80 protein-coding genes and 2 pseudogenes (1 of these 82 running past the window's edge) are annotated in these 49,433 nt (G+C 59.6%); 57 read left to right on the forward strand and 25 right to left on the reverse strand.

The features are described 5' to 3' along the window. Both EGJ22_RS26265 and EGJ22_RS11050 read right to left on the reverse strand, forming a co-directional pair. Positions 1 to 214, reverse strand: a pseudogene (locus tag EGJ22_RS26265) (hypothetical protein); the annotation flags it as partial. A gap of 63 nt (positions 215 to 277) precedes the next feature. Next, positions 278 to 694 (reverse strand): hypothetical protein, encoded by a 417-nt coding sequence (locus EGJ22_RS11050; RefSeq protein WP_249121916.1) that lies wholly within the window; start codon positions 692 to 694, stop codon positions 278 to 280. 182 nt (positions 695 to 876) lie between these two features. On the opposite strand from EGJ22_RS11050, the gene EGJ22_RS26515 reads away from it, so the two are divergent. Continuing rightward, positions 877 to 1,179, forward strand: a complete 303-nt coding sequence (locus EGJ22_RS26515) for a hypothetical protein (RefSeq protein WP_054882178.1) — start codon at positions 877 to 879, stop codon at positions 1,177 to 1,179. A 47-nt stretch (positions 1,180 to 1,226) separates the two neighbouring features. Here EGJ22_RS26515 and EGJ22_RS11060 read toward each other — a convergent pair whose 3' ends face one another. The 4 genes from EGJ22_RS11060 to EGJ22_RS11075 form a co-directional block, all read right to left on the reverse strand. Then, positions 1,227 to 1,793, reverse strand: a complete 567-nt coding sequence (locus tag EGJ22_RS11060) for a hypothetical protein (RefSeq protein ID WP_125920228.1) — start codon at positions 1,791 to 1,793, stop codon at positions 1,227 to 1,229. A gap of 13 nt (positions 1,794 to 1,806) precedes the next feature. Next, positions 1,807 to 2,193: a hypothetical protein gene (locus tag EGJ22_RS11065; protein WP_044039723.1), complete on the reverse strand. Its 387-nt coding sequence runs from the start codon at positions 2,191 to 2,193 to the stop codon at positions 1,807 to 1,809. A gap of 3 nt (positions 2,194 to 2,196) precedes the next feature. Next, complete coding sequence (locus EGJ22_RS11070; protein ID WP_256671855.1) at positions 2,197 to 2,517, reverse strand: hypothetical protein; 321 nt, start codon at positions 2,515 to 2,517, stop codon at positions 2,197 to 2,199. Between the two features lie 72 nt (positions 2,518 to 2,589). After that, positions 2,590 to 3,180, reverse strand: coding sequence for a hypothetical protein (locus EGJ22_RS11075; protein ID WP_125920229.1), 591 nt, complete (start codon positions 3,178 to 3,180; stop codon positions 2,590 to 2,592). Positions 3,181 to 3,293: 113 nt separating this feature from the next. On the opposite strand from EGJ22_RS11075, the gene EGJ22_RS11080 reads away from it, so the two are divergent. Then, positions 3,294 to 3,515 (forward strand): hypothetical protein, encoded by a 222-nt coding sequence (locus EGJ22_RS11080; protein ID WP_125920230.1) that lies wholly within the window; start codon positions 3,294 to 3,296, stop codon positions 3,513 to 3,515. On the opposite strand, the gene EGJ22_RS11085 is transcribed toward EGJ22_RS11080, so the two are convergent. The 12 genes from EGJ22_RS11085 to EGJ22_RS11135 all read right to left on the reverse strand — a co-directional run bounded on the left by EGJ22_RS11085 (position 3,512) and on the right by EGJ22_RS11135 (position 8,262). Continuing rightward, positions 3,512 to 3,823 (reverse strand): hypothetical protein, encoded by a 312-nt coding sequence (locus EGJ22_RS11085; RefSeq protein ID WP_125920231.1) that lies wholly within the window; start codon positions 3,821 to 3,823, stop codon positions 3,512 to 3,514. The genes EGJ22_RS11080 and EGJ22_RS11085 overlap by 4 nt on opposite strands. A gap of 41 nt (positions 3,824 to 3,864) precedes the next feature. Continuing rightward, positions 3,865 to 4,059: a hypothetical protein gene (locus EGJ22_RS11090; protein WP_060507212.1), complete on the reverse strand. Its 195-nt coding sequence runs from the start codon at positions 4,057 to 4,059 to the stop codon at positions 3,865 to 3,867. A 3-nt stretch (positions 4,060 to 4,062) separates the two neighbouring features. Next, a complete protein-coding gene (locus EGJ22_RS11095; protein WP_125920232.1) occupies positions 4,063 to 4,728 on the reverse strand; it encodes a 3'-5' exonuclease in 666 nt (221 codons plus the stop codon). 59 nt (positions 4,729 to 4,787) lie between these two features. Continuing rightward, a complete protein-coding gene (locus tag EGJ22_RS11100; protein WP_125920233.1) occupies positions 4,788 to 5,444 on the reverse strand; it encodes a hypothetical protein in 657 nt (218 codons plus the stop codon). 11 nt (positions 5,445 to 5,455) lie between these two features. Continuing rightward, positions 5,456 to 6,088 (reverse strand): AAA family ATPase, encoded by a 633-nt coding sequence (locus EGJ22_RS11105; protein ID WP_125920234.1) that lies wholly within the window; start codon positions 6,086 to 6,088, stop codon positions 5,456 to 5,458. An 8-nt stretch (positions 6,089 to 6,096) separates the two neighbouring features. Then, a complete protein-coding gene (locus tag EGJ22_RS25960) occupies positions 6,097 to 6,243 on the reverse strand; it encodes a hypothetical protein (RefSeq protein ID WP_158619526.1) in 147 nt (48 codons plus the stop codon). A 120-nt stretch (positions 6,244 to 6,363) separates the two neighbouring features. Continuing rightward, the gene (locus EGJ22_RS11110) at positions 6,364 to 6,558 is read right to left on the reverse strand and encodes a hypothetical protein (protein WP_125920235.1); all 195 of its coding nucleotides are present in this window, start codon (positions 6,556 to 6,558) and stop codon (positions 6,364 to 6,366) included. Continuing rightward, a complete protein-coding gene (locus tag EGJ22_RS11115; RefSeq protein ID WP_125920236.1) occupies positions 6,555 to 6,800 on the reverse strand; it encodes a hypothetical protein in 246 nt (81 codons plus the stop codon). The genes EGJ22_RS11110 and EGJ22_RS11115 overlap by 4 nt, the downstream gene beginning before the upstream one ends. Beyond that, positions 6,797 to 7,051, reverse strand: coding sequence for a hypothetical protein (locus EGJ22_RS11120; RefSeq protein ID WP_125920237.1), 255 nt, complete (start codon positions 7,049 to 7,051; stop codon positions 6,797 to 6,799). The genes EGJ22_RS11115 and EGJ22_RS11120 overlap by 4 nt, the downstream gene beginning before the upstream one ends. Positions 7,052 to 7,071: 20 nt before the next feature. Then, positions 7,072 to 7,383: a hypothetical protein gene (locus EGJ22_RS11125; protein ID WP_125920238.1), complete on the reverse strand. Its 312-nt coding sequence runs from the start codon at positions 7,381 to 7,383 to the stop codon at positions 7,072 to 7,074. Positions 7,384 to 7,758: 375 nt separating this feature from the next. Continuing rightward, positions 7,759 to 7,977 (reverse strand): hypothetical protein, encoded by a 219-nt coding sequence (locus EGJ22_RS11130; RefSeq protein ID WP_125920239.1) that lies wholly within the window; start codon positions 7,975 to 7,977, stop codon positions 7,759 to 7,761. Positions 7,978 to 8,040: 63 nt separating this feature from the next. Further along, positions 8,041 to 8,262: a hypothetical protein gene (locus EGJ22_RS11135; protein WP_125920240.1), complete on the reverse strand. Its 222-nt coding sequence runs from the start codon at positions 8,260 to 8,262 to the stop codon at positions 8,041 to 8,043. Between the two features lie 525 nt (positions 8,263 to 8,787). Here EGJ22_RS11135 and EGJ22_RS11140 point away from each other — a divergent pair. Further along, positions 8,788 to 9,114: a DUF1654 domain-containing protein gene (locus EGJ22_RS11140; RefSeq protein WP_125920241.1), complete on the forward strand. Its 327-nt coding sequence runs from the start codon at positions 8,788 to 8,790 to the stop codon at positions 9,112 to 9,114. 57 nt (positions 9,115 to 9,171) lie between these two features. Here EGJ22_RS11140 and EGJ22_RS11145 read toward each other — a convergent pair whose 3' ends face one another. From EGJ22_RS11145 to EGJ22_RS11155, 3 genes are all read right to left on the reverse strand, one after another. Further along, positions 9,172 to 9,936 (reverse strand): hypothetical protein, encoded by a 765-nt coding sequence (locus EGJ22_RS11145; RefSeq protein WP_125920242.1) that lies wholly within the window; start codon positions 9,934 to 9,936, stop codon positions 9,172 to 9,174. A gap of 89 nt (positions 9,937 to 10,025) precedes the next feature. Then, entirely contained in the window at positions 10,026 to 10,757 is a 732-nt protein-coding gene (locus tag EGJ22_RS11150) for a hypothetical protein (protein ID WP_125920243.1), read from the reverse strand. A gap of 84 nt (positions 10,758 to 10,841) precedes the next feature. Next, a complete protein-coding gene (locus EGJ22_RS11155) occupies positions 10,842 to 11,648 on the reverse strand; it encodes an XRE family transcriptional regulator (RefSeq protein ID WP_125920244.1) in 807 nt (268 codons plus the stop codon). A 103-nt stretch (positions 11,649 to 11,751) separates the two neighbouring features. On the opposite strand from EGJ22_RS11155, the gene EGJ22_RS11160 reads away from it, so the two are divergent. The 50 genes from EGJ22_RS11160 to EGJ22_RS11390 all read left to right on the forward strand — a co-directional run bounded on the left by EGJ22_RS11160 (position 11,752) and on the right by EGJ22_RS11390 (position 43,471). Continuing rightward, positions 11,752 to 11,967: a helix-turn-helix transcriptional regulator gene (locus tag EGJ22_RS11160; RefSeq protein ID WP_125920245.1), complete on the forward strand. Its 216-nt coding sequence runs from the start codon at positions 11,752 to 11,754 to the stop codon at positions 11,965 to 11,967. Between the two features lie 30 nt (positions 11,968 to 11,997). After that, positions 11,998 to 12,186, forward strand: coding sequence for a hypothetical protein (locus EGJ22_RS11165; protein ID WP_027907665.1), 189 nt, complete (start codon positions 11,998 to 12,000; stop codon positions 12,184 to 12,186). An 18-nt stretch (positions 12,187 to 12,204) separates the two neighbouring features. Continuing rightward, positions 12,205 to 12,384 (forward strand): hypothetical protein, encoded by a 180-nt coding sequence (locus EGJ22_RS11170; protein WP_125920246.1) that lies wholly within the window; start codon positions 12,205 to 12,207, stop codon positions 12,382 to 12,384. Positions 12,385 to 12,470: 86 nt separating this feature from the next. Continuing rightward, entirely contained in the window at positions 12,471 to 13,247 is a 777-nt protein-coding gene (locus tag EGJ22_RS11175; protein WP_125920247.1) for a phage antirepressor KilAC domain-containing protein, read from the forward strand. After that, positions 13,247 to 14,086 carry a DnaT-like ssDNA-binding domain-containing protein gene (locus tag EGJ22_RS11180; RefSeq protein ID WP_125920248.1) on the forward strand — a complete coding sequence of 280 codons (840 nt, stop codon included), beginning with the start codon at positions 13,247 to 13,249 and terminating at the stop codon, positions 14,084 to 14,086. Before EGJ22_RS11175 ends, EGJ22_RS11180 begins: the two co-directional genes overlap by 1 nt. After that, complete coding sequence (locus tag EGJ22_RS11185) at positions 14,076 to 14,882, forward strand: ATP-binding protein (protein WP_125920249.1); 807 nt, start codon at positions 14,076 to 14,078, stop codon at positions 14,880 to 14,882. The genes EGJ22_RS11180 and EGJ22_RS11185 overlap by 11 nt, the downstream gene beginning before the upstream one ends. Beyond that, complete coding sequence (locus tag EGJ22_RS25965; protein ID WP_158619527.1) at positions 14,882 to 15,043, forward strand: hypothetical protein; 162 nt, start codon at positions 14,882 to 14,884, stop codon at positions 15,041 to 15,043. The genes EGJ22_RS11185 and EGJ22_RS25965 overlap by 1 nt, the downstream gene beginning before the upstream one ends. Then, complete coding sequence (locus tag EGJ22_RS11190; RefSeq protein ID WP_125920250.1) at positions 15,040 to 15,231, forward strand: hypothetical protein; 192 nt, start codon at positions 15,040 to 15,042, stop codon at positions 15,229 to 15,231. The genes EGJ22_RS25965 and EGJ22_RS11190 overlap by 4 nt, the downstream gene beginning before the upstream one ends. Positions 15,232 to 15,251: 20 nt before the next feature. Then, the gene (locus EGJ22_RS11195; protein WP_029886023.1) at positions 15,252 to 15,629 is read left to right on the forward strand and encodes a hypothetical protein; all 378 of its coding nucleotides are present in this window, start codon (positions 15,252 to 15,254) and stop codon (positions 15,627 to 15,629) included. Further along, the gene (locus EGJ22_RS11200; RefSeq protein WP_029886022.1) at positions 15,629 to 15,937 is read left to right on the forward strand and encodes a hypothetical protein; all 309 of its coding nucleotides are present in this window, start codon (positions 15,629 to 15,631) and stop codon (positions 15,935 to 15,937) included. Before EGJ22_RS11195 ends, EGJ22_RS11200 begins: the two co-directional genes overlap by 1 nt. Further along, positions 15,930 to 16,094 carry a hypothetical protein gene (locus EGJ22_RS26130; RefSeq protein WP_177432062.1) on the forward strand — a complete coding sequence of 55 codons (165 nt, stop codon included), beginning with the start codon at positions 15,930 to 15,932 and terminating at the stop codon, positions 16,092 to 16,094. The genes EGJ22_RS11200 and EGJ22_RS26130 overlap by 8 nt, the downstream gene beginning before the upstream one ends. Beyond that, entirely contained in the window at positions 16,087 to 16,557 is a 471-nt protein-coding gene (locus EGJ22_RS11205; protein WP_029886021.1) for a hypothetical protein, read from the forward strand. Before EGJ22_RS26130 ends, EGJ22_RS11205 begins: the two co-directional genes overlap by 8 nt. Beyond that, the gene (locus EGJ22_RS25970) at positions 16,554 to 16,709 is read left to right on the forward strand and encodes a hypothetical protein (RefSeq protein WP_155273745.1); all 156 of its coding nucleotides are present in this window, start codon (positions 16,554 to 16,556) and stop codon (positions 16,707 to 16,709) included. The genes EGJ22_RS11205 and EGJ22_RS25970 overlap by 4 nt, the downstream gene beginning before the upstream one ends. After that, complete coding sequence (locus EGJ22_RS11210) at positions 16,709 to 17,311, forward strand: recombination protein NinG (RefSeq protein WP_177432063.1); 603 nt, start codon at positions 16,709 to 16,711, stop codon at positions 17,309 to 17,311. The genes EGJ22_RS25970 and EGJ22_RS11210 overlap by 1 nt, the downstream gene beginning before the upstream one ends. Further along, positions 17,308 to 17,439, forward strand: a complete 132-nt coding sequence (locus tag EGJ22_RS26520; protein WP_256671856.1) for a hypothetical protein — start codon at positions 17,308 to 17,310, stop codon at positions 17,437 to 17,439. The genes EGJ22_RS11210 and EGJ22_RS26520 overlap by 4 nt, the downstream gene beginning before the upstream one ends. Next, entirely contained in the window at positions 17,430 to 18,020 is a 591-nt protein-coding gene (locus EGJ22_RS11215; protein WP_125920252.1) for a hypothetical protein, read from the forward strand. Before EGJ22_RS26520 ends, EGJ22_RS11215 begins: the two co-directional genes overlap by 10 nt. Positions 18,021 to 18,508: 488 nt before the next feature. Beyond that, entirely contained in the window at positions 18,509 to 18,835 is a 327-nt protein-coding gene (locus EGJ22_RS11220) for an MFS transporter (protein ID WP_125920253.1), read from the forward strand. Further along, on the forward strand, positions 18,832 to 19,143 hold the full coding sequence (locus tag EGJ22_RS11225; RefSeq protein WP_125920254.1) for a hypothetical protein: 312 nt from the start codon (positions 18,832 to 18,834) through the stop codon (positions 19,141 to 19,143). The genes EGJ22_RS11220 and EGJ22_RS11225 overlap by 4 nt, the downstream gene beginning before the upstream one ends. A 50-nt stretch (positions 19,144 to 19,193) precedes the next feature. After that, on the forward strand, positions 19,194 to 20,534 hold the full coding sequence (locus tag EGJ22_RS11230; RefSeq protein ID WP_158619528.1) for a DUF1073 domain-containing protein: 1,341 nt from the start codon (positions 19,194 to 19,196) through the stop codon (positions 20,532 to 20,534). A 127-nt stretch (positions 20,535 to 20,661) separates the two neighbouring features. After that, entirely contained in the window at positions 20,662 to 21,453 is a 792-nt protein-coding gene (locus EGJ22_RS11235) for a phage head morphogenesis protein (protein ID WP_125920256.1), read from the forward strand. A 3-nt stretch (positions 21,454 to 21,456) separates the two neighbouring features. Next, positions 21,457 to 22,560 carry a DUF2213 domain-containing protein gene (locus tag EGJ22_RS11240; RefSeq protein WP_125920257.1) on the forward strand — a complete coding sequence of 368 codons (1,104 nt, stop codon included), beginning with the start codon at positions 21,457 to 21,459 and terminating at the stop codon, positions 22,558 to 22,560. Beyond that, a complete protein-coding gene (locus EGJ22_RS11245; RefSeq protein WP_064314384.1) occupies positions 22,560 to 23,072 on the forward strand; it encodes a hypothetical protein in 513 nt (170 codons plus the stop codon). Before EGJ22_RS11240 ends, EGJ22_RS11245 begins: the two co-directional genes overlap by 1 nt. Before the next feature lie 12 nt (positions 23,073 to 23,084). Next, positions 23,085 to 24,071 carry a major capsid family protein gene (locus EGJ22_RS11250; protein ID WP_125920258.1) on the forward strand — a complete coding sequence of 329 codons (987 nt, stop codon included), beginning with the start codon at positions 23,085 to 23,087 and terminating at the stop codon, positions 24,069 to 24,071. Positions 24,072 to 24,081: 10 nt separating this feature from the next. Beyond that, the gene (locus EGJ22_RS11255) at positions 24,082 to 24,474 is read left to right on the forward strand and encodes a hypothetical protein (protein WP_125920259.1); all 393 of its coding nucleotides are present in this window, start codon (positions 24,082 to 24,084) and stop codon (positions 24,472 to 24,474) included. Between the two features lie 46 nt (positions 24,475 to 24,520). After that, entirely contained in the window at positions 24,521 to 24,706 is a 186-nt protein-coding gene (locus tag EGJ22_RS11260; RefSeq protein ID WP_125920260.1) for a hypothetical protein, read from the forward strand. A gap of 6 nt (positions 24,707 to 24,712) precedes the next feature. Then, the gene (locus EGJ22_RS11265) at positions 24,713 to 25,150 is read left to right on the forward strand and encodes a DUF4054 domain-containing protein (RefSeq protein WP_125920261.1); all 438 of its coding nucleotides are present in this window, start codon (positions 24,713 to 24,715) and stop codon (positions 25,148 to 25,150) included. Beyond that, positions 25,147 to 25,644: a hypothetical protein gene (locus EGJ22_RS11270; protein WP_125920262.1), complete on the forward strand. Its 498-nt coding sequence runs from the start codon at positions 25,147 to 25,149 to the stop codon at positions 25,642 to 25,644. The genes EGJ22_RS11265 and EGJ22_RS11270 overlap by 4 nt, the downstream gene beginning before the upstream one ends. Beyond that, entirely contained in the window at positions 25,644 to 26,063 is a 420-nt protein-coding gene (locus EGJ22_RS11275) for a hypothetical protein (RefSeq protein WP_125920263.1), read from the forward strand. The genes EGJ22_RS11270 and EGJ22_RS11275 overlap by 1 nt, the downstream gene beginning before the upstream one ends. After that, a complete protein-coding gene (locus EGJ22_RS11280; protein WP_115293805.1) occupies positions 26,056 to 26,613 on the forward strand; it encodes a hypothetical protein in 558 nt (185 codons plus the stop codon). The genes EGJ22_RS11275 and EGJ22_RS11280 overlap by 8 nt, the downstream gene beginning before the upstream one ends. After that, positions 26,597 to 27,727, forward strand: coding sequence for a DUF3383 family protein (locus EGJ22_RS11285; RefSeq protein WP_064314377.1), 1,131 nt, complete (start codon positions 26,597 to 26,599; stop codon positions 27,725 to 27,727). The genes EGJ22_RS11280 and EGJ22_RS11285 overlap by 17 nt, the downstream gene beginning before the upstream one ends. 14 nt (positions 27,728 to 27,741) lie before the next feature. Beyond that, complete coding sequence (locus tag EGJ22_RS11290) at positions 27,742 to 28,146, forward strand: hypothetical protein (RefSeq protein ID WP_064314376.1); 405 nt, start codon at positions 27,742 to 27,744, stop codon at positions 28,144 to 28,146. Further along, on the forward strand, positions 28,143 to 28,622 hold the full coding sequence (locus tag EGJ22_RS11295) for a phage tail assembly chaperone (protein ID WP_064314375.1): 480 nt from the start codon (positions 28,143 to 28,145) through the stop codon (positions 28,620 to 28,622). Before EGJ22_RS11290 ends, EGJ22_RS11295 begins: the two co-directional genes overlap by 4 nt. A gap of 148 nt (positions 28,623 to 28,770) precedes the next feature. Continuing rightward, positions 28,771 to 30,573 carry a phage tail tip lysozyme gene (locus tag EGJ22_RS26135; RefSeq protein WP_064314374.1) on the forward strand — a complete coding sequence of 601 codons (1,803 nt, stop codon included), beginning with the start codon at positions 28,771 to 28,773 and terminating at the stop codon, positions 30,571 to 30,573. After that, positions 30,570 to 31,202, forward strand: a complete 633-nt coding sequence (locus EGJ22_RS11310; RefSeq protein ID WP_064314373.1) for a phage baseplate protein — start codon at positions 30,570 to 30,572, stop codon at positions 31,200 to 31,202. Before EGJ22_RS26135 ends, EGJ22_RS11310 begins: the two co-directional genes overlap by 4 nt. Beyond that, positions 31,199 to 31,501 carry a hypothetical protein gene (locus EGJ22_RS11315; RefSeq protein WP_064314372.1) on the forward strand — a complete coding sequence of 101 codons (303 nt, stop codon included), beginning with the start codon at positions 31,199 to 31,201 and terminating at the stop codon, positions 31,499 to 31,501. The genes EGJ22_RS11310 and EGJ22_RS11315 overlap by 4 nt, the downstream gene beginning before the upstream one ends. Beyond that, the gene (locus tag EGJ22_RS11320) at positions 31,494 to 32,429 is read left to right on the forward strand and encodes a hypothetical protein (RefSeq protein WP_064314371.1); all 936 of its coding nucleotides are present in this window, start codon (positions 31,494 to 31,496) and stop codon (positions 32,427 to 32,429) included. The genes EGJ22_RS11315 and EGJ22_RS11320 overlap by 8 nt, the downstream gene beginning before the upstream one ends. Further along, positions 32,426 to 33,112, forward strand: a complete 687-nt coding sequence (locus EGJ22_RS11325) for a Gp138 family membrane-puncturing spike protein (protein ID WP_081264814.1) — start codon at positions 32,426 to 32,428, stop codon at positions 33,110 to 33,112. Before EGJ22_RS11320 ends, EGJ22_RS11325 begins: the two co-directional genes overlap by 4 nt. Continuing rightward, positions 33,109 to 33,474, forward strand: coding sequence for a hypothetical protein (locus EGJ22_RS11330; RefSeq protein ID WP_064314370.1), 366 nt, complete (start codon positions 33,109 to 33,111; stop codon positions 33,472 to 33,474). The genes EGJ22_RS11325 and EGJ22_RS11330 overlap by 4 nt, the downstream gene beginning before the upstream one ends. After that, positions 33,475 to 34,734, forward strand: coding sequence for a baseplate J/gp47 family protein (locus EGJ22_RS11335; RefSeq protein ID WP_064314369.1), 1,260 nt, complete (start codon positions 33,475 to 33,477; stop codon positions 34,732 to 34,734). Further along, positions 34,731 to 35,390 (forward strand): DUF2612 domain-containing protein, encoded by a 660-nt coding sequence (locus EGJ22_RS11340; RefSeq protein WP_081264813.1) that lies wholly within the window; start codon positions 34,731 to 34,733, stop codon positions 35,388 to 35,390. The genes EGJ22_RS11335 and EGJ22_RS11340 overlap by 4 nt, the downstream gene beginning before the upstream one ends. Beyond that, positions 35,390 to 36,271 carry a phage tail protein gene (locus EGJ22_RS11345; RefSeq protein ID WP_064314367.1) on the forward strand — a complete coding sequence of 294 codons (882 nt, stop codon included), beginning with the start codon at positions 35,390 to 35,392 and terminating at the stop codon, positions 36,269 to 36,271. The genes EGJ22_RS11340 and EGJ22_RS11345 overlap by 1 nt, the downstream gene beginning before the upstream one ends. Then, positions 36,268 to 36,459 carry a hypothetical protein gene (locus tag EGJ22_RS11350; protein ID WP_033735373.1) on the forward strand — a complete coding sequence of 64 codons (192 nt, stop codon included), beginning with the start codon at positions 36,268 to 36,270 and terminating at the stop codon, positions 36,457 to 36,459. The genes EGJ22_RS11345 and EGJ22_RS11350 overlap by 4 nt, the downstream gene beginning before the upstream one ends. A 7-nt stretch (positions 36,460 to 36,466) precedes the next feature. Further along, positions 36,467 to 36,910, forward strand: coding sequence for a terminase small subunit (locus EGJ22_RS11355; protein WP_125920264.1), 444 nt, complete (start codon positions 36,467 to 36,469; stop codon positions 36,908 to 36,910). Further along, positions 36,907 to 38,520, forward strand: coding sequence for a phage terminase large subunit (gene terL, locus EGJ22_RS11360; protein ID WP_125920265.1), 1,614 nt, complete (start codon positions 36,907 to 36,909; stop codon positions 38,518 to 38,520). The genes EGJ22_RS11355 and terL overlap by 4 nt, the downstream gene beginning before the upstream one ends. Positions 38,521 to 38,579: 59 nt before the next feature. Beyond that, positions 38,580 to 40,988 carry a hypothetical protein gene (locus tag EGJ22_RS11365; protein WP_125920266.1) on the forward strand — a complete coding sequence of 803 codons (2,409 nt, stop codon included), beginning with the start codon at positions 38,580 to 38,582 and terminating at the stop codon, positions 40,986 to 40,988. Positions 40,989 to 41,256: 268 nt separating this feature from the next. After that, positions 41,257 to 41,730: a DUF3850 domain-containing protein gene (locus tag EGJ22_RS11370; RefSeq protein ID WP_158619529.1), complete on the forward strand. Its 474-nt coding sequence runs from the start codon at positions 41,257 to 41,259 to the stop codon at positions 41,728 to 41,730. 92 nt (positions 41,731 to 41,822) lie between these two features. Next, positions 41,823 to 42,254 (forward strand): lysozyme, encoded by a 432-nt coding sequence (locus EGJ22_RS11375; protein WP_125920268.1) that lies wholly within the window; start codon positions 41,823 to 41,825, stop codon positions 42,252 to 42,254. A gap of 11 nt (positions 42,255 to 42,265) precedes the next feature. Beyond that, positions 42,266 to 42,613, forward strand: a complete 348-nt coding sequence (locus EGJ22_RS11380) for a hypothetical protein (protein WP_371921043.1) — start codon at positions 42,266 to 42,268, stop codon at positions 42,611 to 42,613. A gap of 167 nt (positions 42,614 to 42,780) precedes the next feature. Then, positions 42,781 to 43,044, forward strand: coding sequence for a hypothetical protein (locus EGJ22_RS11385; protein WP_125920271.1), 264 nt, complete (start codon positions 42,781 to 42,783; stop codon positions 43,042 to 43,044). Between the two features lie 67 nt (positions 43,045 to 43,111). Next, positions 43,112 to 43,471 carry a LexA family transcriptional regulator gene (locus tag EGJ22_RS11390; protein WP_256671858.1) on the forward strand — a complete coding sequence of 120 codons (360 nt, stop codon included), beginning with the start codon at positions 43,112 to 43,114 and terminating at the stop codon, positions 43,469 to 43,471. A gap of 294 nt (positions 43,472 to 43,765) precedes the next feature. Here the strand turns inward: EGJ22_RS11390 and EGJ22_RS11395 are convergent. Beyond that, positions 43,766 to 44,014, reverse strand: a pseudogene (locus EGJ22_RS11395) (site-specific integrase); the annotation flags it as partial. A gap of 327 nt (positions 44,015 to 44,341) precedes the next feature. Here EGJ22_RS11395 and EGJ22_RS11400 point away from each other — a divergent pair. Together EGJ22_RS11400 and EGJ22_RS11410 are read left to right on the forward strand one after the other, a co-directional pair. After that, positions 44,342 to 44,830 carry a glycoside hydrolase family protein gene (locus EGJ22_RS11400; protein WP_029884928.1) on the forward strand — a complete coding sequence of 163 codons (489 nt, stop codon included), beginning with the start codon at positions 44,342 to 44,344 and terminating at the stop codon, positions 44,828 to 44,830. Beyond that, complete coding sequence (locus EGJ22_RS11410) at positions 44,827 to 45,543, forward strand: hypothetical protein (RefSeq protein ID WP_223809600.1); 717 nt, start codon at positions 44,827 to 44,829, stop codon at positions 45,541 to 45,543. Before EGJ22_RS11400 ends, EGJ22_RS11410 begins: the two co-directional genes overlap by 4 nt. Before the next feature lie 278 nt (positions 45,544 to 45,821). Here the strand turns inward: EGJ22_RS11410 and EGJ22_RS11415 are convergent, their stop codons facing one another. The 3 genes from EGJ22_RS11415 to EGJ22_RS11425 are packed head-to-tail and all read right to left on the reverse strand — an operon-like array spanning position 45,822 to position 47,963. Further along, positions 45,822 to 46,340, reverse strand: coding sequence for a carboxymuconolactone decarboxylase family protein (locus EGJ22_RS11415; protein ID WP_029884929.1), 519 nt, complete (start codon positions 46,338 to 46,340; stop codon positions 45,822 to 45,824). A 38-nt stretch (positions 46,341 to 46,378) separates the two neighbouring features. Next, positions 46,379 to 47,143 (reverse strand): SDR family oxidoreductase, encoded by a 765-nt coding sequence (locus EGJ22_RS11420; RefSeq protein ID WP_029884930.1) that lies wholly within the window; start codon positions 47,141 to 47,143, stop codon positions 46,379 to 46,381. Between the two features lie 25 nt (positions 47,144 to 47,168). After that, positions 47,169 to 47,963: an SDR family oxidoreductase gene (locus EGJ22_RS11425; protein ID WP_029884931.1), complete on the reverse strand. Its 795-nt coding sequence runs from the start codon at positions 47,961 to 47,963 to the stop codon at positions 47,169 to 47,171. 105 nt (positions 47,964 to 48,068) lie between these two features. Here EGJ22_RS11425 and EGJ22_RS11430 point away from each other — a divergent pair, with 105 nt between their 5' ends. Together EGJ22_RS11430 and EGJ22_RS11435 are read left to right on the forward strand one after the other, a co-directional pair. Next, positions 48,069 to 49,013, forward strand: coding sequence for a GlxA family transcriptional regulator (locus tag EGJ22_RS11430; RefSeq protein WP_029884932.1), 945 nt, complete (start codon positions 48,069 to 48,071; stop codon positions 49,011 to 49,013). Between the two features lie 245 nt (positions 49,014 to 49,258). Continuing rightward, positions 49,259 to 49,433 carry the beginning of a lipopolysaccharide kinase InaA family protein gene (locus tag EGJ22_RS11435; RefSeq protein ID WP_223809599.1) on the forward strand. The gene runs 518 nt beyond the window's last position, so 175 of the gene's 693 nt are visible here — the first part of the coding sequence; it begins with the start codon at positions 49,259 to 49,261; the stop codon falls past the right edge of the window.

A 49,433-nucleotide genomic window follows, 5' to 3' on the forward strand; every position in this document is an offset into this window, starting at 1 on the left:
GCTGATACCTCTCATCAATCCAGCGCCCAGGCGCCAGAGCGGGTGTAGGTTCGGGTTGGGTTTCGTGCGGGGAGAGCAGGCGCTGGTTGCCGGTCTGGTAGCAGGGCGCAGGATGCGGGGCTGGGCGGGTGTTGGTGCCCAATGAATGACCGAACCCCAGCCCGCCAACGAACGCACAAGCCATGGCAAAAATGGCACCTTTCTCAGTTATCACGGAATTCCTCCTTGCTGGCGCCGGTGGCCAGCAGCAGGAGGCAGAGGGCGAGGCGGGTCATAGTCAGCAGTCCCAGGTCAGTTCTTTGATGTAGTCGCCGCCCGAGCAAAGATGCTCGTCGTTGATAACGTCTACGCCCTTGAGATCTTCCAGAGCGGCTTTGGCGCGCTCGATCGCTAACTGGGCATGGCCCATCTGGCGGCGCTTGCGCACCTTGTAGCTGTGGAGCGCGTGAGATTTTTCAGGGTAAGCGAACCGGCGACCAGACACCTTCAGCACGCGCTTTGCATACTTAGGCATGGTTCCGCGCTTCAAGTGCTCTAGGGCCACATACTCATAGGACGGCGGTACGATCCAGTAACAGTGCTCGCTCTCCCGGATCACGACGAAGCGTTTGCAGACGATGGTCACCCCTTCGGGGCTTATCTCGTCGATGTACCGGAAGTGGTCCGGCCAAGCTGATTTGTTTTCTTCAGGCATGACTTCGTCCTTGGCCGCCATATCGCGGCAGTGAGTTGTACAAGTGGTTGGGTTCGGTACAAGAAAATCGGCCGGTGATCCGATTCAGTTCTCAAGCTGCGATACCGAGATTGCGTCTCGCCTCGCTTTGGCTATGGTGAGAGTTCACCCGTGGCATACAACTAAAATCGTAGGAGGCCAACATGAGGATTCGCGGTGAAGTTTTCTGGCAATGGGCTGATCCAACGCTTCACCACCGTGCTCACGACGAGACCCTCGGCGATGGAGCGCACATTGATGTTCAGGTGCGCCTGTCTCGAACGGGTAACACGCAGATGTTCCTCGGCGTTTATGCGGCGGGTGGAGCTCCCCTCCACGAAGAGGCGTTCGACTCTCGTCCAGGCGAGTCGATGACCAGGGCATTAGCGTGGGGCGTGGGGCGTGCTCGCCGAATCGCCACCGAGGGTCTGGCTGCAACGGACAAGCGCGCGGCCTGCTCGAAATAGAAAGGCGAGGGGTTACAGCTGGGCGGAGTACAAATGTGCTCTTGCGGTCATTCGCCTTGGTTGGCGAGTGCATTCAGGCGCTGGAAGGACGTGCCGGGCATTCCCTGGTACGGCTCATCTGACGCGCCCGCAGCTCCGTCGGGCGATAGGGCGGCACGCAGCTTCTTGATCAACCGCCACTCGGCATCGCTGCGGCCAACCCCGTCGTCAATGAATTCAAGTGCCTCGCGCAGCAGTGCAAGCCGATCGGCCAGCTGGGTGCGCTGATTCGAGATCCGCAGGCTTTGCCGCATGATCTGGTTATCCGAATGCTTGACGACATCGCGCAGCCGCTCAGCCTCATCGGCACCGGTCATCGGCCCCAGGCCAACAATCGGCAGCCCAGTCGCCTCCGCATCCCGCTCTGCCTCTTCTTTGGTCCACCAGAAGGCAGTACCAACCATCCAGGCTATTGGCTCGGGGTGGGGCTGCGGGCATGTGGCATTCATTGCCTCCTGTAGTCTTCGGGGAAGAGCTACATGACCGTGGTTGATCAGTGCCGCGTTGATCTCTTCGGCCAGATAACGAGTCACGCTGACCATCTCGGTGTTGCTGGATCGGTTTTCTGTGGGCATGGGTAGCTCCGGCTCAGGCGGCCTTGTGGCTCTCGGGTGTCCAGTCCGCCCAGCCGATAACGGGCATTCTGGTTTTGGGGCTGAGGATCTTCTTGCCCTTCTCATCGAGCAGGGCAGCTTTGCAGCGGATCTTCAGGTCGCGGCATGCGCCGGCCTTCTTGGCCAGTTCGATGAACTGCCTCGCGTGTTGCGGGGTGTCGAATAGATCACTGAGCCGCTTCACCTTCACGCCGGCCATGATGGCGTCGGCGTTCCGCTGAACGGCCTTGATCCACTCTTCGAGCGTGATCTCTACCGGTGGCACACCTGGCTTTCCGCTGGGCTTGGTGTTCTTGGTGGTTTTTCGGGCGTCGGCAAGCGCCTGCGCGGCGGTCATTCCAAAAACTGCGAAAGTGCTCATGGCTCACTCCAGGCAATCCAGGGCTTTCTGAAGCAGCTGCTCGAAAGAAAGCTCACGGTCATCAGGGTCAAGTACGCGCCGTATCCAGCGGCAGGCATCCTCGGCGTTGTCTCGAAGCTCGTCGGCATCGCGCAACTCGTCGTCGAGCTGGCTTTCCAGGCTGCGGATCTCCTCGCGCAGCTCTTCTGCAGCTGCGCTTGGGTCAAGTCCTTGCTCGGTGATGCGTCGCGCGAGTTCCGCTGCAGCGCCTGGGTCGAGCGCGGCGTAATGCAGAAGCTCATCTTCTTTCAGGGCATTCACAGGGATGCTCACGGCAATCTCCATTGCAGGCGCCGCCCTCGCCGGGGAGGCGTTATCGTTGAATAGGGGAAGGCGCTGGCGGGCAGCGCGGTAGGGTCAGGCGGCTGCGTCTTCAGCCGCAGGCTTTGGCTGGTAGACCAGCGTGCCATCGAGGATGGCGGCCTTGATCGCTTCGAACTCCCAGGCGTAGTACTGCGACTTGACGTAAACCCGTAGCTCGGGGTAGTCGTGCTGCTTGCGGCGAATGAAGGCCTCGGCCGCTTCCTTGGTGAAGTGGCTGTTAACGATTTCCCAGTGCTTGTTCCAGCCGGTGACGGTGTGGTCGTCGAGTTCGGCTAGGAACTCCCACTGGTCATCCGTATCCAGCTCAAGAAAATCGCATTCGTGGTCGACCTGGACCGCCTGGTTGATCTCCTGCTGCTCTTCCTCGTCGAGATCTGCCCAGTATTCTTCAGGGCTGAACCATCTGTTGTCTTCCAGGCAGACCACTAGGCCCTCGGCGTAGTCAGCCTCATAGCCGTAGTCGATTCGCTTCTGCTGGACGGTAAACAGTGCGCAGGCCGTGTGGTGCCACTTAACACCCTGGCCATTGCAGTGGTGGCGAAGGCGGGTAACGAAGTCCGCCCAGGTGTCGGCGTTCATCGGGTGGCCGCTTGCCAGACTCGGGCTGGCTTGGGTATCGCTCATGGCTTTCTCCATGCATGCGCCGCCCTCCGTGGCCGGATGCGGCATGGTGGCAATTTGGTTTGGGATGGGGTATTACGGGTGACCGGCATGGGGCCGGATTAAAGGAGATGCAGATGAGTCAGAACGACGGAGCAATCGAAATAACTCACAAGGGCGTACTCGTGCATGCTGCGCCGTATGCACCTCAGGGCGGCACCATCGAGCATTTCCACATTCTAAAACCTGGTTCGCTTGATGTGCTGCATACCGTCGAAGGCCCTTGGGAATCGCAAGCAGCCGCCAAGGAAGGTGTGATCGCAGCGGTTGAAAAGCTTATTGAAGATGGCAAGATTTAGTCTGCCAGCTCGATTCTCAGCGCCTCGCGCGCCCTAAAGTTCTCAAGCTTTCGCGCCACAACCGGCGACACCGTGATTTCGTGGCGCGGAGGTGTCAGCAGCGGCAGCGCGCCTCCCGGACCCAGCCCATGCAGGTGATGAATCATCAGTGTCATAGCCTCGCCCTGTTCCTCGATCCCGGCCCACTCCATCAGTTCCAGCAGGGCCTGTTTAGTCCCTGGTCGAACCTTCAAGCGCAGGTCTTCTTCCTGCAGGCGCTCGGCCTTGGCGCGGCGTTTCTGGTCTCGCTCTTGCTGAGACATCGCCATACGGCACCTCCTTCAATCCGCTGGGCGGTAGGTTGAACTGCTCACGCCGCCTTGTTCTTTGCAGCGCGCTTCGGATTTTTCTGCTCAATCTCAAGATCCATGTCGTTCCACCCGGCCAAGAACCAGGCGCCGTGGAAGGTGTGATAGGCGAATGGGTTGGCCATCTTGCCGCCACCGTTGCGGCGGCATTCCCGGCCAAGGTAGTAGACGCTGGGATGCTCGCCGCAATCGCTCATGGCTTACTTCTCCAGGGCTTTCCGCAGGTACGGGTCGATGTCGGCCTGGCCGAGCAGCCAGCGCTTGTAGTCGCTCGGGATGTCTTCGATCTTCGAGCCGGCATGCTTGCCGAAGCGGATGACCTTCGGGATGCGAGCGTCTTCGGAGATTTCCCAGAGTTCTTCCCAGCTGGCCACCGGTCGCCCCTGCTGCGCCTTCAGTGAGGTGAAGATTGCAGCCAGGAGGCGACGGCAGTTCCTCACGTCGTCCAGGGCAGCGTGAGCATTGCGCAGAAGTTCTGGGGCTTCCGAGCGGTAATGCAGGTAGATCATGGCCGATTGCGTGTGAGTGTCAGCGTCTGGCCACAACATCCGGCTCAGCGCTGCGGTGCAGATGCGCTTGATGTCCGGCTTGCCGATGACGCCCCAGTCGTAATCGACGTTATGGCCGATCAGGTAGGTAGCGTCTTCCGGCAGCTTGAAGGAATCATGCGGCGGGCAGTCGGCCAGCTCTTCGTCCAGGATGTGGCTGGTCGCCAGGGCGCCCAGTTCGATGGGCTTGGATGGCTTGTATCGCTGCAAGAACTCGCCGGTCACGGCCAGGCCGGCACCGAGCTGCAGCCAGGCGGCCTCAACTAACTCGGGGTTGTTCAGGCCGGTGGTTTCAGAGTCGAAAATGTAGGCGGTCATATGAGGTCCGTTTCGCAAGAAGAAGGGGTGTCAGCAGCGTGCTTGCTGCTGACCAGCGGTCAATCGAACGGGATATCGTCCGAGAAATCGGGCGGCGCTCCGTAGTCGTAGTTGTCTGGCTGGGCATATCCGCCGACTACCTGGGCGGACTTAGGTCGCCGGTCATGCACCGGCTTCTTCATGAGCTGCTGAACCATTTTTTCCAGCTTGGCTGGGCTGGTGCAGCGCGGGTCGAGGATCTCGGATGCTGTTTTCTCTGATTCAGCACTGAACGGCGCGTAGATGATCGGACGAGGCATGCCGGTCTGGCTGTTCTTCTCGATTTCCATCTGAATCAGCAGGCCGATGGGCTTCTTCAGGAGTTCAGGGAAGCCAGGTGCAGTTACCTGCTCGCGCTGCTTGGTGTCGTTGTTCCATTTCTCGAACTGGGTTGGCTGCGGGGCGCCGACGGTGCGAAGCTGCAGACAGGCCATGATGGCGTTCATCATCGCGTAGCCGCCCTCGTTGCGGGTGCCGTGCTGATAAGTCAGGTTGAGGTAGAAGGTCGCCTCGGCACCATCGCGGCTCTTGAAGGTGAAGCCGATACCGGTCGAACCGGTTTCCTGCTTCTCCATATACTCGGCGCGTAGGAACTCGCCAATGAACTTGCCCGCCTCGTCGATGAAGGCTGACTTGTTGTCCGCGGCGCGCGCGGCATTTGCGTCCAGGTTGAACATTCAAAAGGCTCCTATGCGGCCTGAGTTGTGTTGGTTAGGTCGTAGTACTCGCAGATGGCGGCATCGACCAAGGCGAGGTCGTTATCGATCATGGCTTCGTTGAACATGCCCATTGGGGCCTTGGTGGTGTCCGACCCGTTGTTCCGGGTGCTGAACAGGTGCTGGCCGTCGCTGACCACAGAGCGCAGGACAATGGTGACCATGCCCTCCAAGGTGATCTTCTCGTCCAGCATCTTGCCGATGGTCTTCATCTTGATCTGGCCGGAATCCGTCTCTTCGGTGTGGCTGAGGATGTAGACGCGAACGTCATCGGGCAGACCGAGCAGTGCCTCGAAGATGTTCCAGGTGTGTCGGCCGATCTCGGTGAACTTGTCGAACCCTTTCTCCTCGCTCCGGCGCATGAATTCGTTGGCCAGGATGTACTGGAAGTCATCGATCACAATCACCTTGCGCTTGGTCTGGCGGCAAGCGCCGATGACCTTGACCCAGTTGTCAGTGACATAGGACTTCCACGCCTTAGAGCCGGGGAAGGGAAGCGGCTTTTTGATGACCTGGACCAGGGCCACGTCATCAGGCTTGAAATTGCGCAGTGATGCGCTCTTGCCAGCCCCGGACTTGCCGAGGATCAGGGTTACGGTTGCCATGCGGCACCTCAGCTTGGTTGGTTGTCCCACTGCCGCTCAATGCGAGCGGCCTCTTCTTCGTACTCTTTTCGCTCGTCGCCCTGGTACCGCTCAGGCGAGAACGATCCGACCGTGCTCCAGTCGAACTGGGCGGCCAGGCGGGGTGTTGTGTTCATGGTTACCTCAGGAGGTGATGCAGCCGGCGTAGGCACTGGCCAGCATCCAGGCAGTGCAAAGTGAAAGGGTGATGAGGCTGCCGCGCAACATGGCGAAGCGGCGGGCGCGCTGGTAGCAGGTCATGGCCGCACGCGGATGGCGATGCGCCGACCTTTCATGGTGACGCCAAGGCTGCGCGTCAGGCTTTGCACCGTCGTTTCGCGGGGCAGGCCTACGGCCTCGTTGAACGGAAGCCCAAAGCTGATCACTGCGAGGCTCCGCTCTATCTGCTCAAGCTGTTCGTCAATCAGGGATTTGACCGGTGCAGTACTCATGAGAACCTCCGGGCTTGCTGCTCCCACTGCTGGTGATCGTGAGCGATCATGCGGTCACGGCGCTCGATGAAGTGATTGCGAAGCGGCAGGTCGATGGCGCCAGTGAGGTGCGCTATGTCGATAGCGATCTCGATCTCACCCTCGAGCCGGGCACGGCCGCTCAGCGAATCCGAACCCTTAGCCATGGCCTCAAGGCGAGATTCGATCATGCCGATCACATCGATACGCGTTGAATTGTTCATGCTGTCCTCCGGGCGGCGCCTGAGCCGCATATGGCTTCCATTTTGCTGAGCGCTGAGCTGATCACTCGACGGCTCTCTGCCCGCTGATGCTCGTTGCGCTCGCGAATCATCGTGTTCCAGGCCTGGTTGTTCGCCCGGGCCTGTTCCGAGGTCATATGGTCAGCCCACGACGAGTCACCAAAGAGCTGGTACTGGCGGTCGACTTCGCGGGCCTGGGCGCTGTCTGCGTAAAGCTCGTGCTCGCGAGCCATAGTCGCCTCTAGGTGGTGGGTTACTTGATGACGATTGATGCGAGGTAGGCGCGCCATTCCAGAACGCGCTTTTCAGCAGCATCGAGTTCTGCTCCAAGGGCCTTGAGCGCGCCGAGGTGAATCATTTCTCGGCCGCGAATCAGCGTCCCTTGATAGGTCCGGCTGTCACACGTCGAGACAGCTACGGTCACGCCGTTGACGGTTACCGAGTAGCCTTTCTGGCCGCAGTGAGCGCGAACAGCTGCGAGCCGATCTACTGCCGCTTTGTGGGCGACCTCAGCTTTCTCAAGCTCTTGCGCGGCTTTCACAATCGCCTCCGTGTATTTGCTCATCGTGTAAACCTCGGTAGCCAACCGCATTGATCAGGTGCCGGGCACCATGGACCAAGCTGGGCGTGAAAAGCCAAGCCCGGCACCTGTCGATGCGGTCGTATGTGAAGGGAAGGGGATGCGGGGTGCATCGGAGATTGATCGGAACACCAGGGCGCAACCCCTGCTTGGTTCCCGCCGCGTTTCTGGTATTGGCCGTCTTGCTCTTACCGGCTCAGGAGGTTCACGGGTCTTTGCGATCCTAGCGCTGCAGCTCGCTTGAGCACGCTCCGATCAATCTCCGATGCAGCCTGCGATGGGGAGCAGGGAATCGGGCAGTTAACGTCAGGCTGACGTGGCGCTGGTCCATGCATTCCGTTTCAAGCGCTGCCTGGGCAGCTACGCGGTTTGCAGCGGGGCCTGCGCTTCTACCTGCAAAAATCCGTGGTCAGTGCAGAACTGCAGCTCCGCTTCGTAGCCAGCACGATTAAGAACCTGCTGTCCGGCATGGTCGTAGATGGCTCGTTGAAAGCCAGGTCCGGCCTTGCGCGGGGTGCGCATTACCGTGTAGCCGTTGCGTTCGAAGCAGCCGTTTGGGCTGTTGGGCTGTGCAACCATCGTCTTGCCCTCCAGGGCGGTTGATTTCCCGTCTGGCCCTGTCGCCAAGGCCAGCCAGTGAAATCATGCAGCGCGAGCCAGTTCAGCCTGTGCCAGCAGCTCCGCTACAGCCTCGGCCGGGGTGCAGCCATCGGCGTAGAAGTCACCCAAATCGCTTTCTTCCCGCGAGCCAAGGGCGACCTGGTGGCCAAGCAGCGCGGATGCCTTGTCGATCCAGCGGTAGTAGGTGCGCTCTTCAGCGTCGATGCGGCATTCGTCAGCCGCCATGGTTGCCATGTTGAACATCGTGAATCCCTCCGGTTGATTTTCCGGATGCCCCTCGCAAGAAGGGCACCGAGAAAATCTCGTGTTGCGGTCACTCCAAGCGCCTATAGATGCCCTTTTAGCTGGACCTTTCAGGGAGACGGTTTGGAGAGCAACCCTCGGTCCGTCTTGCGCGGCCAACCCTGTATTCCTGGCTGACTGGCGCTCGTCGTGACGTTGAGCAGGCGAAGGTTCACTTCGCAGTAGCCAGTTCCAGAGCTGGCATGGGGATCGAATTTATTGCTCGCGCTGTACCGTTGCCGGGATCGATCCGCGAGGTTCCCATCGATGTGAAAGAGCGGTCGGCTTGAGGGCCTCAGCAGTCCCTAATGAGTGACTGCGTGTTGAGGCAAATATCACGCATCGTGTTTTATGTGTCAACACGAAATGTGATTTATTTTTCGAGGCCGTGTTGAGATTCTTCAAAGCGAAGCGTGTTCACCTTTCACGAGGCGTGATGTATGCTCCGCTTAATACTGGATGAATGTACAGCTAACGGAGGAAGATATGGCCAAGCAGAAGAAGTCGACCCCACAAGCGCGCCAAGAGATGACCGCCCTTGAGCGCCTGGGCCTGCGAGTGTCCTCGATGATCAATCACCCGATCGCGCAGTCGCAGCGCTGGGTGACAATCCATCGCCTGGACACGGATGGAGACATGGAGTGGGAGGAGGTGATGGGGCTGCTGGCCGAAACGCCAGAGTTGGATCTGACGTTCAATGACGACGAGAGCGTGACGGTTCGGTGGGAACCGCAGAGCGCTGAGGATCGCGACGACCTGGCAGTGGAGGAGGACTGGGAGGAGGAGAAGCTGGAGGAAGAGGCGGCTTTCTGACGGGCATGAAAAAGCCCGCGGTGTGGCGGGCTTACTGAGATGGGAGCTAGGATAAGCTCATGTCGCATATTCTATGAGCTTTTCAGCGCCGATGGCAGCGGACAATACGGGCATATAGGTGACCCCTACGGACTCAGCCTCGCCAGATATTTCCTGATTTAAGTTTTCGATATTGTTTTTCTGCTTGGCGCCTAGAGTTGGGTCGTCATGTCGAGACACTGCTGAAATCAATACTGCAACTTCGATCCCTGTAATTTCTCTACAGCGCTGAAGCTCAAAAATGCGAGCTCTAGCGTCCCGCAGGCTTGGGCCAGGTCGGATGGGAGTAACAACGTTGAAATGTGAGGCGACTTTTGATGAGACAAATCCGAATTTGACCCGGTCCCCTCCCTCAAACAATACCGTATGTCGGCCGAAATATTTCTCAAGCTCAGGACGGCCAGCGACCACAATATCTCTGATCTCGGTACTGAATCGCTTCGTTACTTCCTCTGCTAAAGGGACATCTTCCTCTTGGAGAGCATCAAAGTAATCAATGTTGCCCAAGCTAGAGAAAAGCAGTACCGCCGTTCGTAGTAATTCCGCTTTGGAGGCTGCTTCAGTGCGCATCTGGTCCCCTGGATAGAGACCAGAAATAGGAACGCCTAGCCTATCGAGAGAGTTGGCCGCGCCTGCGGCTTCTTTGAATAGTCGTAGGCCGAATTCGATGAGTCGGATGGCTCCAACAGATGCCTCGGCGCCGTACAACGCAGCTACGACATCATCGCGGATGATCCGAGCGGCTTCCCAGGCGCCGTCGTATTCGAACACTACGCCAGCCATCAACCTTTCACCTGTACCAGCCACAGGCTCCCAGAAGACTGGGCGCCAAGGGTGGAGAAGAGCAACGCTGGATGAGGTCACGGACATGGCTACTGTTTCAGAAGGTCGTGGGCGGTAGGGAACCGGGCAAGGAGACGATTTCCCATCGTTGACAGCTTAGAGCAAACATCTTTGATCGGCTCGTCGAGATCTGCAATAGATTTGATCTCTGATCCAGCTGATCCGGGGCGGCTGCGATCCAGAAGCATCCAGGCGGCTAGAGCAGACCGGCTGAAATTCTCGGATTCACCCACGTGAGCAGCCATGAGGCAGAGCTTATTTGCATCAGGCATTTTCGAACGCCCATTGCCTAGAGACATGGCGTGATCTATCCATGCCTCCGTCGTGCCGTCCCAAAGCACATTTCCGAAGTTTCTATCGAAATTTTCGATTGCCTCATCCGCTACCGCTGCCAGCGGGGCGGAAGGCAGGTTGCAGATCATGAAACAAGCCTGTTTAACAATTGCGTCATACTCAGGCGTGCCTTCGGGGATTAGGCTCAGACCGATTCTCTGGGATAGGTTCGGATACCCTGAGTCAGCGCTGGCAAAGGCAAGCTCACCATCGACCTCCAATAGATACGAATCAGGAACATTGAGACCCCATGACCTTAGAAGAATGGCGCAGAACGCCTCAGCAACGATTTCTTCGCGTGGACCTCTTTTCAGAACCGCCCCAATGACGGTACCTGAGGCTCGGATTGTGCAGCGCATGGCTCCAGTTATGCCTATCCCGATAGGGCGTTCTGTGCCCTTTATGAGCTCTGCCCACTGCACTTCCATGCGTGATCCTCTGCGAATATTTAGATCGATGTTGGTTACGAGAAACTGACTTGAACGGGGGGTAAGCTCGCCGCGCACATAAACTCAGACCAGGTGCGCATTCCACACCAGCAGCACCCGGGCCTGGATGTAGGTCATGTCCCGGCGGATCAGCCGATCCTTGTGCCGCGGATTGTCCGAAATCATCTCGTAGTGCTCCTCATCAGCCACCTGCAGTCGCTTGATGTAGAGCAGGTCATCCCAGACGAATAGGTACACCCCATCGCCCACGAAGTCGCGGACGTTGATGTTCACGATCAGCGGGTCGCGATGCTTGATGGTGGGCTCCATCGACTGACCCCAGCCGGTGACCACCTTCAGGTGGTAGTGCTCCTCGAACTCGACGCCAATTTCCCGCAGGTGACTGGGGCTGACGCGAATGTCTTTGAGCATTTCCGGGTAGTCATGGGGGAGCTGGCCGCCACCCATTGCAGCGCGGATATCGTAGTGGGCTATCCGGACTTCATCTCCGACCAAGCCAGGATGCTTCATGTCATCAGACGCGACGCTAGACAAGGAATAATCCTCAGCCGCGGCTATAAGGCGCTGCCGGGCTTCTTCAGGAATACCCTTGCCGCTTTTAGCAAGCATCAGCTTAACCAAGTCGGTCGTGCTTCGAGCTGCTGTGGTGGGAGCCTCGACAGCAGGCTGACTGAGCAGTAGCTCGGACTGATCAACGCCCAAGGCAGATGCCATGGCCGCGATGTCCGCCAAGGTCGGCTCCCTCGTGCCTGCCTCGTAATTCCCGACCCGAGATTGCGATTTCCAGCCACAGGCCTCTGCCAGTTGGGCCTGGGACATTCCCGTCGCTTTTCTCAGGCGCTTGATGCGCTGGCTCAATGATTCGTTCATGCGCGGAATTTCATCACGAAACGAAATAACCGGCTTTCACTTATTGTGTTTGCAATTAACACGATGCGTGTTTATCCTTCGGTCATCAATGGAGGAAGACCGTATGAACCAAGTCCGAACGATTCGCGAAAGGGCTGGCGTTACCCAGGCAGCGCTGCGCCGTCAGCTCGGCTGGAATCAGTCCCGCCTGGCCAACTACGAATCAGGCCTGCGCAATCCAGGCCTGCAAGAGGCGCGACTCATTGTGGAAGCGCTTAACGTCCTCGGTGCCACTTGCGCCCTCGACGATGCGTTCCCGCCTGCGCAGGTCGCCGCCTAATCATTTCCAACTGCAAGGAGCTACTCCCGCATGTACGCCAACCGCAATCACCTGCATGACCGCGAGATCAAGGTCCGGGTCGATGAGGACACCTTTGAACTGATCCAAGCGCTGGCAAAGTTTCATCGCACTCAGCGCGCTGTGCTTTGCCGAGAGCTGCTTGAGGCTCAGCTGGCCGCCTTGGCTTCGGAGAATACCGGCGATCAGCACGTGGCCTGAAGGCCCTTAGGAGGCCCCATGCCGATTGAAGAAATCGGATTGGACCAGGGGCAGATGGAGCAGCTGGAGAAAGAGGCGATGAGAAGGGGCGTAAGCCCTGAGGCGCTGGCAGCTGAGCTGATCCGTCGAGAACTGGCCAACCGAACCAAGCCTCGCAACCCGCGAGGAGTCTTGACCCCGTTTCATCGAAAGGCCTGAACAGGCCCTGATAAGCCCGAATTGCGGGCACAAAAAAGCCGGGATAGCGGCCCGGCTCTCTGCAACACAAAACTCTGAAGGGAATTATGCATATGCAGACCCAAAGTGTACAGGCCCTCATCCGGCCCGCGCCACAAAATGCGAACCACGATTTCGTGGCGCGAGAAGTTTCAATGACCAGTCTTGAGCTGGTGGATTTCATCAACGCCAAGCGCAAAGAGATCGGCGACCAATCAGCCCTGCGCCACGACCACCTGATGGCAAAGGTGCCGAAGGTGCTCAAGAAAGATGCCCCGAAGTTTCGGGATATCTACAAGGATGCCCAAAACCGCACCCAAGACTGCTACCGCTTCCCGAAGCGTGAGGCATGTTTGATGGCAATGTCCTACAGCTATGAGTTGCAGGCGGCCGTGTATGACCACATGACCGACTTGGAAGAGCGCCTGAGCGGTCGCGTCATTGCCACGCTACCTGACTTCTCCAACCCTGCCGTTGCAGCTCGCGCCTGGGCCGAGCAATACGAGCAACGCCAACTCGCCCAGCAGGCCCTGGCTATCGCCGCGCCGAAGGTCGATTTCGTCGATAAGTACGTCGAATCGACCGGCCTCAAGGGTTTCCGCCAAACCGCCAAGCTGCTGAGAGCTAATGAGGCCCGCTTCCGCGAGTTCTTGCTCGACAAGAAGATCATGTATCGCATGGGTGGCGAGTGGCAGGCCTACCAGCAGCACATCGACGCTGGTCGGTTCTCTGTGAAGACCGGTACCAGTGACAGTGGTCATGCCTTCAACCAAGCCAAATTTACCCCCAAGGGCGTCACCTGGGTGGCCGGCCTGTGGGCGCAGCACAACCTGGAGGTCAAGTAATGGCCGGTGACTGGATCAAATTCGAACTCACCACCATGGACAAGCCAGAGGTCTGCCAGATCGCAGACCTTGCGGACATCGATCCTGATGCGGTGGTGGGCAAGCTGATGCGCGTGTGGGGCTGGTTCGACCAGCAGACCGAAGAAGGTAACGCTCCGAGCGTTAGCAAAAAGTTACTGGATCGCATCGTCGGCGTTACTGGTTTCTGCGAACACATGAAATCGGTGGGCTGGATGGTTGAGGCAGATGGGCTGATTTCCCTTCCTCACTTTGAGCGCCATAACGGCAAGACCGCGAAAAACCGGGCCTTGACGGCTCGACGCGTCTCCAATCACAAGAATGGTAACGCTGAAGGTAACGCTCGCAGCGTTAAAAGTGCGTTACCTAGAGAAGAGAAGAGAAGAGAAGATAAAGATCAAAAGAACTCTCTCACCGCGTGCGAGGAAATTCACACCAGCGGGGCCGGCGAACAAGATTTCGAAACCTCCCCGAAACCTGCCGATCCGAAAGCACCAGTCGAGATGACTCTGGACTGGGTGCCTGATGCCAAGTCCCTGAAGACCTACTGCGCTCACTACGGCCTGGCCGTGGACCTGTTCACGCCTGAAGCAATCGCCCCGTTCACCGCCCATCACGAATCTAGCGGTGGACTGCAGACCCAGGCCAAGTGGGTGCAGATGCTGGTCAAGTGGGTGAAGAACGACCAGAACCGTGCGAGCAATGTTAGACCGTTCCCGAGCAAGCCCGCAGCGCAGCAAGCAAGCCGCCACCACGGCTTCGCTGATCGCGACTACACCTCAGGCCTGAAACAGCGGGAGGACGGAAGCTATGCGCTCTGAAAAAGTCGTCCAGATCGATCAGGGCGCAGTCGTTGCCCGCATCCAGCCAGCCGAGTGCGAGAAGCACGGCCTGTTCGAGCAGAAGGTCACCATGCTGCTGGGCAAGGCACTCCGCAGCCTCTGCCCTGAATGCGCTCGCATTGCCAAGGAGGAGCGCGAGGCCCGAGCCGAGGCCGAGCAGGCCCTGAACGTTCGCCTGGCGATCTCCCGCAAGCTGGGCGACTCGCTGATCCCGAAACGCTTCGCTGATCGTTCGCTGGCGAACTACAAGGCCGAGCACAAGGGCCAGGCCGAGGCTCTGCGCTTCTGCCGGCACTACGTGAAGACCTTCGACCAGATCGCCGAGAACGGTCGCTGCATGGTTTTGCTGGGCAAGCCCGGTACCGGCAAGACCCACCTGGGCGCCGGCATGGCCAACGACCTCATGCGCAACACCTCACATTCGGCCGTGTACCGCACAGTCGGCTCGATCCTGCAGGCAATCCGTGCCACCTACGACCGTTTCAGCGAGGCGACCGAGGCAAGCATCCTAGCCAGCCTGATCGAGCCGTCTCTGCTGGTGCTGGACGAGGTCGGCGTGAGCAAGGAGCAGCCGAGCGACTTCGAGCTGACGACCCTGTTCGCGATCATCAACGGTCGCTACGAGCAGGTTAAGCCAACCGTGGTGATCTCCAACCTGAGCCCCGAGCAGTTGCCGGTGGCGATGGGCGAGCGCTGCGTTGACCGCCTGCGCGAGGGCGGAATGATCGTGGTCCCGTTCGAGTGGGAATCGCACCGCGGCAAGGAGGCCATCTGATGCGCGCTCTCAAGGAGTTCATCTGGGCGGCGGCCATGGTCTCGGCTCTTCTGGCTGGCTACTGGTTCGCAACGGATATGGGCCGAACCTTTGCCCTGGTCTGCGTGCGTATCGTTGGCGAGCAGCGCGGGCTGGAAGCGTCGCTGGAGGAGTGCAAATGACCCCTGCACAAGAAATCACAGTCGCCCAGCTCAAGAGCCAGGGCTTCGCCCAGATCGTGGAAGGCCGTGAAATCGTCCGCATGACCAAGGGCGCCGACCGCCGGGTCGTTATGGCTGATGGCAGCCAGAAGCGCGGCAACCACGTTGAATTCAAGCGCGCCGGGCAGCCGGCCGGGGAGGGGGTGTGATGGATCCTCGATATCAGGAAATGAAGCGCAAGTGGGACGAACTCGTGAAGGAAGAGACCGCGAACTGGCCCAGTGACAAGCCAAGGATCATCGTCGAGTACTCCGTCTTCTTCGGCATTGGTTGTGAGGAAAACGGCATCTACGGCGTTCGCGGCAAAGTGAGCATTGAGCGCCTACAGGAAATCGAGAGCCAACTGAAGACCGATGAGGACATAGGGGAGGCGCGTCATTGCACCAGCGGCGAAGGCGACTACCTGATGGTTGCGGACTATGACCCAGGCGAAACCGACGACTACGGACAGGTCATCTCCTCCCCGTACTGGGATATCAGCGTTATCGGGTTCCGCACCTTTGACGAAGTGATGGCCGGACGCGTGGCTGGTGAGGAGAAGCACTGATGGACACCAACAAGATGCGTGAGCAGTTCGAGGCCGCAGCAAAAAACCAAGGCCTGTCTCTTGCCCGTACCCATCAGGCACTGCGCTTCGCTAACGGCACCAGTCGCGCCGCTGGTGACTACGTGGCGCTGGAAACCCTGTGCGCGTGGTGGGCCTGGCAGGCCTCTCGTGAATGTTTGGTAGTAGAGCTTCCGGGCACCGTTCGGGCATATCCGCATTCCTGTGCGGATCGCGAAGAATACATGTGGCCGGAAGAAGTGTGCGAAGCCATCGAGGCCGTCGGCCTGAAGGTGGCTAGCCATGGATAATTTCGACTTCCTGTTCGCACTGATGGTTGGCATCGCTATTGGCTGGATCTGGGCGCACCACGCAGTCGCCACTGAGTGCGAGCGCCTGGGCAAGTTCTACGTCGGCAAGCGCACATTCGAGTGCATGAAGATCGAGGAGGGCAAGCGCCATGGCTGAAAAAATCTCCGTCAACTCTCAGGTCAAGCTTTCCGAGGCTGTCACCATGCTCAACCGCATGTTCCGCGACAAGAAGTTCGTCGTGGTCAGCATGCGCCCAGGCAAGGACCGCACCCTGGACCAGAACGCGTTGTGGTTTGCGCTCTACAAGCGCATCTCCGAGATGACCCAGATCGGTGACGCATCGGAGGCCCGCAAGTACTGCAAGCTGCACCACGGCGTGCAGATCCTGCTGAACGAGGATCAGGACTTCCAGGCGGCCTGGTACCGCGTCATGCGCCACCTTTCCTACGAGGAGAAGCTGGACATGATGGGCGACTGCAAGCTGTTCGGCCCGGATGGCATGCCGGTGACCAGCCTCTTCAATCGCGCCCAGGGCATCGCCTACACCGAGCGGGTGGTGGCGGACTTCTCTGCCCGGGGCGTGGTGTTCAGCGACTTGCTTGGGGAGGTGGCGGCATGAGCACGACCAAAGTATTCAAGCTCATTGCCGGGCTTGTCCTGGTGGTCGCATTGACCGCTTACACCCAGACCTCTGTGCCTCATGGCGCAGTGGTCTTCTTGCTGGCCTTCGCCACCTTCCTGGTCGGCTACTTTGCGGGGGATGAGTACTGATGCTTGCCAAAGAGATCAAGCCGAAGAAGTGCAAGGCGCCAGGCTGCGGCAAGCCCTTCAAACCGACCATGACCACACAGAAGGTGTGCAGCATCGCTTGTGCCAAGGCCATGGCCAAGGACCCGAAGCTGCAGAAGATCGCGGCCAAGGCCATCACCAAGCAGGCCCGCCAGGACCTGCAGGAGCGCCGGGAGAAGCTGAAGACCCGCCGCGAGCACATGGCCGAAGCGCAGACCGCGTTCAACGCCTACATCCGCGAGCGCGACGCCGGCCTGCCGTGCATCAGCTGCGACTCACTGCCGAGCGACAACGACCTCATCACCGGCAGTCGCTGGGACGCCGGCCACTACCGGTCGGTGGGCGCCTGCCCTGAGTTGCGGTTTGAGCCGCTGAACGTCCACCGGCAGTGCGTGAAGTGCAACCGGAACCTGTCGGGTAACGCAGTCGAGTACCGCATCCGGTTGGTGAAGCGCATCGGCGCCGACCAGGTGGACTGGCTCGAAGGGCCTCATAAGCCCCAGCGCCTGACCATCGAGGACCTGCAGGCCATCAAGGCACTGTACAGGCAAAAACTCAAAGACCTACGGAGGGCAGCAGCATGAACTGGACGCCAACAGACAGCGGTCAGCTGCTGATCCTGGCCATGGTTATTTTCGGCGGGTATGCGCTCGCGCGCGGAGCAGTCATCAAGGCCAAGCGCAAGCGCGAGGAGGGCGGCCCATGCAGCTGAACAGTGCACGTCAGGCATGGCACGACTGCCTGTATACCGCCTGGGACAGTCAGGGCGCATTCATCGAGCAGCTTGGCCTTCTGGGTGCCATGGTGCAGACCACGGAGAAACAACGGAAGGCGAGCCATGCTGTGCATCAGGCTTTGGCCGGTGGCATTCAGGTTGCTATCGGGCGTCTTCCTCGGAGCATCAAGGCATTCGGGAATTTCATGTACGCGCCCCGTCTCGACGCTGACACTCAGGAGGATGCGGAGGAGGCCGTGTTCACGATGGTCCAGCAGCGATCGCCACGAATGACCGCAGCCAAGCGCGAGAAGCTGGAATACGTGGTGAAGGGAGTTATGGCCCGGTACCGGTACATGCACCAGGGCGGCCAGTCGGCCAATGATGACCCGCTGGCATCGCCGGAAGGCTTCCGGGCATGGCTCGACGGCCACTACGGGGTTCATCTCGAATCGTCGAACTGGGAGCGCGACTGGGGCGGTTTCGTCAGCTTGGCGTTCGAATGCTGCGAGGATTTGGACAAGCAGGCCTTGAGCCCGGTAGCAGCTGCAATTTACGAAATGCGAAGGGCCGCTTGAGGCCCTATTGCGTTCCCGTGCGGCTGATGGCATGATTTCGCCATCCTGATAATTTTGCCTTCGGCAAACACCCACATGAACCCGGCCCTCGCGCCGGGTTTTTTGTTGCCCGATGGGTGAGCTGGGACCCACTTCCAGTGTGGCCCGAAAGGGATAACTGGACGCGGATAAGCCGGTAGTGCCGCGATGCAGCAAAACACCGGCAGCCCAAGAGCCCGTACCTCACATGCTTCGCGGGTGGCTTGAGGCGGATCTGACGAGACCGATGCGGCAGGGTGTCGGCGACAGGGAAGCCTATGGCGGACAGGTGGGGAAAGACCCACGCATATGCAGATGATCAAAGCCCGGCGGAGACGCGCAGGGGTAACAGTCAGCGTGGGGACTGGAGGGAAGCGCCACGACAGCGATCTGAAAGGTTCGCCATCTGCACCCATTCTGAAGTCAGGTCACGGCCTGGCATTCCAAACATGCACAGCGAGAGGTCGGGCATGGATTTTTTTCACCGCATGCTCGACAAACTTGATTGGGCTATTGCGGGCCTATTGGGGGCCTTAGTCGCTACCCGCTGGCACAAGGACGACCTGACAGACCGAAAGGCCTGGATCCTGTTCCTACTCACCGGCATGGCCTGCGCCCACTACCTCACTGGCATGGTCAGCAACTACTTCGGTATCACCGAGCCTCGCAGCGTTGCGGGCGTCGGTTTCCTTCTTGGTACGTTCGGTGGCTCTCTCATTGCCGCCGTAACCCGAGCGATCAAAGCCGCCGATCTCTGGTCTGTGATCAGGTCCAAGTTCGGAGGGCCAAGCTCATGACATACGAATACATCAACGCCATTGCCGCCGGCCTCATCGCCATCTGGGCAACCTGGTGTGTGCTTAGCGGCAGAGTGCGGGACGGCGTTATCGGAAAGGTCCTGTATGCGGTCATCGCCATCAGTGGGTATGCAGTGCTCGCCCGGTCGGAGCGGTTGTTCTTCACCGCCAACACCGCCTGGGCCACGCTGATGGTCGCGCTGGCTCTTGCCGGCATGCGGCACATGTTCATGCTGACCTACTGGCCGCGCGTGAAGCGCTGGATCTGCCGCCATCTGGATTGCGACCGCTGCAAGTCTGCGGAGTGATCGGCGCCACAAAATCATGAAGTGCCATTTCGTGGCGCGGAGTAAAACCTGTGACCACATCAAAACCGCGAATTCAAGTGCCATCTGGCGGGATTGTCACCACTGACAGCCTTTCCAACCTGGTGGCCAACATCGGCACCAACCGGGACAAGCGCACGCACAACCAGTTCGGGTTCCAGTTCGTCACACCGTATGAGCTCGAAGCGGCCTATCAGTCCAATTGGCTGGCCCGGCGCATCGTGGACAAGCCCAACGAAGATGCCCTGCGCGAGTGGCGTACCTTCTCGGGCAAGGACGCGAAGCAGATCGCTGCCGAGGAGCGCCGCCTGGGTGTGCAGCAGAAGTACCTGGACGCATGCTGCTGGGCTGACCTATACGGCGGCGCGGCCATGCTGATGATCACCGGCCAGGACCTGAGCAAGCCTCTCGACCTGAACAAGGTGAAGAAGGGCGGCCTGAAGAACATCGTTGTCTTCGACCGCTGGGACATCCAGCCGAGCCATTTAAACTTCACCGACCCTCTAGCGCCCAACTGGATGCTGCCCGAGGTGTACACGGTCGTGAACGGCCAGCAGCCCATCCACTACTCGCATGTCATCCGCCGCACTGGCGCCCGCCTGCCGCGTCGCATGGCTCAGTTTGAACAGGGCTGGGGTGACAGCCGCCTTCGCCGCTGCATGGAAGACCTGCGCGACGTCGTGGCCACCAAGGGTGGTATCGCTTCCTTGGTGCTTGAGGCCAACGTCGACACGATCAGCGTGAAGGGCCTTCAAGGCGCCTTGGCCAGTGCCCAGTGTGACCAGATCACCGAGCGCTACCGCTTGTTCGGCATGCTCAAGGGCATCATCAACCTGGGCCTGCTGGATCAGGACAACGAGGTCTACGACCGCAAGAGCATCGCGTTCTCCGGCCTCAGCCAGATCATGGAGCAATTCATGGTATGGACTGCAGGCGCCGCCGAGATGCCGGTTACCGAGCTCTGGGGGCAGTCTGCCGCTGGGCTCAACTCCACCGGTGACGGCGACCTCAAGACCTACCACGGCACCATCAAGGGCAAGCAAGACGGCCAGATGCGCCGCGACTTGGAGCGCCTGGACGAAGTGCTGATCCGTTCTGCGCTGGGCACCTACCCCGAAGACATCGAGTTCGAGTGGAATCCGCTCTACCAGAAGTCGAGCGTGGAAGAGGCTCAGGAGGATCTGGCAGACGCCCAGGCCGACCAGCTCAACATCGAAAGCGGTGTCATCAGGCAGAGCCACGCCATGCGCCGGGCTCAGTCGAAGGGCCGCTACGCCATCACCGACGAGCAGATCGCCGCCCAAGAGCAGCGCGAGAAGGACGAAGACAGTGGCCTTGGCACCGAAGAAGACCTCGACGCCTTCGGCCTTTGAGGTCCTGACGGCGACAAACAAGACCCTGCTGGGGAGAAAGAGAAAGCCCCGGGAGCCTGACCCGGTACAGCCAAGCCAGGACGCCGAGCGCTTCTATCGGGGGCAGCTGAATGCCCTGGTAAGGCTCATGTCGCAGCAGCTGTACGCTGTCCTCGGCCCTGAGCTGGCCCGCTTGAAGCCTCAGTACACGGCAGACAGCGTGGCCACCCTGGACGGCTGGACAGATGACATCCTCGCGGTGATTCGCCGGGTGTCGTCGACGTTCACCACCAACCTGTTCGACCAGCAGGCCCGGCGGGTAGCAGCAGGCACCATCAGTCGGGCCGAAGCCGACAACGCCGAGGATTTTCGCAAGTCGGTCAACCGGGCTGTCGGCGTGGACTTCGAACTGATCACCAAGCCCAAGGGCATGGTCGACTACCTCGAAGCCTCCACCGCCGAGAACGTCAACCTGATCAAGTCCATTCCCGCCGAGTACTTCCAGCGGGTGGAGACGATCGTGCTGGGCGGCATGAAGAGCGGCCTCGCTCCCACGGCCATCGCCAAGCAGATTCAAGAGCAGACCGGCGTCAGCGCCAGGCGGGCCAAGCTCATCGCCCGGGACCAGGTGTCGCAGCTCAACAGCGATCTCACCCGCCAGCGGCAGACAGCTGCCGGCATCGAGTTCTACCGCGTCGAGACAGCCAAGGACCAGCGCGTCTCAGGCGACCCCAGTGGCAAGTACCCCAACGCCAAGATCAGCTGCTACGGCATCGCCAAGCAGGACATCGGCTACGGCCCTGGCGTGTACAAGGTCTCCGAAGGGGCCACTTGGCGCGGCGTGACCAACCTGCACCCTGGCAAGCACCACCCGCTCTGCCGGTGCGTAGGGATATCCCTGATACCCGGCGTGAACTACTTCCCCGACAAGAACGGGTAGCACATGAACAAAATGACCATCGACGCGGCCTTCACGCCGACGTCGCGCACTCGCACGCCTGAGGGTTACCTCTGCGTCAAGGGCATTGCGGCTCGCACGGGGGTTTACCAGTACGTTTCGACTGAGCTGGACCTGCCAGGCCCGGCTCGCATCGTCAACGTCTACAAGCCCGCCGAGGAGCTATTCGACCCAGAGTCGATGGCCACCTACGTCGACAAAGACGTGACCAACGACCACCCGGACGACCTGGTCGACTCCACCACCTTCAAGGATGTCTCGGTCGGCCATGTGCGAGGTGTTGAGCGTGAAGGCGATCACCTGATCGTCGACATGATCATCAAGGACCAGTCAGCCATCGACGACATCGAGTCGGGCAAGGCTGAGCTGTCGCCTGGGTACACCGCCGAGTACGTCGAAGAGGCCGGCACCGCCCCGGACGGCAAAGCGTACGAGTACACCCAGCGAACCATCAAGAACAACCACATGGCGGTTGTAGACGCAGCGCGGGCCGGCAAGGTCGCCCGCATTTTTGACCACAAACCGAAAGGTATCCCCCCAATGGCGACCCGGAAAGTCTTCCTAGACTCCAAGAAAAGCCGCTCCGTCATCCTCGACGAAGAGACCGCAACGGTAGTCGAAGACGCCGTGGCAAGCCTCATGAAAACCCTGGACGAGGCCAACGAGCGCGCAGACAAGGCCGAAGCGGCCAAAGACGAAGCCGAAGAAAAGGCTGACGAGGCGAAGAAATCGACCTCCGACGCTGCCATCGGCGAGCGCGTCAAGCTCACCCTCGACACCATTGCCTCCGCCTCGAAGATCGTGAAGAACTTCGACAGCAAGGGCCTGGTATCCCCGCTGGAAATCAAGCGCGCCGCGCTCGCCCAGCTGAAGCCAACCCGCGACTGGGCCGGCAAGTCCGAGGCCTACATCAGCGCCGCGTTCGACTCCGCCGAAGAGGATGCCAAGGAAACCACGGACGAGGATGACGACGAGTCCCAGGCGACCAAGGACAGCCTCGCCGGCCTGGCCAATGACATGAAGAACCGTCCGAAGCTGACCACCGACGGCTCCGACGCCTACAACAAGTTCCTGCGGGGTGAAAAGTAATGGCCACTGCATTTGACACTTTCAACCAGTACGCCAGCGAAGCCTTCGAGGGGCAGATTCAAGACCACTCGATGGATGACGAGATCACCTACGTCGTCGAGACCGCTCCCGTTCCATTCGGCCGAGCCCTGATCCAGGGCGTGGCTGACAAGGGCGGCCGCCTCCCTGCTGCAGCAGCTGCGTTCATCATCGGTGTGTCCGTGCGTCAGTCCATCGCTGTTGGCGGTGGCTACCTGACCGGCGACGGGAACGCCAACGGCAACGTGGTCGGCTCTCGCCCGGTGGGCCAGGAGTCCACAGCACTGGCGTACGGCCGTATCTGGGTGAAGACCCTCGGCGGATCGACTCCGAATCAGCAGGTGTACATCGTGCCGAACACCGGCGAGTTCACCAACGCGGCTACCGCAGGCAACCTCCTGTGGCCGGGCGCGACCTTCAAGAGAACCGCTGCCGCTGGCGGCATGACCGTTATCCAAGTTCGCGGCCAAGCGCTCGCAACTCTGGTGGCTTAAGGAGAATCGAGTATGGCTCGCACCACAATGGATGCCCAGATTCAGGCCGCGCTCGGCTTTTACACTGGCCAGCTGACCTACATCGAGCAAGAGGTACTGCGTCAGCCGTACCCCGAGATCAAGTACCCCACCATCCTGGCTGTCGATACCTCGGCGCCGGACTGGACCGAAAGCGTCGGCTTCAAAACCCTCGACTTCCGCGGTAAGCCGCAGATCCTGGGCGACAAGTCGAAAGACTATCCGCTGGCAGAAATTGCTTCGGCAATGGGCGCTGTCGATGTGCACACCTTCTCGCTCGGCTACAGCTACACACTGGCCGAACTGGGTAAGGCAATGGAAATGGAGCGCGCCCAAGGCTACGGGGCATCCATCAACTACCTGGCAGAGAAGCCAGCCGGCGTGCGCATGCTGACCGAGCAGTGGCTCGACTCCACAGCGTTCGCTGGCGATCCATCGGTGCCTTCCCTCGCACAGGGCGGCCTGATCAAGTACCCAGACGTTCCTGTTGTGTCGTCCGGGACCTTGCTCGGCGGTCCGGATAAGACTATCGCGCAGATCATCGCTCAGGATGACCCCAACAAGGTATCTCAGGATCTGCTGAACCTGTTCAACAACGGGCGCCTTCGCGTCAGTATCACGCAGACCCGAAACGTCTTCCGCCCAACGCATGTCCTGCTCCCGGCGATTCAGCACGGCCAGATCGAGAGCTACCGCATCCCGAACACGTCGGACACGCTGCTGAGCTACCTGGAGCGCGTGACCAAGCTCACCTTCGAGCCGATCCTCCAATTGGCAGGCGCAGGCGCTGGCGGTACCGACCGGATGATGTTCTACACCAAGGACGCCAAGTACGCGAAATTCCACATGCCAATGCCATTCATGCTGAATGCGCCAGTGGTAAGTGCTGGCGGCCTGCAGTTCGAGTCGGCAGGCCTGGTGCGGATCGCAGGCACTGAATTGCGCGTGCCCAAATCCCACTTGTACGTCGACGGCATCTAAGGGGGTCACCATGTCTTCGAAGAAGATCTACACCAACGTCAGCGCCAACCCTGTCGTCCTCTCGGATGGCAGTTCTGTGCAGCCAGGCGGGCAGACCACCGAAGATCAGTTCGAACTGGCCAAGGGCTCGTTCTGGGAGCAGCACGGTCTGCTGGTGGCCGGCGCTCCTGAGCAGCCTGACGACGCCAACGGCGACCTGCAGGTGCTGACCGAGGAGAACACCCAGCTCAAGGCTGACCTGTTCGCCGCCCAGGCCAAGCTGGCCGATCTGGAAGCCGCCACCAAGGGGCATCCCGAGCAGATCAAGGCGCTGGAAGATCGCCTCACCCAGGAGTCGGCGCGTGCCAGCAAGCTGGAAGGTGAGCTGAAAGACGCCCAGGCCAAGCTGGCCGGCAAGAAGTAACCCAGTGTCTCGGCCCCTTCACTGGGGCCTATGACTGGAGACCCTGATGGCTTCCATCACGAATATCAGCTCGCATCGCATCGACCTTGCCGACCTCTCGTTGGCGCCGGGCGAGGCGATCGAGCACTTCGACGACCGAGAGGCTGAGCGCCTGAAGTCGACGAATTTCTACCGGGCCGGCTGGATCAAGGTTGGCCCATCGCCCGAGCCCGAGCCGCCCACCGAGGAGTGACCCGCCATGGCCGAACTGAACATCCCAGTGACGCCAGAGATGGTCGCTGAATTCCGCGAGTTCTACGAAGAGTTCGCCGACCCGGCCAAGTGGTCAGACGCCAAGATCACCAAGGCGCTGAACATCGCCAAGGGCGAATTCGGCACCTGCGGTAACTGGGGCCTCTATGACCCCTATTCGCTACTGCAGCGCGGATGGTTCGCGTTGGCGGCCCACTACCTGACCTGGAATGCGGCCACCACTGCCGCGACCGGCGCCGATGGTAGCGCAACTACGCCATACGCAGTGGCCAGCAAGAGCGTTCGCGATGAGTCGGTGTCCTACGCCGTCCCAGGCGCGAATGCATCGCTGACGGCCTGGGAGGCGGCTCTTGCGCTCACCCCATACGGCCTCGAGTACCTGCACCTGCGGCAGCGGGCTGGCATGGGAGCGATCTGCGTATGATCCGGCCCACCGTAAGTCTCATCGGCCGGCAGCAGGTCGAGCAGGCAATGAAGGACCTGGCCAAGCGGTTGGAGCGCGAACAGCGCGTGCTGGTCGGCGTACCTGAGGGATCTGGCTCCTACGAGGACGGCCTGACCATCGCCACTATCGCCGCCGTGAACAACTTCGGCAGTGCTGACGGACGCATCCCGGCACGCCCATTCCTCCAGCCTGCAATCGAGGATGGAGCGCCCATGTACCGGCGCCTGGCTGAAATAATGCTGCCGCGCGTGCTCTCCGGTGAGATGGAGATGCGCACCCTGCTGGTTCAGCTGGGCGACCTAGCAGAGGGGCATGTGAAGCTGAAGATAGATGAGATCAAGACCCCGCCAAACGCCCGGTCGACCATAGCAAAGAAAGGTTCGGACAACCCACTTATTGACGAAGGAACACTTCGCCAGTCGATCCGCTACGTCATCGACGACAGCACCGATCCTCTTGAGGAGGGCATCTGATGGGCCTGAACATGCGCGGGCACGTCAGCGGCCCCTTCGTGTCGCATCGTGGCGTGCAGCGGATGCGCTACAGCAGCGAGATCATCGACTTTGAACCGAAGCTGACCATGACGTTGCTCGACACGTTCGACGCCAACGTCCAGCCGGCCAGCGACAAGGAAATCGAGTTCCTTCAGATCGGCGCCGAGCGGATCAACGACATCCGGGTCATTCACAGAAACGACGGCAAAGGGATCGAGGTTTCCACTCCCGGAAATCTGGCCGACATCCTGGTATTCGCCGAGACGCCAGGCCAGCCCGCCACCTGGTGGAAGGCCATGGCCACCGATTACCGCCCCTGGCACAACTTCTGCCGCGCGGTGATCGCCAAGCTGGACCCGGCCGAAATCGAGAAGCTACAGGGGTACGCCAATGGTTGACACCATCGCCCTCACGAAGGTCGTGTGCCAGGTGGTGGTCGCGGCCACCGGCCTGCCGGCCAACAAGGTGATCGTCGGTGACCCGGGCACATCAGCGCCCACTGGCACCTACGCTGCGGTGCGAATCGACAGCCCGGCCCAGTTCGGCCAGGCACTCAAGACGCAACGCAACGTTCCAGCCACCGATGACCCGCGCTTCGAGGACATCATCGAGCGGGTGGCCACCCAGTTCACCATCGGGTTCAGCATCAACATCTACCGTGCCGGCGCCATGGGCATGGCCATGACCCTGTGCGAGGCGAACAAGCGGGAGCCGATCAAGAGCATCCTACGCCGCGCCAAGTTGGGCTGGTCCCGCATATCACCGATCAACAACCTGACCGGCCTCTACCAAGCAGCAATGGAAGAGCGCTCCCAGGTCACCCTGTACCTCTACGGCGAATCCGTGGCTGAAGACCGAATCAATCGGATCTACCGCGTCGGCTTCGAGGTTCAAACCGAACAATCTGGCGCCATCGCGCAAGGGGAAGTAAATGCCTTATCCGGCTGAGAACATCATCAACATTGTCACGAACATCCGTGCGGCCGGCCTGGGCACTGCCAACTTTGGCGCTGGCATGGTCTTCGCGGACTTCGACTCGTCCACCGACACGACGTTTGCCGAGGGCAGCTACCGGGACTACGGAGGCGCTGCGGCGGTGGCGGCAGACTTCAACATCGCGTCCGATGTTTATCTGGCGGCCCTGGCCTGGTTCTCTGCCGTGCCCAAGCCAAAGTCCCTGCGCATCTACCTGCGACAGGAGGATGACAGCCCGGTCGAGTCGATGAATGATGCGATCAATAAGCGCATCTGGTTCTACTGGTACGAGTTCGAGACCACCATCCGGGCCAACGACGCCGACGTCCTGGCCCTGGTCGTTGCCGGGGATGCTGCTGGCAAGTTCTACGCCGGCACCACCAACCAGGCAGCCGTACGCGATCCGAGCCTTTCCACTGACATCGTCAGCAAGGCCAAGCTGCAGGGCTCGCGCCGGGCATTCCTGCTCAGCCACGCCACCGCCCCCTATGCCGGCTTCGAGCTTGGCGCCGTGTTCAGCCGCGTCAACTTCAACGCGGCCAACTCGACCAACACCGGCGAGTTCAAGAAGCTGCCAGGCATCCCAGCAGAAGACCTGACCATCACCGCTTACAGCGCGATGAAGGAGAAAGGTGCCCCGTTCTACACCGTCGTCGAGACCGGCGGCCAGGTTGACGCCGGCCGGGTGATCAACTCGAAGTCGACGTCGAGCTTTGGCGAGTACATCGACGACGTGTTCAACCTGGACGGCTTCGTGAACTCGCTGCGAGTGAACCTGTACAACGCCTTGGCCAATGTGCCAACCAAGCTGAAGCAGACCCCAGAGGGTCAGCAGGTCCTGATCGATGCTGCTGCGCAGATCGGCCAGCGCTTCATCGATAACGGCTACCTTGGCGCTCGACAGTACACGAGCGACGAGACCGGCGAAGAGGTCTTGAGCGATGGCTACGAGATCCTCAGCAAGGCTGACGACATTCTCGACCTCACCGACGCCGAGCGCGCAGAGCGCCTGGCCGCCCCAATCATCATGCGCCTGTTCCGTGCCGGCGCCATCCACGCCGTAGACGTAACCGTCAACGTCGACTGAGGAGATCCCGGAATATGTCGCTTAACAACATGTCAGTCGAGAACACGATTCTCGTCATCACCGGGATCGGCGTCATAAACGACTGGGGCCGCACTGACCCGCCGTTCACCATCGAATGGATCGATGATAACGGAAACCTGATTCGCGGCCTTGGCGGAAATGGCGTCAGCTTCTACCGAAAGAATCCTGGTCTCCGCGTCACGGTAAACCTGAATCCAGGTAGCCCGCAGGCAACCGCACTGCAAGCAATGCTGAATGCCAAGACCGAGCTGTCTGGCTCCTACGCCTCGGTCGCCGGTTTGGAGGGTGCCGTGTTCTCCGAAGGCATCTTCACACGTGGCAAGTCCATGGCCCGGGGCGGCCCCGGCCTGAATGACGGCACCTTCATCATGGAATTCAACAAGGCGAAAGTGGCATGAACCAGGCCCAGGACTTCATCCGCAAGATCGAGCACGAGGGTGTGACCTACACCTTCGGCATGCCCAGCGCTGAAAAGCAGCGCGCCGTGCTGTTCCGGCTGGGCAAGTACGGTGTCGAGCCGCTGATTCGCGGCCTGGCCCAGGCCGAGCTGGGCGCCGCGTCGTCGGTGGCCATCGCCGGCCAGATCGTTGGCGTCATGCTGTCGCGCATCCCAGAGGATGACTTCAACTTCATCTGCGACACGATGCTGGGGCAGATGCACAAGAACGGCGAACCGCAGACGATCAACGCGTTCTCCGGCCGCCTGAAGACCTACTTCACCCTGGTGGTTTTGGCCCTCGGGAACGTGTTCGAGGATTTTACCGGACTCCTGACCCTCTTCCAGAGCTCTACCGCTTCAGCCGGGGAGCCAGGGGCGAGTCAGGAGAGCGCCTCAACCCAGCCATCGACTGGGACCTCTGGCGACCCTGCGTAGGCATCCCCGGGGTTTGTCCTCCGCTCTGCACCTACAAAGACCTCACTGACGGCACCTACTCGCTGGGCTGGGTCAAGCGCGCCAACCTGGCGATGGATGAAATGCTCTACGTGCGGCAGCTGCACGACGAGATCCGGAGAGCGAACCCGTGAAAGTACTTGAGAGCTTCCTGATCGCCCTGGGCATCAAGGTCGACGAGAAGTCATTCCAGAAGGCCGATGCGGCGTTTGGCGGCCTCACCAGGTCGGCCCTGCAGTTCGGCGCCGTGCTGGCGAGCAAGCTGGCCATAGACAAGGTGGTGGGCGACTTCAAGAACGCCGGCACCGCGCTGGACAACTTCAACCGCCTGACCGGGCTCAGCACGCAAAATGTGCAGGCGCTGGGCCAAGCACTGGCCGCCCAGGGCGGGAATGCGCAAGACGCCTTCGCGGCCATGCAGAAGATCCAGGACCTGATGGCATCGCCCATCACCGGTAACGTCGGCTGGTTCGGCGACGTAGCCAAGCTGGGCCTGGACCCGAACGCTATCATTGGCGCACAGGACACGGCAGAGGCCCTGGCCAACATCGCCGGCGCCTTCGAGAAGATGACGCCGCTGAACCAGCGCCTCGCCGGCCAAGCCCTGGGCTTCGACGAGAACACCATCCGCCTGCTGATGAAGGGGCGCGACGAGGTCGAGAAGCAGCTGGATTCCCGCAACAAGCTGGGCATCATGACCCAGAAGCAGGTCGAGGACGCGGCACGCCTCACCAAGGCGAACGCCGAGCTGAACCTGGTGTTCACCGACATGGGCAATACCATCGCTGGCGAACTGGTGCCGGCCTTTGCCGAGTTGGCCGAGGACTTCACCGCCTTCTACCGCGACAACAAGGACCTGGTGGATTCTGGTCTGGAGGCCTTCTTCGGTACTCTGGCCAAAAACATCGAACTGGTCTCAGCCGCCCTTGTTCTCATGGGCGGCGCCAGCGCCTTGAAGGGGCTTGCCGCTCTGCGTGCACTGGTAGGCCTGGGTGGTGCTGCAGGCGCTGCTGGTGCCGCCGGTGCGGCCGCGGGCGGTGCGGCTGCAGGCGCATCTGGGCTGGCTGTGGCAGGTGGTAGCGCGGCTGCGCTGCTGTACTCCGGCAGCCTGAACGCTGGTGAAGACCAGGAGCTGCTGAATAACCGACTTCGCAAGGGCGGATCTGAGGCTGCTGCAGCCGTCATGGACTTTTTCCGCGCCAAGGGCTGGTCTGTCGAGCAGGCCGCCGGTATTGCGGCGAACCTGGAGCAGGAAAGCGGCTTCCGACCAGATGCCGTGGGCGACGGCGGAAATGCCTACGGCCTGGCCCAGTGGCACCCGGACAGGCAGGCGAACTTCGCCAAGTACTCCGGCAAGGACATTCGCAGTTCTACCGCAACCGAACAGCTCGAGTTCATCAACCACGAGCTGACCAAGGGGGCCGAAAAGTCAGCTGGTGAGCGGCTGAAGTTGGCAGCAAGCGCCAGGGAGGCCGCGGGCATCGTCTCGCGTTACTACGAGCGCCCGGCAGACGCCGATGGCGAGGTTTCCCGGCGTGGCGACATCGCCGATAACTACGGACTGCCTCAGGCGCCGGCATCTGCGGCTCCGGTTGTGGACCTGCGCGACCCAGAGCAATGGGCCAAGGTCCAGGCTGACCTTTCCAGGTCTGGGCAGCAAGGCCCAAGCATTCTGGAGCAAATCGACGCTTGGGCGAAAAAGCAGCGTCGGGCGCCAGAGCAGTATTCAGCAAGCGATGTCGTTACGCCGGCGGGCTCAACAGTATCCGCCGCTGCGAGCCCGTCAGCACCCGCTCAGCAAGTGCAAAACGTGGACAACCGCCAGTTCCATATCCACGGTGCGGATACCGGCAAAGTCGAGCAGCTGTGGAACGAGAAGCTGAGCAAGCTGATTGACCAAACCACCCAAGACTTCAGGAGCCCGGAAAAATGAGCATTGCCGATGGGGTCATGAGCATCTTTTCCAAAACGCTGCCCATGCTTGGCCCTATCGAGTTCGACGCCAAGCTTGAGGGGGCGACCAGCAAGGCTGTGCAGTTGACCGAGTTTCCTGTGGAGTTCGGCACCAACGGCAACGACCATGCCCGCTTGCTGCCTGACCGCTACCTGCTGACCGGTGCGGTATCCAATACTCCGCTGGGCATCGGCCTTGATGACTTGGGCATGATGGGCGTGGGCGCGATCTCCAGCGCCATTGGCGGGGTGGCAGGGGCAGCCGTATCGACGGTGTCAGCCTACTTGCTGTCGGGGAGCGAGGCTACCCGTGCCGCAACCGCTTGGGCCGCCCTGACGGCGCTCCTGCAATCCCGGTCCAGATTCGACTTGGTCACCGAGTACGAAACGCTCAAGAACATGGTCTTGATCAGGCTGGATCAGCGTACGAGGCCCGATGATGAAGATGGTTTGGTCTTCGTTGCCGAACTGCAGCAGGCCAGGGTCATCAGCTCCCAAGTAACCCGGGGCGTTACCTCAGCAGACCAGCTGCTTCAGAACGACCCAGTGGCCACACAGGGCGCCCCCATGGTTTCTTCTGGGTTTGCATCTGTGGAGGTGATCCAGTGAGCCGGTACAGGGTTGAGGTTCAACCCCTACCGGCTCAGACCTTCAGCGCCCCGCTAGGCAGCAACACGCTGACATTGGAGCTGCAGTGGATGGCCCGGCTTGAGGTCTTCCGCGTCAATATCAGTACAGCTGCCGGCTTGAATCTAACGTCTGGGCGCTTCCTTCTGCCAGGTGTAGATCTGCTGGCCGGCCTGTACCCGCCGCCCAAGGTGAACTACGGGTGCCTCACCCTTGAGGGTAAGCAGCCGACCCCTAACAACCTGGGCATCGACAATACGCTGGTGTGGTCCGATGAGTGATGAAATCTACCTGCGCCGGTACCGGCTGAAGCTTGGCCGTGACTCGGGCGGCAAGATCTACGAGATGCGCCCTGACGGTGACGGCCTGCGCATCACGTTCCAGATCATCCACTTCGCCGGCAATGCGTTCAGCGTGGCCGAGATCACCATCTACAACGTTTCCGACTACTCGACAAGGCAGATGCTGGGCGACGGCACGGCCAAGAAATACGAGTTCATCTCGCTGGAGGCAGGCTATTCCAGCACCTTCGGCAGCGTGTTCCTGGGCCAGATCACCAACGTGCAGAAAGTCATGGAGGACGGCGGCTCAACCCGGGGCGTCAAGTTCTTCTGCCGCTCACAGGCCAAGGAGCGGGACGAGCGAATCATCAACCTGACCCTGTCCCCCGAGACGGACCCGGTCCAGATTATCGAGGAGTGCGCCGAGCGCTTTGGCGGGGAAATCCAGTTTTTCGGGGACTTCTCAGACCTCAAACGCCGATCCGGGGGCACCGTGCTCCAGGGCAGCCCAGTCGCCTGCATGAACGAACTTGCAAGCACCTGGGGGTTCGACTGGATGATCGAGAACGGCGCCACCAAGATCATCAAGAATGGCTTCGCCATGCCCAACGAAGTGTTCGTGATCAGCGCCGCCAGCGGAATGATCGGCTCCCCAGTGGTGACCGACACCGAGGTCGGAATCAGGTGCACCCTGAATCCCAAGCTAAAGCTGGGTGACACCATCAAGCTCGAATCCATGGCCCCGCAGTTCGAATTCTCCGGGGCCTTTTTCTACGAGGTGCCCCGCACGATCGGCGAGGGCTTCTACCGAATCAACTCCCTGGCCGTCATCGGTGACTCTCACGGCGACCCGTGGGAAACCCAGATCAGCTGCTTGCGGCTCGACACGATGGCCCAGTCTGGAATCTCTGCTAGGGCGACCCGATGAAAGACCCATTGGCCTCCCGCACACGGGAACAGTTCGCCAAGATGCTGCGCGAGATCTTTGGCGAGTACCTCAAGGACAACGTACGCACCAGCGTTCCGGGGCACGTTCTGAGCTTCGACCCCGCTACGCAGCTGGCCCAGGTGCAAATCGGCCTGATGATCGAAGACCGGCTTGGCAACGCCGAGCCACGCCGGCCTATCGTCCGCGTTCCAGTTCAATTTTGGGGCGCTTCCGGGGGAACTTTAGAGTGCCGGGTGGCCGAAGGCGTCGAGGGGTCGATCATGTTCTCGCAAGAGTGCATCGACTCCTGGGTCGACCAGGGCGGAGTGGCTGCCAAGTCGGAGCCGAGGCGCTTCTCCATGAACGATGCCTACTTCATGCCCGGCGTGCGATCCGTGCCAGGGGCGATCACCGACTTCGCCAATGACGGTATCCGCCTGCGCAACAACAGCGGCTCGATGTATGCCTGGCTGAAGGATGACACCTCCATCTCGCTCAGCAATGGCGCTGGGTTCATCACGATAGGCGCAGATGGCACGGTGAACATCAACGGGGTGACCATCAGCCCTGCCAGCCTGGTCACCACGCCGAATGACGTTGTCGCCGGGCCGATCAGCCTGAAGCTGCACAAGCATTCAGGCGTTCAGCCTGGCACCGGAACCAGCGGGGTATCCGTTCCATGACCGTGCGCAAGCTCGATGCCAACGGCGACCTGGCCATGGGCCAGGATAAGCTCATGACCGGCTACTCAGCCGAAGAGGTGGCGCAGAACGTGCGCACCCGGCTCAAGTTCTTCCTGGGCGAATGGTTCCTGGACACCTCAGACGGTACCGACTGGTTTGGCGGCGTGCTGGGCAAAGGGTCCCGCCTCGCGACACGCGAGTCGATCATTCGCCGGCGCATCCTGCTCACCCCGGGCTGCGTGGGCATGACGGCCTTCAGCGTCACCTCGGATGCGGTAACCCGGCAGCTGACCGTGGCCGCGACCATCACCAGCGCCTCAGGCGAGAGCGCAGACATCAACTTCGTACAGGCAATCGTCTAAATGGCTGAGATCACCGACCAGGGCATCACAGGCACGTCGCTCAACGACTACCTGGCCGACATCAATGCGCGCACGCTGGCGATCGACCCAGACTGGAACATCGACGCCGACTCACCAGATGGCCAGCGCATCGGCATCGAGGCCGAGATGCTGGCGAACCTGGACGAGGGCCTCGTGGCCGCCTACCGCGCGAAGGACCCCGACAGCGCCACTGCAGAGGCCCTGCGAAACATCGGCAAGATCTCCGGCGTGGCCATTCGCGATGCCACCTATTCGGTCGCGCCGATCACTATCACAGGCTCGGCCGGTACCGTGCTTCCGGCCAACTCGCAGATCCGGAGCAGGATCGATAACACGCTCTGGCTGACCACCGCGGCAATCGTGATCGGCGTCTCGCAGAGCGCCCCGGGCTTCGCGACCTGTGTAACGCCAGGCCGCGTCCTGGCGGGTGCCGGCGAGCTCACAGTGATCGGTACGCCGTACCCTGGCTGGTCCTCGGTTACCAATGCTGCTGCTGCCCCGGGCGAAGACGCCGAGTCCGACGTTGAATTCCGCGCCCGCCGGAACAACTCGGTATCTCTGCCCGGCAGCAACATGAAGGACAACATGCTGGCAGCCGTTGCAAACGTCGCCGGCGTGACCGACGTGAAGATCCTGGAGAACAACAGCGACGACCCGACCGACCCTGACGGCATTCCATACACTGCCATCGCGGTCATCGTGAACGGCGGCACTGACCAGGGCATTGGCCAGGCCATGTACTCGAAGTACAACCCAGGAACCCCGATGTATCCCCGCTACAGCACCAAGACCGATACCTGGGTTGATCCGCCGGGGGCGACAGGCGTCAAGGTTCAAATCACCTCGCCATCGACGGGCAACATCGAGACCATGACTTTCCAGCGCGCAGTGGCTCTGCCGATCTACGTTTCAGTCACCGTTCAGCGCAAGGGAAACCTGCCAAGCGACATCGAGCAGCGGATCAAGGACGCCATCGTCGAGGATTCGACCAAGAAGCTGTTCTCCGGCGACCAGGTGAAGGGCTTCAATCAGGGAGGCTACGACATTGGCGAGGTAGTGCCCGTCGGGCGCCTTTACACGCCGGTCAACAAGGTGCTTGGCCAGTACGGCGACAGCTACATCACCAGCCTGACGATTGGCCTTAGCGCCGGAAGCCAGGGTGTAACGCCAATCCAGCCGGGTATCGCAGAGTTGGCCACCTTCGACCCTGACAACATCACGGTATCGGTGCCGCTATGAAAATGGACCACGTAGCGCGCGCGAAGAAGCGGATCATCAACCAGTACCGCGGCAAACAGCGGATGACGCGGTGGCTAACGCTGACACCGACCATCGCCAACGAGAAGCTTGAACAGCCGATCAGCCAAATCTACTCGGCCTACGACGTCGACACGGTCACCGGTGAGGACTTGGACGTCATCGGCCGCATCGTCGGCGTGCCGCGGCCAATACTGCGCGGCGCGGCCTACGACGTCTTTGGCTATGCAGGGAACGACAACTACACCAATTACAACGTCGCGCCCTACATCGGCGATGGCGCGGCGGTGGATGCCCCCCTAAACAATGATCTGTACCGCAAGCTGATCAAGGCAAAGATCGCCAGAAACGTCAGCGACGGCACCAGCGACAGCATCATCAAGCTGCTCGAGGTCGTTATAGGGGTGAAGGTCACAGCCCTGAATAGCAATGGCGACAAGTCGTTCGACATCGGCATCGCTTCAGAGCTGGACAACACCACGCAGTTCTTGCTCGAGAACTTCGACCTCATCCCCAGGCCGCAGGGAACTCGCATAGGGCAAATCTACGTGCTCCCGACCAACATTGATGAGATCGAGCGCACCTCAAGCTTGATCTTTAACTACGCCAACTTCACCTTGCCCGGAGACGTTTCCTGATGGCACGACAGCCTTTCAACCGCCGCTGGGCAGAGAATGTCGAGGGCCAGAGTTCCTCCACTGTGTTTCAAGAGCCGGCCGAAATCAGGATTGTGACGGGCTGGGAAGGCGGTCAGGACAAGGACGCGCCGCCGGCCGGCCAGGAGAACTGGTGGCACAACCGGGTTGACTCGGCGCTGCAGGACCTCGAACGAAAAGGGGTTATGCAGTATCACCCCCAAGCACTCTATTCCGTGGGCGCCCCGTGCTACACCCCCGAAGATGGCCTGTTCTATGAGTCGATCGCCAACAACAACGCCGGCAACCCGCCGGCCAGCAGCCCGACGTTCTGGAGGTTGATAGGAGCAAGCCTCTATTCGTCATTCAGCGTTGGTGAATACAAGGATGTGGCCCATAACGGATCGCCGGATCCTGGGTGGCTTAAAGCTGTCGGTTCGGTTCTTTTGCGCTCTGCCTACCCAAAGCTCTTTGCCAAGATCGGAACGACCTTCAATACTGGCGGCGAGTTAAGCACTGAGTTTCGCCTTCCGGACTGGAGGGGGGCGTTTCCGCGCTGCTTGGATGATGGGAGGGGTATAGATGCTGGGAGAGTAATGAATGGCGTTCTTCAGCCAAGTCAGAACCTTGCTCACACTCACGGTGCATCAACTTCCTCTGCGGGTCTACACAACCATTCCACTACATTCGCTCGAGACCTGGTAAACGGCGACTACACCCAGAACCGTGATGCAGTCCTGGGGGACCAGATAGAAGAGGGAACACAGACGATTCAAACCAGTAGTGCCGGGTCACACCAGCACGTTGTAAGCATCAATTCGAATGGTGGCACTGAGGCTCGCTCCGTGAACCTTACGCAGGTCCGTTGGATTAGATACCTATGAACCAGAAAACCGTCTACCAGTACGACCAAAACGGCTTCTACCTCGGCGAGACCGTTGCCGAGCGCGACCCTCAAGTACCCGGCAACTGGCTTCTTCCGGCCGGGTGCACTGAAACCAAGCCGCCGATCTTCACTGCCGGCAAGCTGCCGAAGTGGGTCGGCTACAAGTGGAAACTGATCAGCCCGTAGGTGAGATATGGAACGCAAGGCGAAGAGACGCTTCACCGACAAGATGGAGCTTTTCTGCCTCGCCTATGTCGAGACCGGGAACGCCTCCGAGGCATACCGGCGGTCCTACAACACCTCCAACATGGCCGACAAAACAGCCCAGCGGGAGGGTTACAACCTTCTACAAAACTCTCTCGTTCAGGCACGCATCGAAGAATTAAGGATCAAGGTCATGGAACGTCACGAAATCACCGTGGACACGCTCCTGGCTGAGCTGGAAGAGGCTCGCCTGCTCGGCAAGGAGACCGGCAAGGCCTCGGCCATGGTCACGGCCTCGATGGGCAAGGCAAAGCTCCTGGGCCTCGACAAGCAGATTGTTGAGTTGACCGGCAAGGATGGCGCGCCAATTGAGACGAAGTCCACGGTCAAGGTTGACCAGGAAGCCCTTGAGTCTGTTCTGGCCCGCCTATGAGTGCACTCCTCGATTGGGAAACCATGAGCATCGAGGAGAAGCAGGCCGCCAAAAGCATCAGTGAGCACTCGCCGCTTTCGTTCATGAGGGTGTGGTTCCAGCTGAACCAGGGCATGAAGATGCTCTGCAACTGGCACCACCGCTACATGGACCACACAGCGCTGCGCGTGCTCAGTGGCGAACTGAAGAACGTCGTGTTCAACATGCCACCAGGTGGCACCAAGACCGAGTACTGGTCAATCCACCTTCCAGCCTATGCCATGACCGTGCGCGAGCGCACGCGCACGCTGAACGTCTCCTACTCCAATTCCCTAGTGGTTGAGAACTCCGGCCGCATCCGGTCGATCGTCTCCAGCCCTGAGTACCAGGAGCTCTGGCCTGTTTCAATGGGCAAGGCCGATGTCGAGAACTGGTCGCTGATCGACGGCAAGGGACGCACCAGGCACCAGCTGTTCAGCCGCTCCACCGGCGGCCAGATCACCGGCTGCCGGGGCGGCTACATCTCCAAGGACTTCACCGGCTTCATCAACCTGGACGACCCGGAGAAGGCCGACAGCGCGTTCTCAGCGACCATGCGGGCCAAGGCCCAGCGGATCGTGACAAACACGCTGCGCAGCCGGCGCGCATCGCCTGATACTCCAGTCATCTGCACCCAGCAGCGCCTGCACACGGACGACGTGTCCGGTTTCCTGCTCAAGGGTGGCATGGGCCTGGACTTCGCCCATATCAAGGTCCCAGCCCTGGTGACCCGCGAATACATCGCCAGCCTGCCGCCAGAGATCCGTGAGCACGCCGAGCGCGACGTGTTCAGCGGACCCTCAGTGGTGCGTGGCGGCGTCGAATACTGGTCCTACTGGCCGGCCAAAGAGTCGGTCTACGACCTGATGGCCCTGTGGGACAAAGATGCCTACACCATGGTCAGCCAGTACCAGCAGGAGCCCGTGGCGCTCACGGGCGGCATGATCGACCCGGACTGGTTCAAGACCTACGAGCAGCTGCCATTCCTGGTCTGGCGTGGCGTCTACGTGGATACCGCGCAGAAGACCGGTGAGCAGCACGACTTCTCGGTATTCGCCCACTGCGGCCTGGGCGTGGACGGGAACCTCTACATCATCGAGATCGTGCGGGGTAAGTGGGACGCAGGCGATCTGGAGGCCGAGGCGCTGCGCGTTTGGGAGCGCTGGAAGCCGTGGGACCAATTCCGACCGGCAGCCCTGCGCTACATGCGCGTCGAGGACAAGTCCAGCGGCACCGGGCTGATTCAGACCATCAGCAAGAAGGGCTCTATCCAGATCGAGCCCCAGCCGCGCGGCCCGGCCGCCAACAAGGTCACGCGCTGCATGGATGCCGTGCCCTGGTTCAAGTCCGGCCGTGTGTTCGTGCCTGCGATATACGACGAGCAGGGCAAGTCCATAACACACGTCAAAGACCACCGGGGGCAGGACCTGTGCACCACTGAGTGGGTCACCACCTTCCTCACCGAGGCCGCAGCTTTCACGGCCGACGACAGCCACGACCACGATGACCAGGTCGACACCATCTTCGATGCCGTGGCCGACATGCTCATCAACGATACCAGCAGCTTCTTCTCCGGCGGCTGGATCTCCTAACACCTCGTTTCGCTGACCGCGCCCAGGCGCGCTCTACCAACTCGCCCAAAGGAAATGACATGGCTGATCAAACTCAGCGCCTTGAGATCGCGACTGTGCGCGCGGAAGTCGGCAGCAACATCGTTTACCGCTTTGCCAACGATGCTGTGAATGCAGACAGCATCCCTACCCAAACGGGCGACATTCAAAACCTGAAGCAGATTTTGCTGGAAATCCAGCAGGATGCTGCCGAGAAGATCAGCATCTCCACGACCATCTACCCGAGCGTGGCTGCTGGACTGGCAGCAACAGCGGATCAGGGCATTTTCCTGGTGCAGTCGAACGATGCAGACGAGATCTATGCCGTCTGGCAGAACCAGGGCGGCACTGCGGTAAACACCGGCAAGACAGCCCTGTCCGCGACAGCCATTCAAACCGCGCTGGACGCCTCAAACGAAGCTGCGCAGGCCGCTGAAGATGCTGCTGAAGTCGCCACTAATCGAACTGCTGGGTTCTTGTCGCCATCTTCAGTAGCTCCCATTCTTCGTGATAATGGTCTTCCATTACAGGTCGGCGATAGGTACTTCAATACCGAGGCGCAATTCGAATACATTTATACCGATAGTGGTTGGGAGCCAAACGATAGTTTAGAGGCCATAAATGAATTTATGGCGCGGCTCGAAGATACCATGAGTGTAGAAAATGGGTCGTCGATGGTTGGCACTCGACTACCCTCGCAGTCGTTGTTGGCGCAAGCAATTGGGAGAGCACTAACAGAAAAACTTTATGACACCGTGAGTATTAAAGATTTCGTTATCTTTGGTGATCCAGTGCAATCCACGCCAGAAACGGCGGACTGGTATCCAACGGTACAGCGCTGCTTCACATGGGCGCAGCAAAATGTCATCGGAAAGGCTCGCGGCGTCAACATCATGTGGCCGGCTATGGAATGCCGGATGTCACAGCAAGCTGTTTTAGATCTGGCTCCAGCTGGTACGCAGAATACTGGCGCTGTGGGTATCAATATCTACGGGGCAGGAACCGGACAGACTATTGTCGTGGCTATGCCTACCAATACGACCGGCTGCTTCCGCCTAACGTCTGGTAGAAATATGGAGCTTTTCCAAGTAACCGGCATTTCTTTCCTATCAGACTTGGATGAAGATGCACCAACTAATAACGGAATTGCCCTTGTTATAGATAGCGCCCTAAAGCGTGGAGATGTCGGTTATGGTGACCAGCCTCGCTGGTCAGTAATTCTTGATGATATATACATCGGCGGATATGGTAAGACAGCTGGGAACGTTGCCCGCCGAGGAAACTGGCTCAAAGGGATAAATATAAAAGATAAGTACCATCCAAAACTGAGCAATATCCGGTGCTTGGCTAGGTACTCTAACATTATTGGAGCTCGTACCGCCTGTGAGTACGCCATCCACTTTGAGGCATGTTACTCCCCTGATATGTGGAGAATGTACATTCACGGTGGTTGGAACAAGGGCATATGGCTTGATGATGTGTTCAATATCGTAGGCGGCTATGAAGACATGCGGCTTGCCAACTGGTTTGTAGCAGGATCCAACTACGGTATTGGTGTCACGCATGAATTTGACAATAGGCCTGACACCACGAGCCTGTACGAGCCAGGCGGCGCAATCACGGTAGGCCACCTCAACTGCCGAAAGGTTGGTATTACCATTCGGCACCATCGCCAGGTCATCATTAGCGATATCTACGCATACGTTGCTCGAGAGGATCGCGCAGATGGTGAACTTCTACCATCCATAATTCTTTTGGATGGCGCTGCTGATATTCAGATAAGCGGTCAATTCTTTGAGCCGGGATTCTACAATAGCGACTCCAATGCTTCTTGCGCAGTTCGCATTGAAGGCGCGTCCGAAGGTATCACTGTTGATGCGCAGTTCGGAAATGGCGGCATAGGAGTACTCAATAATTCAACATATACAACTCGTAAAACTATAGTTGTAAACGCAAAGCTGCAAAGCTCGCGAAGATTGACAACCTATCCAACTTTCAAGCTCATTGTAGACAACTCAGGTACTGTAACTGCATTTAGCAATCTGTTGCAGAACTCACAAGACCGACACACCATGTCTAGCGGAAAGCCGAGTCCTACCCATCCAGTAGCGCACAGGCTTACCGGGCTTGCGCCAGGACAGCTTTATGGTGGCGCTTATGAGATTGCCTGCGTCAATAGCTTAGGAGTTGAGACGCTTCAGGCCCTGATACAGGGCAGGTTTACTGATGCTACGGCCGGAGCAGAGATATCCTCTCTCGGTTTGCTTGTTAACGATTCTGGAGTTATCCGAGAGGCAATGACCCTTCGCAAGCCTACGGTCGACAATGATGGATATCCAATACTGCTGTTCAGAACGTCCAGCACGACCGTTGCGGCGAAAAGGGTGAAGATGGGCCCGGCGAACTCAGGTCCTGGAGGAGTAGGACGTGCGCTATACGTTGACAACTGATCAATGATGTGGTTGGCCTTCAATTGGTGTCCGCATCGGCCCATTGGCCGATCGGACATCTCGCCTTGCGATTCCTCTAGGATTCGAATCTAAGCCTCGTGAGTTGACCCTACTCAAGGCAATTTTCAATTGCCGATTGCATTTGTGAATGACGAGAGGGAAACTCGTAGCCCGATCAATCTGGCGCCCCAGACGCGCGTCAAGATGGGAGCGTCAGCAACCGCGCCTGCAGAAGAAAGGCAGGAGCGCTACTCAACGGGGAAAAGGCATGAGTGAAGCAAGGATGAATGTTCCGCTAGAGCATGAGCTTAAGGTCAACGTTAGTTCATTCGATCTGATTCGTAGCAACCCTAAATCTGGTGAGGTTCGTGATTGTACTGATCGTAATTTCTCTGTAGGTGAGACAGTATTTCTAAGGGAGATAGACGATAGCCGAAGCTACACTGGAAGAACGGCAAGAATGTTAATTTCTAATGTTCAAACATATCCAGGCCTGCCTTCAAATCTAGTGTTTCTCTGTTATGAAGACATAGATTCTAACGCACCAGTTTCTTCAAATGAAACTGATGACAATTTGCTCATAGATTTAATAAAAGATAAAGATCAAACAATAATGCTTTATAGTAATTGCTTGTTTGATATACTTGTTTCTTCAGGGCTAATATCATCTGGCCAAAAGCCATCAGATCTACAGCTGATACAGCTTGGAATTGAACTCAGGGATAAAATGAACTCTGAGTGAAATTAATTATGTTCCGGATTTTTCCGAATCATAAGACTGTAAATATAATAATCCCGCTAAACGCGGGATTTTTTTTGCTCGGAGAAAACCCAATGCGAACATCGCAACGTGGCTTGAGCCTCATCAAGTCATTCGAGGGCCTGCGCCTGCAGGCCTATCAGGATTCTGTCGGCGTCTGGACCATCGGCTATGGCACCACCCGTGGCGTGAAGCCGGGGATGTCGATCACCAAGGAACAGGCCGAGCGCATGCTGCTGAACGACGTGCAACGCTTCGAGCCAGAAGTGCAGCGCCTGGTCACGGCGCCGCTGAACCAAAACCAGTGGGACGCACTGATGAGCTTCACCTACAACCTGGGCGCTGCCAATCTTGAATCGTCCACGCTCCGCCGGCTGCTGAATGCGGGCAACTACGCAGCTGCTGCCGAGCAGTTTCCGCGCTGGAACAAGGCCGGCGGACAGGTACTGGCCGGGCTGGTCCGCCGGCGCGCCGCTGAGCTGGATCTGTTCTTGGAGGCGATGTGAACGACTGGGTGATGCGGCTTGCCGGCGCCGCCCTGATGGCCCTGCTCGGCGTGGCAGTGGGCGTCTGGCTCGCCACCAGCCATTTCCGGCCGGCTCTGGACGAGGAGCAGGACCGGGTCGCAGCATGCACAGCGGCGCGAGACAACCTTGCAGGCCTGGCGCGAGAACAGGGCAAGGCCCTGGGCGACCTGAGCCTGGCGGCGAATGAGCGCCAGGCCAGGGCAGAGCAGGCGGTGAGTGAGGCCAAAGCCAGTGCAGGCATCGACTTCGCCGCGGCGAACCGCCTGCAGCAGGAGCGAACCGGCGGCGACCAATGCGCTGCCGCCACCTCAATCATCGATCTGGAGCTGGGGCTATGACCGATTTAGGGGTGAGCCTGCCCGGCCACCAAGCATGCGAAATTACCACTGGAACCCGCATGGCTACTGGGCTTGAGGGTGGCCACCAAGGCGGGCCCTGCAGGAGCAGCGAACAAGTGCAGGCCTTGCACAAAAGTGCAGGCGGTGCAGGTGCTGCAGGTCGAATCCTGCGCGGGGTGGGGTTGCTCGCAGGCATCGCTCTGCTGGCCGGCTGCGCAGGGAAGGTCGCGCCAGAGGTCCAGTACGTGCGCGTCGAGGTGCCAGTGCAGGTTCCGTGTCGGGCGCCGGAGGTAGCAGTTCCGCCCTGGGCAGCTGCCGGCCTGCGAAAGACCGACAGCCTGGAAGTGAAGGTGCGGGCGCTGCTGGCCGAGCGCCGGCAGCGGATCGGATACGAGAAGCAGCTGGAGGCTGCTGTTGAATCATGCCGCTGACCGGCTGTTGCATGAATGGGATGGCCAATAAGATACTGTATCCATATCCAGTAATCGGCCAGCCACCATGCCTTCAACCATACCCTCAGAAACTGACCACCTGCAGGTCTCCATCGACGATTTGCTCAAACTGCATGCGCCCAACGTCTACCTGGTCAAGGTGGAGGGCGATAGCATGCAGGGGGCCGGCATCTATACCGGTGACCTGCTGATAGTCGATCGCCTGGCTGAGCCAAAGTCAGGCAGCATCATCATCGCCGCGCTGAACGGGGATGCCACCTGCAAGCGGATGATGATCCGTGACCGCCAGGTGGTGCTGGTGCCGGACAACCCCAAGTTCCCGTCCAGGTACATCATGGAGGGTGACCAGTTCGAGATTTGGGGCGTGGTGACCCACAGCATCCGGGATCACGATCGTCGGTTGTGAGTAGCTATATAAAGGAAGGGAAGCGGTCGGCAGAACGCCGGGTGCAGGCAGAAGCCCGTGGGGAGATTTTCGGGGAATGGTGGAATCGGGTATGGCACAGTGCGGCACCGTTTGCAGCGAGCGCCCGCTCAAGGCCTTGATCCGTAAGGCTTTAGGTGTGTCCTGCACGCATGGGGTGCAAGGGGTCGAGTGTTCGAATCACTCCGTCCCGACCATATATTTCAATGACTTAGGCCATTTCCGAAAGGGGTGGCCTTTTTCATGTGCGTGACTTTTGCGTGACTTCTCAGGTTTTTACGCCTGCCTCCTCTTCAAAATGGTCAGTACCGGCCCACGCGAGTCCGTCGCTGAAACTTTGTTTGCCGCCTCTATCAACTGCCCCAGCTCCGCGCCAGAATAGTGACTGGTCACGCTTCCGTTCTTGTGACCAAGTAGCGACTTCCGATCTTCCTCGGTTACACCAGCTGCTTTCAGGCGTCAGCCGAAAGTGTGCTTCAAGTCGTGGACCCTGATCGAAGCGAACCCAGGGTGTGCCGGCCGCAAGATCAACTATAGAGCAGGCATCAACGTCCTTCGCTAAAGGAATCAACCAGCTTGTTGAGAATGCCTTCTTGGTACTGGCGGTTGTAACAACCAGGTTGATTCGGCGGGGTGTCATCGCACGCGATATTGTGTGCGCGGGTAGGGCTCCCATAAGTGCTATTGGAGAAATGAGAGCAACCCCCTAGCAAACAGATCCCAAACCCAAGTACCAACAATCCTTTTTTCATATCCTGCCTCGCACATAAGTCAATGCAGATTTGACGATTTAGCAGCCTAAAAGACACATTCATGCCCGCCAAGTGCGGGCTTCCTTTTGCTTGGAGAACCATGGCCAGACTCACCGAATCCCAGGCCGGAGGCGCGAATGTGCTCCGGTTTCTGGATCTGATCGCCTTTTCAGAAGGCACATCTACCGTCAAAGGCAGTGATGATGGCTACAACGTGGTGTACGGCGGTGGGCTGTTTCAAGGCTATGCCGATCACCCGCGCCGCAAGCTGACTTTTCCCATAAACGGCAAGCCGGTCACCAGCACGGCCGCCGGACGGTATCAGTTGCTCGAGCGCTACTGGGACGCTTACCGCGTGAGCCTGAGGCTGTCCGGCGGATTCGCTCCGGAAAACCAGGACCGGGTAGCGCTGCAGCAGATCAGGGAGCGCCGCGCCCTCGACGATGTCAAAGCCGACCGCATCCAGGAGGCGATCGCCAAGTGCTCGAACATTTGGGCCAGCTTTCCGGGCAACAGCTATGGGCAAAACCCGCACTGCCTGGACAAGTTGCTCGAGCGCTGGGTAGAGCTCGGCGGAGCGCTGGCATGAACTGGCTGGCCGCTGTGCCTGCCTGGTGCTGGTGGTTGATCGCGCTGGTGCTGGTCGCTGGCGGACAGCAGTACCGCGTGGTGGTCGCCCAGGGCGAGACGGCCGAGGCCCGAACCGAACTGTCAGATTACCGCCTGCAGGTAGCTGAGCGCGACCGGCGCGCCGCGGCCCAGGCCAGAACCGAAGAACAATGGGGTGAAAAGCGTTACGAGCAAGGCCTGCACGTGCAGTACCCAGGCGAGGAATACCCGCGCCCAGAATTCTTCGTGCAGATGATCGCCTACAACAAGGACCGCCAGCGCCCGTCCACCGACCCAAAACGTGGTGAATCGCCGATTCCGGTGCTGTACGACAGCCGTCAGGCCTACATCATTTTTGAAGACGGCTCGCGTCTGAATGCGCGGCCCGAGGTGTACGTGGGCCTCAACGATATCTACGACTATCCCTCAGTGAATGAGCGGGCTGCCAGGCCGTCCCCGTACGACATCAACAGCGATGAAGTGCACCGGATGATTCCCAAGCTCACCAACAACAACCGCTACGGCTCGGCGTATGTGATCTTCCAGACGGACAAGCTAAAGGCTGATTCCAAGTGGACCATTCACCTGGGCAGTTTGCAGGTGCAGGGGCGCACAGTGGCGATTCCGCCACTGCAGTTGTGTTATCACCCGGTGAAGAAATGGATCGGCATTGAGCCGCTGATGAAGCCGTGAACCTTCGGCAAGATTGGCTTGGTGAAGTATTGCTGGCAGGCGAACGGGGAAATTTTGTCAGGAGTGCTGATTTTTTTCTTGAGTTTGGCATTGCTGAACGGGGCTGGTGAGCCGGGGACCGCTTTGCGGTCCGGTCGCGACGCAAGGCCGCTCCTACAGTAGAGCGTGCGTGCTTCATGGCGGTGTCTGAGGGGGAGGGCGGGTAAGGCAACCAGCCTTGGTGCAGTGGCTGATCGCCTCAGGCGGGGGCGCAGAGGTCGCTTGAGTAAGGTGGCAGATCAGGTCGCTTTCGGTGGAAAGTCGATGTCTGTTTGCGCCACGTTGTTCAGGTAGTTCGTCAACGTCAGCAGCGAGACTTGCGCGATCACGTCGACGATTTTTGCATCGTCCAACCCTGCTTCCCGTGCGTTCGAGAGCTGCTCGTCACTCACTTGGCCGCGGCTGAGCGTTGTAGCCCGAGCCAGTGCAGCGACTGCATTCAGCGTGCCGGCCCGCGCTGCCAGCAGGTCATCAGCGCTCAGTCCGGTCTTCCCACCGAAGAAGCTGTGAGCCGCGACGCAATAGTCGCATCCATTAACTTCAGAAGCCGCCAGTGCCGCCACTTCACGTTCGGCCGGTGTGAGGCTGTTCCTGCTCAGCGCTTGTGACAGCGCGAGATAGCCTGCCAAGGCTGCTGGCGAGTGAGCCAGGGTAGCGAAAGCGTTGGGGAGGAAACCCAAGCCTTTTTCAATGCCCTGAAGGGCAGTGCGCGCAGCGGCTGGCGTTTGGTCAAGGGGCAAAGCAGCAATTCGGGTCATGATTTTGCTTCCTTCCAGGTTGTCCAATGCGTGCCTGTTCAGGCCACAGGGATAGGGTTGTCGGCCAGCGCCTGGTTGAACTGGTTGATCAGTTCGTGCTCGTTTGGCCCTTGGTTGGCGCGCAGTGGCACGACGCGGTCAACCAGTACTTCGGTTGTTGCTGTCTCCAGTTTTTCCAGGGTTTCCTGGATAAAGTCGTCCAGCGGCATGGCGCGTTCATCACCACTTTTGTGGATCAGATCGGTGTCGACCCACGGCGGTGCTATTTCCAGCACCTTGACGCTGGTAGCGCGCAGGGCAAAACGTTGCGACAGCGAGTAGGAGTGAATCGCGGCTTTGGTTGCCGAGTAGAGGGCTGTCGCCGCCAGTGGCAGATAGGCCAGCACCGAGCTGTTGTTGATGATGAAGGCATCAGGCTGGCGCTTGAGGTGTTCGACAAACGCGGCGCTAACACGCACCGGGCCCAACAGGTTGGTCTGCAGCAGCCGTACAGCCTGCTCATCGTCAAGATCGCCGGAGCCTGGGTAGTCGAAAGGCATGATGCCGGCATTGTTGATGATGACGTTCAGCGAGGGATGGCGACGGATAACCTCCTGTGCCACATCCTTGATTTGCTGGGGGTCATTGATATCCAGCTGAACGGTGTCGATGCCGGGATGGGAGCTGGCGATTTCATCCAGCAACGATTGGCGTCGGCCCGCGATGATGACCTTGTTTCCACGCTGGTGGAACGCTTCGGCCAGCGCGCGGCCGATGCCCGAGGTACCGCCAGTAATGAAGAGGGTGTTGGCGCTGGTTTTCATGATTTGTTTCCTTTCAATGGATTGATCAAACGCCGTAACGCGGGGCGAGTTTGTTGCTGGAGAGGTGCCCGAACAGCGCCGTGCGGCTGCTTTCGTACCGCTCGAAATGCTGTATGTCCTGCATGGCCGGGATGGAGATCAGCACACCGTTGTCGAAGTCTTGAAGGGCGCCACTTACCAGGTCGCTTGCCGACATCACGATGTTGGGATCAAGGTTCTCGACGGGCAGCCCCCCGATCTCCCAGAAGTCGGTAGCCGTAGCGCCTGGCAACACCGCCTGAACCTTGATGCCCTGGTCTGCCAGCTCTTTGTGCAGTGACTGTGTGAAGGCCGTGACGTACGCTTTGCTTGCGCCGTACACGCCATTGAGCAATTCCGGTGCCAGGCTGACGATCGATGAAATATTGATGATCGCGCCCTGTTGGCGAGCGATGAAGCCTGGAACTGTGGCGTAAGTCAGCCGAGTGAGTGCAGTAACGTTGAGGCTGATCATCTCGGCCATGCGCTCGACGTCGCTGTCCAGCAAACGGGTGTGTGTGCCGATGCCGGCGTTGTTGACCAACAGGTTGATGCTGGCGTCTTCGCGCAATTTGCGTTCAACTCGCGTCAGGTCCGCTGGGTTGGCCAGGTCAGCGGGGAAGACTTCGACGCTCTGCTGAGTCTGGTTGGTGATGCGGCTGGCAAGCGCGTTCAGGCGGTCACGATTGCGGGCGACCAGTACCAGGTCATAGCCACGTTGGGCCAGGCGGTCTGCAAAAATGGCGCCGATGCCGGTGGATGCGCCTGTGATCAGGGCGGTGCCTTTGTATTCCTGAGTCATGGTCGAGCTCCGTGGGTTGGGGGTGGAGCCATGATGCAAAAAAACAGAGTTGTCTTAAATGACGCTTATAGTCATGTTTTAGGACATTGCTAATGGAGCAGGGTCATGCATCGAATCGGCTACTTGGTCACAGACGGATTTCAGGTCATGTCACTGGCCACCCAGGCGGTTTTTGAGTTCGCGAACCTGGTCGCGGGCGAGCCTGTGTACCGGATCCAGAACTATTCGGTATCGGGCGGGATCATTCGGTCCTCCCTGGGCATGCACATCGACACGCTGGCATTGGATGCCCCAGGGCTTGCAGATAGCTGGATGATCACTGGGACACTCACGCCGCTTACGCCACCCTCTGCCCAGGTGCTGTCGAGCGTGCAGGGGTTTGCCCAGAGCGCCAGGCGCATCGCGGGCATCTGCACCGGCGCTTTCGTCCTGGCTCAAGCAGGTGTGCTCGATAACCGGCGCGCGACTACCCACTGGGCCTATGCCAAAGCGCTTCAAAGCATGCACCCGAGCATTGGGGTGGAAGAGGATCGGATCTTCATTGTGGACGGCCCTGTCTGGACCTCTGCGGGAATGACCGCAGGTCTGGACATGGCAATGGGGATGGTGGAGAAGGATTTGGGGGCGGAGGTTGCCAAGTCGGTAGCTCATAGGCTCGTCATGCACCAGCGCCGGTCGGGGGGGCAATCCCAGCACTCTGAGTTGCTTGCCCTGGCGCCCAAGTCTGATCGCATTCAAAGCGCTCTGGACTATGCAAGCAAGCATTTGAACAGGGCGTTGAGTGTTGAAGAGCTCGCAGAGGTTGCGCACCTGAGCCCAAGGCAATTCACCCGGGTGTTCACCGCCGAAACCGGGCAGTCCCCTGCAAAAGCGGTGGAAAGCCTACGGCTGGAGGCCGCTCGGCTAATGATCGAACAGAGTCGCCACAGCCTGGACACGGTCGCAAGGGAAACCGGGTTCAGGGATCGTCGACACATGCGTGAGGTATTTATCCGAGGTTTTGGTGTGCCCCCGCAAGCCGTGCGCCGCGATGCGAGGCGGATCGGATAGGCACGCCACCTGAACGATGTGATTTGGCCGCGATCGAACCTCCAGGGCCTGGTCTGGCTTCATCGCTCGCAAGCAAGCGCATGCTGCACAGGCCACGAGCTCTCCAGCCGCAGCTCGTAAGTGTTGGCCGAATGGATAGGTGTTGTGTCAGTTCTGCCACCCTGATTTCCCTTCGATTTCCATATACTTTCACTGTTGTTTTCAAGATATTTCAGCCGAATTGGCGCCAGGCGTTAAGGTGTTCCGTGACTGCAAATCCAACCGATGTGAAGCTTGGCGAGTTACTGCTGGCTGATGTTCTCAACGCTCCAGGCGTGTGGGTAGAGCCGCCTAATGTCCGCAGGGGAGGTGAGAGCGGTGTATTGCGGGTGGAGCTGGGTGGGCTGACCTTCTACAAAAAGCAGCAGGTCGGGCATGTCT

The organism is Pseudomonas sp. p99-361 (genome assembly GCF_003935475.1).
Taxonomy (GTDB): domain Bacteria; phylum Pseudomonadota; class Gammaproteobacteria; order Pseudomonadales; family Pseudomonadaceae; genus Aquipseudomonas; species Aquipseudomonas juntendi.

Bases quoted from the DNA above. Each gene is read 5' to 3' on its own strand.
- EGJ22_RS11050 (WP_249121916.1), bottom strand. From the start codon at position 694: ATGCCTGAAGAAAACAAATCAGCTTGGCCGGACCACTTCCGGTACATC.
- EGJ22_RS26515 (WP_054882178.1), top strand. From the start codon at position 877: ATGAGGATTCGCGGTGAAGTTTTCTGGCAATGGGCTGATCCAACGCTT.
- EGJ22_RS11060 (WP_125920228.1), bottom strand. From the start codon at position 1,793: ATGCCCACAGAAAACCGATCCAGCAACACCGAGATGGTCAGCGTGACT.
- EGJ22_RS11065 (WP_044039723.1), bottom strand. From the start codon at position 2,193: ATGAGCACTTTCGCAGTTTTTGGAATGACCGCCGCGCAGGCGCTTGCC.
- EGJ22_RS11070 (WP_256671855.1), bottom strand. From the start codon at position 2,517: ATGGAGATTGCCGTGAGCATCCCTGTGAATGCCCTGAAAGAAGATGAG.
- EGJ22_RS11075 (WP_125920229.1), bottom strand. From the start codon at position 3,180: ATGAGCGATACCCAAGCCAGCCCGAGTCTGGCAAGCGGCCACCCGATG.
- EGJ22_RS11080 (WP_125920230.1), top strand. From the start codon at position 3,294: ATGAGTCAGAACGACGGAGCAATCGAAATAACTCACAAGGGCGTACTC.
- EGJ22_RS11085 (WP_125920231.1), bottom strand. From the start codon at position 3,823: ATGGCGATGTCTCAGCAAGAGCGAGACCAGAAACGCCGCGCCAAGGCC.
- EGJ22_RS11090 (WP_060507212.1), bottom strand. From the start codon at position 4,059: ATGAGCGATTGCGGCGAGCATCCCAGCGTCTACTACCTTGGCCGGGAA.
- EGJ22_RS11095 (WP_125920232.1), bottom strand. From the start codon at position 4,728: ATGACCGCCTACATTTTCGACTCTGAAACCACCGGCCTGAACAACCCC.
- EGJ22_RS11100 (WP_125920233.1), bottom strand. From the start codon at position 5,444: ATGTTCAACCTGGACGCAAATGCCGCGCGCGCCGCGGACAACAAGTCA.
- EGJ22_RS11105 (WP_125920234.1), bottom strand. From the start codon at position 6,088: ATGGCAACCGTAACCCTGATCCTCGGCAAGTCCGGGGCTGGCAAGAGC.
- EGJ22_RS25960 (WP_158619526.1), bottom strand. From the start codon at position 6,243: ATGAACACAACACCCCGCCTGGCCGCCCAGTTCGACTGGAGCACGGTC.
- EGJ22_RS11110 (WP_125920235.1), bottom strand. From the start codon at position 6,558: ATGAGTACTGCACCGGTCAAATCCCTGATTGACGAACAGCTTGAGCAG.
- EGJ22_RS11115 (WP_125920236.1), bottom strand. From the start codon at position 6,800: ATGAACAATTCAACGCGTATCGATGTGATCGGCATGATCGAATCTCGC.
- EGJ22_RS11120 (WP_125920237.1), bottom strand. From the start codon at position 7,051: ATGGCTCGCGAGCACGAGCTTTACGCAGACAGCGCCCAGGCCCGCGAA.
- EGJ22_RS11125 (WP_125920238.1), bottom strand. From the start codon at position 7,383: ATGAGCAAATACACGGAGGCGATTGTGAAAGCCGCGCAAGAGCTTGAG.
- EGJ22_RS11130 (WP_125920239.1), bottom strand. From the start codon at position 7,977: ATGGTTGCACAGCCCAACAGCCCAAACGGCTGCTTCGAACGCAACGGC.
- EGJ22_RS11135 (WP_125920240.1), bottom strand. From the start codon at position 8,262: ATGTTCAACATGGCAACCATGGCGGCTGACGAATGCCGCATCGACGCT.
- EGJ22_RS11140 (WP_125920241.1), top strand. From the start codon at position 8,788: ATGGCCAAGCAGAAGAAGTCGACCCCACAAGCGCGCCAAGAGATGACC.
- EGJ22_RS11145 (WP_125920242.1), bottom strand. From the start codon at position 9,936: ATGGCTGGCGTAGTGTTCGAATACGACGGCGCCTGGGAAGCCGCTCGG.
- EGJ22_RS11150 (WP_125920243.1), bottom strand. From the start codon at position 10,757: ATGGAAGTGCAGTGGGCAGAGCTCATAAAGGGCACAGAACGCCCTATC.
- EGJ22_RS11155 (WP_125920244.1), bottom strand. From the start codon at position 11,648: ATGAACGAATCATTGAGCCAGCGCATCAAGCGCCTGAGAAAAGCGACG.
- EGJ22_RS11160 (WP_125920245.1), top strand. From the start codon at position 11,752: ATGAACCAAGTCCGAACGATTCGCGAAAGGGCTGGCGTTACCCAGGCA.
- EGJ22_RS11165 (WP_027907665.1), top strand. From the start codon at position 11,998: ATGTACGCCAACCGCAATCACCTGCATGACCGCGAGATCAAGGTCCGG.
- EGJ22_RS11170 (WP_125920246.1), top strand. From the start codon at position 12,205: ATGCCGATTGAAGAAATCGGATTGGACCAGGGGCAGATGGAGCAGCTG.
- EGJ22_RS11175 (WP_125920247.1), top strand. From the start codon at position 12,471: ATGCATATGCAGACCCAAAGTGTACAGGCCCTCATCCGGCCCGCGCCA.
- EGJ22_RS11180 (WP_125920248.1), top strand. From the start codon at position 13,247: ATGGCCGGTGACTGGATCAAATTCGAACTCACCACCATGGACAAGCCA.
- EGJ22_RS11185 (WP_125920249.1), top strand. From the start codon at position 14,076: ATGCGCTCTGAAAAAGTCGTCCAGATCGATCAGGGCGCAGTCGTTGCC.
- EGJ22_RS25965 (WP_158619527.1), top strand. From the start codon at position 14,882: ATGCGCGCTCTCAAGGAGTTCATCTGGGCGGCGGCCATGGTCTCGGCT.
- EGJ22_RS11190 (WP_125920250.1), top strand. From the start codon at position 15,040: ATGACCCCTGCACAAGAAATCACAGTCGCCCAGCTCAAGAGCCAGGGC.
- EGJ22_RS11195 (WP_029886023.1), top strand. From the start codon at position 15,252: ATGAAGCGCAAGTGGGACGAACTCGTGAAGGAAGAGACCGCGAACTGG.
- EGJ22_RS11200 (WP_029886022.1), top strand. From the start codon at position 15,629: ATGGACACCAACAAGATGCGTGAGCAGTTCGAGGCCGCAGCAAAAAAC.
- EGJ22_RS26130 (WP_177432062.1), top strand. From the start codon at position 15,930: ATGGATAATTTCGACTTCCTGTTCGCACTGATGGTTGGCATCGCTATT.
- EGJ22_RS11205 (WP_029886021.1), top strand. From the start codon at position 16,087: ATGGCTGAAAAAATCTCCGTCAACTCTCAGGTCAAGCTTTCCGAGGCT.
- EGJ22_RS25970 (WP_155273745.1), top strand. From the start codon at position 16,554: ATGAGCACGACCAAAGTATTCAAGCTCATTGCCGGGCTTGTCCTGGTG.
- EGJ22_RS11210 (WP_177432063.1), top strand. From the start codon at position 16,709: ATGCTTGCCAAAGAGATCAAGCCGAAGAAGTGCAAGGCGCCAGGCTGC.
- EGJ22_RS26520 (WP_256671856.1), top strand. From the start codon at position 17,308: ATGAACTGGACGCCAACAGACAGCGGTCAGCTGCTGATCCTGGCCATG.
- EGJ22_RS11215 (WP_125920252.1), top strand. From the start codon at position 17,430: ATGCAGCTGAACAGTGCACGTCAGGCATGGCACGACTGCCTGTATACC.
- EGJ22_RS11220 (WP_125920253.1), top strand. From the start codon at position 18,509: ATGGATTTTTTTCACCGCATGCTCGACAAACTTGATTGGGCTATTGCG.
- EGJ22_RS11225 (WP_125920254.1), top strand. From the start codon at position 18,832: ATGACATACGAATACATCAACGCCATTGCCGCCGGCCTCATCGCCATC.
- EGJ22_RS11235 (WP_125920256.1), top strand. From the start codon at position 20,662: ATGTCGCAGCAGCTGTACGCTGTCCTCGGCCCTGAGCTGGCCCGCTTG.
- EGJ22_RS11240 (WP_125920257.1), top strand. From the start codon at position 21,457: ATGAACAAAATGACCATCGACGCGGCCTTCACGCCGACGTCGCGCACT.
- EGJ22_RS11245 (WP_064314384.1), top strand. From the start codon at position 22,560: ATGGCCACTGCATTTGACACTTTCAACCAGTACGCCAGCGAAGCCTTC.
- EGJ22_RS11250 (WP_125920258.1), top strand. From the start codon at position 23,085: ATGGCTCGCACCACAATGGATGCCCAGATTCAGGCCGCGCTCGGCTTT.
- EGJ22_RS11255 (WP_125920259.1), top strand. From the start codon at position 24,082: ATGTCTTCGAAGAAGATCTACACCAACGTCAGCGCCAACCCTGTCGTC.
- EGJ22_RS11260 (WP_125920260.1), top strand. From the start codon at position 24,521: ATGGCTTCCATCACGAATATCAGCTCGCATCGCATCGACCTTGCCGAC.
- EGJ22_RS11265 (WP_125920261.1), top strand. From the start codon at position 24,713: ATGGCCGAACTGAACATCCCAGTGACGCCAGAGATGGTCGCTGAATTC.
- EGJ22_RS11270 (WP_125920262.1), top strand. From the start codon at position 25,147: ATGATCCGGCCCACCGTAAGTCTCATCGGCCGGCAGCAGGTCGAGCAG.
- EGJ22_RS11275 (WP_125920263.1), top strand. From the start codon at position 25,644: ATGGGCCTGAACATGCGCGGGCACGTCAGCGGCCCCTTCGTGTCGCAT.
- EGJ22_RS11280 (WP_115293805.1), top strand. From the start codon at position 26,056: ATGGTTGACACCATCGCCCTCACGAAGGTCGTGTGCCAGGTGGTGGTC.
- EGJ22_RS11285 (WP_064314377.1), top strand. From the start codon at position 26,597: ATGCCTTATCCGGCTGAGAACATCATCAACATTGTCACGAACATCCGT.
- EGJ22_RS11290 (WP_064314376.1), top strand. From the start codon at position 27,742: ATGTCGCTTAACAACATGTCAGTCGAGAACACGATTCTCGTCATCACC.
- EGJ22_RS11295 (WP_064314375.1), top strand. From the start codon at position 28,143: ATGAACCAGGCCCAGGACTTCATCCGCAAGATCGAGCACGAGGGTGTG.
- EGJ22_RS11310 (WP_064314373.1), top strand. From the start codon at position 30,570: ATGAGCATTGCCGATGGGGTCATGAGCATCTTTTCCAAAACGCTGCCC.
- EGJ22_RS11320 (WP_064314371.1), top strand. From the start codon at position 31,494: ATGAGTGATGAAATCTACCTGCGCCGGTACCGGCTGAAGCTTGGCCGT.
- EGJ22_RS11325 (WP_081264814.1), top strand. From the start codon at position 32,426: ATGAAAGACCCATTGGCCTCCCGCACACGGGAACAGTTCGCCAAGATG.
- EGJ22_RS11330 (WP_064314370.1), top strand. From the start codon at position 33,109: ATGACCGTGCGCAAGCTCGATGCCAACGGCGACCTGGCCATGGGCCAG.
- EGJ22_RS11335 (WP_064314369.1), top strand. From the start codon at position 33,475: ATGGCTGAGATCACCGACCAGGGCATCACAGGCACGTCGCTCAACGAC.
- EGJ22_RS11340 (WP_081264813.1), top strand. From the start codon at position 34,731: ATGAAAATGGACCACGTAGCGCGCGCGAAGAAGCGGATCATCAACCAG.
- EGJ22_RS11345 (WP_064314367.1), top strand. From the start codon at position 35,390: ATGGCACGACAGCCTTTCAACCGCCGCTGGGCAGAGAATGTCGAGGGC.
- EGJ22_RS11350 (WP_033735373.1), top strand. From the start codon at position 36,268: ATGAACCAGAAAACCGTCTACCAGTACGACCAAAACGGCTTCTACCTC.
- EGJ22_RS11355 (WP_125920264.1), top strand. From the start codon at position 36,467: ATGGAACGCAAGGCGAAGAGACGCTTCACCGACAAGATGGAGCTTTTC.
- terL (WP_125920265.1), top strand. From the start codon at position 36,907: ATGAGTGCACTCCTCGATTGGGAAACCATGAGCATCGAGGAGAAGCAG.
- EGJ22_RS11365 (WP_125920266.1), top strand. From the start codon at position 38,580: ATGGCTGATCAAACTCAGCGCCTTGAGATCGCGACTGTGCGCGCGGAA.
- EGJ22_RS11370 (WP_158619529.1), top strand. From the start codon at position 41,257: ATGAGTGAAGCAAGGATGAATGTTCCGCTAGAGCATGAGCTTAAGGTC.
- EGJ22_RS11375 (WP_125920268.1), top strand. From the start codon at position 41,823: ATGCGAACATCGCAACGTGGCTTGAGCCTCATCAAGTCATTCGAGGGC.
- EGJ22_RS11380 (WP_371921043.1), top strand. From the start codon at position 42,266: ATGCGGCTTGCCGGCGCCGCCCTGATGGCCCTGCTCGGCGTGGCAGTG.
- EGJ22_RS11390 (WP_256671858.1), top strand. From the start codon at position 43,112: ATGCCTTCAACCATACCCTCAGAAACTGACCACCTGCAGGTCTCCATC.
- EGJ22_RS11400 (WP_029884928.1), top strand. From the start codon at position 44,342: ATGGCCAGACTCACCGAATCCCAGGCCGGAGGCGCGAATGTGCTCCGG.
- EGJ22_RS11410 (WP_223809600.1), top strand. From the start codon at position 44,827: ATGAACTGGCTGGCCGCTGTGCCTGCCTGGTGCTGGTGGTTGATCGCG.
- EGJ22_RS11415 (WP_029884929.1), bottom strand. From the start codon at position 46,340: ATGACCCGAATTGCTGCTTTGCCCCTTGACCAAACGCCAGCCGCTGCG.
- EGJ22_RS11420 (WP_029884930.1), bottom strand. From the start codon at position 47,143: ATGAAAACCAGCGCCAACACCCTCTTCATTACTGGCGGTACCTCGGGC.
- EGJ22_RS11425 (WP_029884931.1), bottom strand. From the start codon at position 47,963: ATGACTCAGGAATACAAAGGCACCGCCCTGATCACAGGCGCATCCACC.
- EGJ22_RS11430 (WP_029884932.1), top strand. From the start codon at position 48,069: ATGCATCGAATCGGCTACTTGGTCACAGACGGATTTCAGGTCATGTCA.